Source organism: Nostoc sp., assembly GCF_036916985.1.
Taxonomy (GTDB): Bacteria; Cyanobacteriota; Cyanobacteriia; order Cyanobacteriales; family Nostocaceae; genus Nostoc.
The window spans coordinates 1-44847 of record NZ_JBALFD010000040.1; the positions used below are offsets into that span (position 1 = coordinate 1).

Sequence of the window (44847 nt, forward strand, 5' to 3'; positions counted from 1 at the left end):
GCTGTTAAATCAAGGAGAGTTAATTATTAAATGGGGAAGAAAAGTTAAGAATAAGGGCAATATTACTATTGCAAGTTAAATGTGGAATAGCTTATATGTAGTTTTATTGGTAGTACTAAGTATCGCTTGGGCTGGTGCTTTTAGTTCAGTCGCAGTAAAAAATCAATTACTTCCATTTTTTAGTCAGTTGCACACTGTGCTAATTTTGAGACTTACCTTAATCTTTGGTTTAGGTTTAGGGATGCAGCCCTCTCAATATTGACAAATAGTACGCTATGTGAGTTTTCTAAGAAGGTAAGATTAAAACAGCACTTAAGCGCTTATGCTATCTCCCGTATTTGATGCTTTTGTAGAAGCAAGCCCCGTCAGTGTAATGATGCGAGTCCTGATGGAAAACATATTTAATTCCTCGCGGATGAATCAAATATTTGAGACATATAGCGAACGCCAATACTCTCAAGAGTTAATGTTTTCGAGTCTGGTGGATTTGATGAGTCTAGTGGTGTGTGGGATGTATCCATCGGTTCATGCAGCCTATCAGAAGAAAGCAGTGGAGGTAAGTGTCAGCGCCACAGCGTTATACAACAAACTGCAACGGATTGAACTGCCTGTAAGTCGGGCATTAGTGCATGAGACAGCATCTGACCAAGAGCAGTTGCTTAACATGTTGAATATGGAACGCCCCAGTCCTCTAGGAAAACAATATCGGTTGCGGATTGTAGATGGCAGTTGTTTAGCCGGAACCGAACGCAGACTAGCAGCGCTGCGTCCCCATGCAGCCAAACCATTACCAGGAAAAACAATCGCCATTCTCGACCCAGGGACAAAACTAGTGGTTGATGTGATTCCCTGTGAAGACGGTCATTCCCAAGAACGCTCTTTGTTTAATCAGGTTTTGGCACAAGTGCAACCCCAACAGGTATGGATTGCAGACCGCAACTTTTGTACCGCAGGATTTCTCCATACTATTATTCAACAAGCAGCATTTTTTGTGATTCGTCAACACGGAAACTGTTGTTACACACCGCTCCAGGAATTACAGTCAGTCGGACTATGTGAAACTGGAACCGTGTTTGAACAACAGGTAGAAATTGCCCATGAGGGAGGGACTTTTCAGTGTCGCCGTATTGTCATCAAGTTGACTCGTCCCACCCGTGACCAAGAGTGGGAAATTTCCATTTTCACCAACTTACCACCCACTGACGCCGACGGCATTCTGGTGGCAGAACTCTATCAAGGGCGATGGAGTGTGGAAACTTTATTCCAAACCGTGACCCAAAACTTTCATGGAGAGATTGAAACCTTAGCTTATCCTAAAGCTGCCTTATTCTCCTATTGTATGGCACTGTCAGCCTACAACCTTTTAGCGACACTTAAAGCAGTTCTTGGCAGTGTACATGGGCTAGACAAAATAGTAAATACCGAATTTTCTGGCTTCATAACTGGCTGCTGCAACTACGCCTCGCTGATTGGGACTGCCACCGACTACTAACGGTTTACCTCGGTAGCTAGGGTTGTCCCTCTGCTCGACCGATGCGTAGAAGGCATCCATATCAACGTGAACTATTTTCCTAGTTCTAGCGACAGATTCTTGTCCCAAGGTTAGCTCCACTACAAGCAGTCTCGTTTTTCACGCACTATGCCACGAGCAAATTAAATCCTAAACTACAAATCTTATAGTACACTAGCACTAGTCTCGTGATCTAAGTCCCCACCATCTAGTAGAACCCTTTGGTGGCAATTCTTTATCCCCCATTAACGCAAAAATAATTGATAATTTTTTAACAGTACTGTCTGCTTGACCCATCTCCTCAATATCCACAATATAGAACTCTTGCATAAATATTTTGTGGTATGATTAGAGGTTATTCTAATTTCAGTTTTTGGTAAAAGTTTTAAATTGTTTCGAGCGAGTATTATCAGGCGATGGCAACGAGAACACCGCAGGCAACCCTAACTAAAAAAAGGCAGCAAACGTTGTTTCAGTTATTGATTAATTACTGAAATTATTTGATAAATTTAATTTTTTAATCTATTTATATGGCTAATTCGTGATTATAAATTCCTGCAATTAAATTAGACCTTAAGCCAAAACGTCGGTGACGATTTCGATATCTATCAGACAAAATTTTAAATATCTTTAGACGACGATTTACGTGTTCAACAGTAATTCTTAATCGATTGAGTTCTCGATTATATTTCTTCTGTTCTTTCGCCAACTTTTTTCCATGAATGGCTTTTTAATTGGTGTTTCACTGAATTGATGAATTTTACTAATTCCTTGATAGCCTTTATCCGCTATTACCTTGACCAATTCTCCAAATTTTATCCCACTATTTTTAAATAGTCTAAAATCATGCATTTTCCCTAAACCATGCGCTAAACAGATGATTTGACTAGTTTTTTGGTAGATAACTACCTGCGTTTTTAAAGTATGTTTTCCTTGCTTACCGCTAAAAAATCTTTTTTGTCCAATATGAGGTCTTTCAATTGGACTTTCCGTGACATCCATCACTACCAAATCTTCTTCAGATGACATAATACACAATTATTTTTTACCAGGCAGACTAAATTTTCTTGACCTAATTAAAATATTTTCAATTTGATAAACCCTCCGGCAGACTGCGGATTCCGAAAGCCCCCAGTCGAATCCAATATGATAATAAGTGCGATACTCTCGCCAATATTGGATAACCATTAAAACTTGGTCTTCAATAATTAGTTTAGGAGGACGACCTGGTTTCTTTTTATTTTGCTCATCAGCTTTAACTAAACTAACCATTAACTGAAAAGTTTGACGACTTACTCCGGTGAGTCGTTTAAATTTTTTTGAAGTCAGTTGTTTGGCTCTCCAAAATTTCACTGCTTATTATTGTCCTAATCGTAAATAGTCAAACGTTTGATTATATCACAAAAGACTTTTGCAAGAGTTCTAGTATGTAAGAATTCTTCACATGTCCGGCAAATTACTTGTGATATTTTCAGGTAAATGGAGTACATATATAAAACCCAAAACCTTGTAGAGACGTAAAATTTTACGTCTCTACGTGTATTCGATTAAAGCGCAATCTGCTGTATTGTTAACTTAGCTGATTCCGAAACTTGTTAACACTAATAGTTAATAGAACAATAGCAAAACCAAGTAATGCTAACACATTTAACCACAGCACATCTAAACCAACTCCTTTGAGTAAAATACCTCTAACAATAGTAATGTAATGACGAAGTGGATTAAATAAAGAGAGGAATTGAAATAAAGGAGGCATGGATTCAATAGGAGATATTGCCCCAGAAGTTTGAATCATTGGTAAATTTATAAAAAAAGATGTGAGTAATACTTGTTGTTGAGAACCGCAAATAGTTGCCAACATAATGCCCAAACTAATTCCCACAAATACATACATACTTGATAAAGCAAGAAAGAGCAGGAAACTTCCACGAAAGGGTAGGCTAAATACGACTGTTCCCAAGGTTAAAGCTAGTAGTACATCTCCCATGAGCAGGAATGCCAACGGGATAATTTTAGCTAATAAAATTTCCCAGTTGCTAGAAGGAGTCATTAACAATTGCTCTAAAGTTCCTGTATCTTTCTCGCGCACAACGGTTACTGCTGATACTAATGTACCGATTAATGTCAGGACTAAACCCATAACTCCTGGTACGAAAAACCAGCTACTAGTAAGTCCAGGATTGTAAAGAAAAACGACTTCGGTTGATACTGGCGGACTGACTTGACCCTGTACCAAACTGAAATTATATTGTTGGATAATCTGATTAACATAGTTAGCAGCAATTCCGGCTGTATTTGCATTCACTCCATCGATGAATACTTGAATTTCTGCTGATTTTTTTGCTAGTTGGCGCGGAAAATCTGGTGGAATTATTAGTCCTACATCTAATTTACCTTCTTCTACTTGGCGGCTTAAATCTTTTTCACTTGTTGGAACACTTTCTAAGTTAAAAGTGTGATTGGATGTCATTGCTGAAACTAGTTCCCGACTGGTGGAGATATTGGCATAGTCAATTACACCCAGTCGTAAATTATGGACATCCGGGTTAAGCGCGAATCCGTAAAGCAATAATTGTACTGTTGGTGGCACAATTAATAAAACAATCAATTGCCTGTTTCGCAGAATTTGATTAATTTCTTTACGAACTAATGACCACAATGGACTATCAAATAATTGCAAAATATATTTCATATATGATTAAGGCTGATAACTAACTACCAATGACCAATGACCAATGACTAATGACCAATGACCAATGACCAATGACCAATGACCAATGACTATTGACTAATTTGCATTCGACTTAAAAGCCGACGCGCTACGTTGAAAAATACAAATCCTAAAATTGCAAGCATGAGTAAGTCAAACCAAACGCCTGTCCATCCTGTACCACGCACAAAAGCATCACGGGTGATATCAATGTAATAACGGGCAGGAAATATGTTAGGCGTTAATGAAAGGGGGAAAGGAATATTACTGAGGGGATAAATAAAACCAGACAGCAATAAAGATGTAATAAAACCGACAAGAGAAACAATTTGCACTGCGGAATTTTGATTATTAGTGCGTACACCTATAAGTAAACCAAAGGAAACACTATCTATTAAAAATAGTAGAGTTCCTATTAATAAAGTAATCGGGTTACTAATTACGCCGATCTGAAAAATTATTGACCCTAATCCCATGACTACTAAAGCTTCTGTAATCGCAATTAGTAGGTAAGCTAGTCCTTTTCCAAGTAAAAGTTCGGTTGCACTAATGCTAGAAGCATAAACTTGTAGAATTGTACCTTTTTCTTTTTCACGCACCATTGCGATCGCAGTTAGCAATGAGGGGAAAATCCACAATACTACACCATAAGTTCCTGGCACAATGTACAGCGACTCCAATCTACCAGGGTTAAACCACAAGCGGATTTGCGGTGTAATAATACTTTTATCTGGTAGTAGTCCTTGGTCTTGCATGAAAAAATTAGTTACTCTTTGAATGCTACCTCTAATTACACGAGCGTTATTAACATCTGTGGCATCGATTAATACTTGCACCTTTGCATTTCTACCCGCTTGAATATCTCGGCTAAATTGGGGAGGAATAATTACTGCGGCTTTAGCAATACTCTTGTCAATTGCATCCCGTGCCGGATTACCACCTGACCATTGTTTAGGTACAAATTGATTGGTGGCATACAACCGCTCAATATAGCTGCTACTCAGGTTTGTGCGGTCAAAATCCTGCACAATCAAGGGAATATCTTTACTTTCTAAACGAATCGCAGACCCAAAAATCAATAGAGTTAAAAATGGCAATAAAAATGCTAAACCTAAAGTTAAGCGATCGCGCCGAAATTGCGCTATCTCCTTCACACATTGGGAAAAAATTCTTTTCATTATTTATTCTCAGTTTTCATGTTCCTAATCCCCTACCGCACGTTCAACGATACCAATAAAAGCATCTTCCAAAGAGAAAGGAATGGGACGCAGAGATTCAATAGTCATGTGTGCGGATTTTAAAAGCTGAGTTATTTCGGGAATTTCTGCTTCCGGGTGATCAAGAACAACGTGTAAACTATCGGCAAAAATCGAGACACGCCACGAATCAAGATGTTGTTTAAGTATCTTGGAGGCAGCTTGATTTTGGTTCACAATAATCTCTATAAGTTGTCCTGGTTGAGAAGCTTTGATAGAACTAGGTGAACCTTCGGCGGCAATTTCTCCGGCTACCATAAAACTCATGCGGTTACACTGTTCAGCTTCTTCCAAGTAGTGCGTTGTCACCAAAATAGCTGTACCATTGCGAGCAAAGTCATTAATCAGCTTCCAAAACTGACGACGGGCTAAAGGATCTACCCCCGATGTCGGTTCATCTAGAAATAAAATATCTGGTTCGTGCATTACAGAAGCGCCAAAAGCTACTCGCTGCTTCCAACCACCCGGTAATTGTCCGGTAAGCATCTGTTCTTGTCCCTCTAAGCCACAGGTAGCAATTACCCAATCAATCTTTTCTCGCCTAAGTTTGCGGGGTACACTGTAAATCCCGCTATAAAACTCTAAGTTTTGCAGAATTGTTAGATCGTCGTAAAGAGTGAATTTCTGGCTCATATAACCGATACGTCGCCGTAAGTCACGACTACGCAGATTTCCTGTTTCGCCACCAAGGGAAATGTCACCACCACTAGCTGCTAGTAATCCACACAGCATTTTGATGGTAGTCGTTTTTCCGGCTCCATTCGCACCTAAAAGCCCAAATATTTCGCCATAGCGGACTTCGACATTAACGTTTTTAACTGCTTGGAAGTTACCAAATACACGGTTGAGATTGTGGGCGTAAATAGCGATTTGCTCAGAAGAATTTTGAGGTTTGAATTGTTCCCTATTTCCCCCACGAGAACGAGGAAAGGACAAAAATGCTGGTGCTGAACCTTGTTGTCGCAGACGGGTAACAAAGACGTTTTCTAGGGTGGGTTCACCACGTTCAATACTGGGGTGATGCTGTTGTAGTAGTTGATTTACCTGGGTTTCACCGAGAGTTACATCTTGAACGAGAACATCCAAGCGATCGCCAAATGTCTGCACATCGACTATATTTGTCTGCACATTCTCCAAGAGAAGTTTCTCGGCTATCTCTAGATTTGCTGTTCTAACTTCTAAGCGATGTAAGCCTAAATTGGCGCGTAATGCTGCGGGTGTACCAATTTCGTGAATTTGACCACTATACATCAGTGCAACGCGATCGCAGCGTTCAGCTTCATCTAGATAGGGTGTGGCGACAACAATTGTCATCCCGTCGGCAGAAAGTTCTGCTAATACATCCCAAAATTCCCGTCGAGAAACTGGATCGACCCCTGTGGTAGGTTCATCTAATAACAGCACTTCCGGTTGAGAAACCAAGGCACAACACAGCGCCAGTTTTTGTTTCATCCCGCCGGAAAGTTGACCCGCCAAGCGATCGCCAAACTGTTCCAAACTCATTAATTTTAAGTATTTCTGGCGGCGTTCCCGCAATAAATTATCACTCACTTGGCGCAATCCCGCCGCATAACGCAAGTTTTCATCAATACTGAGATCCAAGTACAAGGAAAACTGTTGTGTGAGATATCCCGTCCTTAAACGTGCATCTCTTGCCGGCTGACCAAATACTTGCACTTCTCCCGCCGTCGCTTCCATCACCCCGCCTAAGATGTGAAAGGTAGTAGTTTTACCTGCACCATCAGGGCCAATTAACCCAAACATCTCACCCTGATTGACAGCAAAATCAATTCCCCGGACAGCGATTAGTTGTCCATAATATTTATGTAAATTACTAACTTTAATAGTAGTGGTTGAGTGACTAGATAATTGTGGTGGTTTAGGAGTTGATAATTTCATTTGCCGACCTCTTTACCCTGCAACGCAATCTCTGCATCTGCTGGCATTCCAATTTTGGCACAGGGCAAATCTGAACCAGAGTAGGGGTTTTCTGGGTTAAAGCAGCCAGAAGGGTTTTCTAACTGAATCCGCACCCCTACTACTTGCCTAACCCGATCTTTTTGGAAGTAGATATTTTCTGGGGTAAAAGAGGCTTGAGGATCAACAGAAATAACTTTGCCTATGAGGGGTTTTTCCGGTGCAGAATCAAGAAAGATTTTGGTTGTTTGTCCTAAGCGCACTTTCCCAATATCGCCTTCGGGAATAAAACCTCGCAAATACACTGTCTTGGGGTCAACAACTGTCAAAATTTTGGTTTGACTGCTAACTACAGTCCCGATCTCTGCACTACGGGCAGTTACTACCCCATCCAAAGGACTAACAACATTTAAATCTTTTTTCGAGTCTTCTATTTGGGTCAGAATTTGCTGTTTTGATGCTAAGGCATCTTTTACTTTGGCATGAGCAGATTTTATCTTTGCTTGGGCAGATTTGAGTTGAGCAAAACTCTGATCTTTTTTTCTGTTTAATGCTTCTATTTGGGCATTGCGAATACCAGGATTGAAACTTGTAGTTTTCGCTTGGGTCAATGCCCCGACAACTGCGCGTAATTGTTCTTGTCCAGCATTTACGGCTGCTTTTCGTGCTTCTAGGGTGGCTACTGCTGTGTCAAAGGTAGTTTGTGCTTGGTCAAATTGTTGTTGATTAATAGCCCCGTCTTTGACCAGTTTGGCATAGCGATCGCGATTCATTTCCGCTAATTTTACTTCTGCTAGTGCCTGCTTTGTCTGTGCCTGCGCTTGTAATAATTGTGCCTTGGCTGCTGCTACGTTAGATAGTGCCTGTTGAACTCGTCCTTGGGTATCTCCTTGGGATTGGTGAAAATTAAGTTTTGCTTCACTGATTTGGCTATCAATTTGTTCAATCCCACTTTCCACTTGAGTAGCATCGGAAATTGCTTGCTGTTCATCAGATTGAGCAGATGCAACCCTAGCTTCAGCACCCCGCAGTTGTTCTTGTAGCAGTTGGTCGTTACTGTCATCCAACTTGATTAATTCTTGCCCCTTTTTTACTGCTGCCCCTTCCCGAACTGCAATTGAAACAATTCTTCCCGAACGCTTCACCCCAATCTCAGTTTCGTAACCCTCAATCCTTCCACTCACCTTCAGTACATTTGCTGCTCCTTGTTGTTGACTATGCCACAGAAAATAACTGATACCACCTGCTATAACCAGCAACACTAGGAACAAAAAAATCAGTTTCTTCCGTTCCTGCTTAAATGGTGGCACTGGAACATTGATAATCCCTTCTGGAGATGATGAGGCAGTCTGAGACATGATACTACCCTATATTTTTATCATTAAATATTTACTGGAACTATCATACTAGACTGTATGGTATGATTCTCCAAGAGACAAGAAATATGTAAAAAAATTTACGTCAAATATGCTTGAAACCTCTGGTTCCCAACCTGAAACTTTATCTCGTTTAAGAGCCATGACTCAAAAACAGGAGCAAATTTTGCAAGGAGCCATGCAGGTATTCTTGAGGGATGGCTATGCTGGAACCAGCATGGATCGGGTAAGTACGGAAGCTGGAGTATCTAAGCAGACAATATACAGTCACTTTCAAGATAAAGAAGGATTATTTAAGGCGTTGATCGAAAGGGTAACAATTGCTAGTTTCCAGGGAATTTTTTGTACAGAAGATTTGCATGGTGAGCCAACGATTTTATTGCGTGAAATTGCTGAAACCTATCTGACGAAAGTTGCCGAGAATCCTGAATACTTAGCACTATTCCGCTTGATTATTACCGAGTCGCAACGCTTTCCAGAATTAGCAAAATTATATACTCAAACAGTGATTCAACGTGGACGGCTATTACTAAGCCAGTATTTAGCTTCTCATCCAGAATTACGCATTAGTGACCCAGAAGCAACAGCACAAATCTTTTTTGGTTCGCTGGTATCCTATGTGATGGTGCAGGAAATGCTCTATGGCAAAGAAATGATGCCATTGTCACGCGATCGCATTTTAGATAGTTTAATGAGTTTCCTACTTGCCCACACAAACAAATAATGTCTTATGTCACAATACCTTCGCCAAAACAAGCTTTCGGTTATACTACCCAATAGCCAAAAGACATTTTGGGCAGTTTAGGAATGTCTCAAAAGATTAATTAGCAGACGTGATATGTCTTAATTAACTTGGCAGATAGTGCTGTTGACTGATATTAACTTGGCGATTAAGAGAGACAGAATCAGCCGCAGATATCCCAGAGAAATATCCGTCTTTTGAACCACACGATGGTAAAGCCATTTGTTTAACTTTTACATTATCTTAGATATGCTTCTAACTCAGATTCCAGCTTTTCGTAGAGTGCTTGCACGATGATTGCGGGTACTGCAACCGACTCAGCAGTTCCAGCAATCCCTCCATTTTTCTGTTGTTCACGATTCTCAAGAATCCTATTTACAAGTCTATTAGCAGCACCTAATTTAAAAGCATTTCTAAAAGCGCGATCGCCTACGGCTTGTTTTGCCAGTCGTTCAATAGTTTGTTCAAGATACTCAAACTGAATCCGAGTAGAGACGATATTCACTTTTCGCCCTAAAATAATCATTTTAGACCCGCTATGGTAGTGTCTAGCGATCGCACAGCAGTAATTCCCCCAACAAACACCACTTAGTAAAATAAATTTCCATGAGGTCATGCGTTTGAACTGGCGAATGACTTCTTCTTCTAGTGGTTGAGGTGTCCAATCTTGAAGTGAGGCGATCGATAAATTGTGCCGGGTCAGCATTTCTTGGGCTTTAACTGCGGCGGCGCTTGCCTCTGCCTCGTTGGGAGATTGACTAAGTGCGAATAGTTTTCTAATTTTGTCAGCGATTTTTTCTAGTTCTAACACCTGTGTCTGCATTCGTATCACTCAAGCAAGTTTTGAAAGGAAACATCTTTTTTAATATACTTGTGTAAAATGAAAAATGTAGCTAATTTTTATTCATACATAGCAAGCTTTGTAGCAATTATTCCTGCTAAAAACGGATATTCGTGATGAAGCCATGATTACTGAAAATGATGATTCAGTCGATGCAGTCAATGATCTGTTGAGAAAAATCTCTATTAAAGAAACCCAGCTAAAAATAGCCTAAGAATCGAATCTCATTCATACTGCTGAAGCGTTACAAAACCAACTATCCCAATTACAACAAGAATTGGGAGATAATTCAGACACACAATTGCAGTCATTGATGAGCTTGTGAAATGCTTACGGCGGCAACTGAGCTTTTTAGAAGTGGGGCTTACGCCTACGCTAAAATATGATATTCCCATTCTGAAATAAGGGCAATTGAATAGCTTGTAACTCTTTGGCGTTATCCAGGTTAGACAACGAAATCCCCAGCAACCTAATACTGCGGTTTTCCAGATCAATCGACTCAAACAGTGTTTTGGCTATCTCAAAAATCGTAGAGAGCTCACTAGACAGCAGTCGTCACACGCCCTATTATAAACGAGACGATCGGTTATCTTGTCTGGAGAATTATTATGAATCCGTCAGGAGAGTCTCGATGAATGGAGCTGAAGCGAAAGGGGCCTTTGGAGAAAGGCTTGCGTCTTATTACCATCAGAGTGATAGCGAAACTGCGACCCTGGCTTGGTCACAGCAAAGTACGTTCGCTATTACACGGCTCCACTCGGACGTTGGGCTGCCTGGCACCTCAAACCCTATTCCTGAAGAGTCCGCAATTCACGTATCCGTTGCGATCAAGCCTGTTCCCTTGCACAGCTATGAACTCTGTATCGACGACCGCGAGATTGCAGTGCCGTACATACCTGCGTACCGGACAAGCATTATCGATCTGCAATCGAAACCTGTGTGCTTCGTTGATTGCGGTTTTGACTATGTTCACTACCACGTACCTCGAGAGGGCCTCGACGAAATCGCACGAGATCACAACATTCAGCCGATTGGAAGCTATAAATTTGCGATTTGTGAGGATGATCTGGTCATCGCACAGATGACCAAGAACGTTCTGCCATTCATTGGGTCGCAAGATTGGCCTAGTTCCCTCGCTCTCGATCAGTTCAGTCTAATCTTCGGTGCACATCTGCTCCAGAAATACGGCGGCTTGTCTCGTCTACCAGAAGTCTCGCCGCGAGGGCTTACCTCATGGCAAAAGCGTCGGGCCATCGAACTTTTGCTGGAACACCTTGATGGGAATATCCATCTCGCCAGAGTTGCTCAGGAATGCCAAATGTCTGTGAGTCATTTCGCACGGTCGTTCAAAGTGAGCTTTGGTGTTTCGGCTCACCGTTGGCTCATCGAACGCCGCATCGATCGTTCCAAGGAACTTCTCATCCAGACTCGCACTCCTTTAATCGATGTCGCACTGCAATCGGGTTTCTCCGATCAAGCTGCATTCACCCGAACCTTCCATCAGGTTGTGGGCGACAGTCCTGGACGTTGGAGGCGAGAACAAGTCGGTCGCTGAAGTTCACTCTCCGGCAAAGCAGCTAATCAATAAAGACGCAAAAGAGCAATTTCTGGGCTTCACAGAGATGTGAAGCCTTGTCTGTGCGCGATCGTGTACGTAATCCTGCTCGTAGCAAATTCGCCAACAAAATCGATAGCTACTCAAACTCCTAACTGAATCCTTTTGGTTCTTGGACTTTGGTCAGCACCCTGTCAAAGCATGTTTTGCCGGACATGATACGTGCGTACTCCATCTAAATCAGAACCTGGTTCGGCTCTTTGCCACTCCAGCCGACTAGTTATGAAGACGCCGTTCTCAACGGGTGCGCCGATAGCTCGAAGTGTGAGTCTTTCGCCATTAAATGTCACCGAGCGAAGCTGCCTTCCGTGGATCAGATTGGGCAAGAGCGCAACGGACGGGATATGGATGACAGTCTCTTTCTCCTCATCCACTTCGTAGACTCCGCAATACGCGATGTAACCGCTTCCGGATTCCTGATACTCCTTTGGGGTTCCTTGGCGCCAATCGTGTGATTGGAACAGGGAACGTCCCGGCTTCATCAGTTGTGCCGAGACAAAGCCTCCAGGTGTGTAGATGAGAAAGCCCTCCGGTTTAGGGCCGAACGGATGGCTATCTTCGCGCCCTTCCTGTTCATCTGCATAGCCCACCAACGTCCAGACTCCAACGAGCTGAGAAGCAATAGGACCTAGTGTTGAATTGGACTGCGCCACTTTGTGCGCTTGCTCGGGTTCGTTCATGACGCAGATCCAAAAGGCTTATAGTCGGTATATCCATGAGCTCCGCCCCCGTAGAACGTTGAACGATCAGGTGGATTGAGCGGCTGATTTTCTTTGATCCGCTCTACCAGGTCAGGATTGGCGATGAATAGGCGACCAAAAGCGATTGCATCCGCGTGCTTCTTCTCGATTGCTTCTCCCGCACTATCGGGCGTGTAAGCGGCGGCTGAGAGGAGCGGTCCGTTGAAAGTGGGACGGAACAGAGCAGCATTGTTCAGCGCGTCTTCGTGGAGTTCGTCGGTCAAACCCATTTCGGAGCCTCTAGCCTCGATCAGGTGCAAGTAAGCAATATGCCGCTTACTGAGCTCCTTGATGACGAAGGTGAACAGCTCGAGAGGATTGCTGTCGTGGATACCACCATATTGACCAAAAGGTGAGAGGCGTACGCCAAGTCGGTCTGCCCCAATAGCCGCTGTAATCTCGTCAACGATGTCGAGCAGGAACCGAGCTCGGTTCTCTTTGGACCCACCGTAGGCATCGGTGCGCTGGTTGGTTCCGTTCTCCAGGAACTGCTCGATCAAGTGGCTATTTGCGCCCTGCAACTCCACTCCATCGAATCCAGCCTCCATCGCGTTCAGCGCGGCCCGCCGGAATGTGCTGATGATGACCGGGATTTCAGAAGTTTCCAAGGCGCGTGGAGTTTCAGCTGGTACCTGTTGGAAGGCTTTCGTCAGAGCAGGAATTGTGGGAGGAATAGCCGAGGGCGCGACGGGAAGTGCTCCATCCGGCATGAGCGAAGAATGGGAGTTCCTGCCGTTGTGGGCAATTTGCATAACGATCCTGCCGCCTCGGGCGTGGACGCCATCTGTAATCATGCGCCACCCGGCAATCTGTTCCGCCGTGTAGATCCCCGGAGCATTGGGATAGCCGTGCGCCTGAGGGCTAATCGCAGTTCCTTCCGAGAGGATCAGCCCTGCTGAGGAACGCTGCGCGTAGTATTCAGCGTTCAACGCGGTTGGCACATGGGCAGCGTCGGCACGCATACGCGTGAGAGGAGCCATAACTACCCGATTCGGGAGCTGAATTGCTCCTAGACGCAGGGAACTAAATAGAATCTCTTTGGACATGGTGAGCCTTTCGCGTTTCGTGAAGCTTTAAGATAAGAGAGCTACAGACTGTAGCTGCTCAGTTGCAGGAGCGGCATCGAGCGTCGGATAGTCGGTGTACCCATGAGCGTCGCCACCGTAAAACGTCTTGCGGTCGTATGCATTGAGCGCTGTATGCGTTTGAATAGGCGACACAAGATCGGGGTTAGAAATAAACAGCCTTCCGAATGCGATCGCGGCTGTATGATCTACTTCGATGGCTGCCGTTGCGATCGCGGGCGTATATCCAGCGGACGAGATCAACCGCCGGCAAAAAGATGGCCGAACTGTTCGACATTCTTCAACATTGGACGTGATTCTCTTCGAGACTCTATGTACCGGATGTTGAGAAAGCACTAGTGGTTCGCCACACAAACTTTGCGTGGTGGCAAGCAGAGGGGCAGAGGTGCGGAGGGGCAGGGGGGAAAGAACTTGTACAAATCTCTCCTCTGCTCCCTTGCTCCCCTGCTCCTCTGCTGACTCCACTCAGCAATTTTGGGTTGGCAGACTACTAGGCGAGAGCGATCTCACTCATATCGATTGCGACTAGGAGAGGCTCCTTCACAAGCTGGTAGTCCCCTTCGTATGCATAGATTCGGCGCGTTGTCGGCACAATGATTCCGTCGATGTCACGGTAATTCGAGGCGTAATTTAGTCCTGTTGCTCCGCCGAGGATGTCTACCGTATAGTCGTGTCGGCGCAGCAGACCGTCCGGTCCGAAGCAGGATATCTGTTCGCGTGTGTGGCTCTTGACGGTATCGGGAAAAGTCACCTTCAAGCGCCGCCACGTTTCGCCTTCGACTTGAATCGAAGAAATCTCCTCAGTAGCGAAGCCTTCATGGGTATAAAGAAATGGAGTATTAAGATACGTCCACAATGCTTCGCCACTGAAGTAGGCTACGTGGATGTCATCCCACGGCGTCTCCCTCTGATGCCCCTCAAAGAATTTCTCCGGGTCATTGCGCGCATCGATCAATGTGCCATCCGTCTTCTCGATAACGATACGGGTCGGCTCGAAGATAGATCGCTTGTCCTGTCCAGGGAAGTCCATGATGAGTTGCTCTTTCTTCGTCTCGACGGTCATGACGACATTCTTGAGAGCGTCACCCTTGCTCTTCACAAACCAGATCGCTCCCGTGATCGATGCGGCAACTTTCACTGACTTCACTTTGTTCCAACGCTCAAGACCCCCGTGCGCCTTTACGGCCAGATTCAGTAATTCATTCATTGCGACTCCTTCGGATTTATTGATCGGAATGGTTGAACACGCCACTTATGCTGCACACTAGACCGTAGTACCGGAATGCTGAGTGTTGTGCCTTCTTGTGCAAGCGATCGCAATCATCTCAGCGGTAGAATACTTGGCCAGAAACGGTAACTGAACTCCTTTGCGCTATTGGGGCATAGTCAGCACTATGCGAAAGCGTGCTTTGCCGGACATCATGCGTGCGTAGGCTTCGGGAGCCTTCTCAAGGGGCATGGTCTCGATCGTGGGACGGATACCCTGAAGAGCACTAAATTTTAATGTGTCTTCTTCCTCGATGGGTGTGCCGACGTTTTCGCCTTGAATAGTCTTCGACCCAAAAATAAGTTGTGTAGCATTAATTTCGATAGGTTCCGCGGAAGCACCGACTACGACGAGCTTGCCACGTGCGGCAAGACCCCCGACAAGAGGACCCATCGATTTTCCACTAGCCGCAGTGGCGAGAATCGCATTCGCTCCACCCATTTTGAGGAGGGCCTCTGCGGGATTCTGCTCTGTGCTGTCAATGTACCCATGCGCCCCCAACTGGCGAGCCAGTTTTTCTTTTTCCTTTCCCCTCTGAATCGCCAAGGTGTGAAATCCCATCCTGGATGCGAATTGCAAAGCCAGATGACCCAAACCCCCGATACCTTGTATGGCGACCAAATCTCCAGCGCGAAGCTTTGAGTTGCGGAGTGCGTTGAAGGTAGTGAGACCCGCGCATAGAAGCGGAGCAACGTCTACAGAGGAAAGGTCCTGCGGAATGGAGGCAAGCGCCCGCGCCTCAGCGATGACGACTTCCCCATAGCCACCATCTGTCGTAATACCAGATATAATTAGGTTGGCACAATTAACTATGTCACCGCGCCGACAGGGTTCACAGTGGCCGCACTCGCCACCGAACCAACCAACACCCACGCGCTGGCCGACCTCCCAATTCACGACGCCCTTTCCAACGGCTTCGATCCGACCAGCGATTTCGTGACCTGGTACGCGCGGATAGATAATTCCTGGCAAGGAGTTTTCGACGGTAACTGAGTCGCTGTGACATACACCGCAAGAATGCACCCGGATGCGGACCTGGCCGGCTCCAGGATCGGTAATCGTTCGCTCGACAAGGTTGAAAACACCCGGAGAGGTCACTTCTACTGCTTTATAGGAATTTTTCATGAGTTGATGTTGATTCACCTGTGCTGAGTTGTGGGGCTTACTATGCCAGAGAAGCCGCCGCGAGTGCGATGATGTCGGCGACCTCTTGCGGGCGGGAAACAAAGGGAGCGTGGCTAGCCGACACAGACTGCACGGTGGCACCCATCCGTTTAGCCATGAACTCCTGGGCTGGCGGTGGGATCATGTGGTCGTCCGTACACACTAAATACCAAGAAGGAATCATCTTCCAAGCCGGCACACCTTCTTTGTCGGTGAAGCTGGCGACGCTCAACGGTCTCTGTACCGCAGCCATGACAGCAGCTTCGGTTGGGCTGGCATCCGCGGCAAACGCCTCATGAAAGCCGTCTCGGTTGATCCAAAGAAAACCGTTGTTGTCAGGCCATATCGCCGTAGAGCCAGGCGACGGCAGACCCTGTTTGCTGAGGGAATCAAGGCTCTCACCTTGGTCAAGACCGAAAGCCGTGATATAGACGAGGGCTTCCACGTCGGGAGTCTCGGTGGCCGCGCCAGTGATCACGGCGCCACCGTAAGAATGCCCAACCAGAACTGTGGGTCCTGTCTGCATTGAGAGAAGACGACGCGTGACCGCAATGTCATCCTCAAGCGAAGTCAGCGGAATCTGCGCCGCTGTCACACTTAAACCCTTCGCCTGGAGCAAAGGGATTACCTTGCTCCAGCACGAGCCGTCAGCCCAAGCACCATGTACCAACATCACATTTATACTTTTGTTCATACTTCCTCCATTTGGAAAACAAGTTATTTGTTCACTCTCTCGTGTTCGATGCGCTACGCCAAGGCGTTTTCGTGATAAAACGGGTAGTCCGTGTAGCCGTGCGCGTCGAACGTGTAAAAGGTGTTGCGATCGTAAGCTGTAAGTGGCAGCCCCTCCTTGAGACGGCGAGGCAGATCGGGATTAGAGATGAAATGGCGGCCGAAAGCCACCGCGTCCGCGGTCCCGCTTTCCAGGATGGCCTCGGCAGTGTCTGGCTCAAATCCGCCGGCAGCGATGATCTTGCCTTGGAAGATCGTCCGCATTTGCTCGGCGGCGATTGCCCCTTGATGCTCCAGAACGACCACATTGCCCTTCACGCGTGGTTCAATGATGTGGAGGTAAGCGAGTCCGATCTGGTTTAGCTGTTCTGCGACGTACTGGAAGAGCGCCTGCGGGTTGCTGTCTGACATGCCATTCCACGTGCCACTCGGACCGACGCGAACTCCAACACGATCGCTCCCCCACACTGAAGTCATGGCTCTGACTACCTCAAGCAGGAATCGCGACCTGTTTTCAATGGAGCCGCCATACTCGTCGTTTCGCTTATTGCTGCCGTCTTGCAGGAACTGATCCATGAGATACCCGTTGGCAGCGTGTAGCTCTACGCCTTCAAAATCGGCATCTATAGCCCGTTCTGCCGCCCTACGGTAGTCCTCGACGATGAGTGATATCTCTGCGATGGCAAGCGCCCGATGCGGTGACGGCTGAACCCAACCACTGGATGCTGAAACCAAATGCGACGGGTTCTGCCAGTAAGCCGGATCGACGGAAGCGGAGACAGGCATCTCGCCACCAGTCAGATCGACATGCGAGGAACGCCCGGTATGCCACAGCTGTGCAAACATATGCCCGCCCTTGGCATGGACGCCGGAGACGACCTTCTTCCAGCCTTCAACCTGTTGGTCGGAATAGAGTCCTGGGGCACCTAGCCATCCACGGCTCGTGACCGAGATGTTGGTGGCTTCGCTGATAATGAATCCACCCTCGGTAGCCCGTTGAGCGTAATACTCCGCCATGAGATCGCCGGGAATGGAATCGGGCTGAATAGAGCGCGAGCGAGTTAATGGAGCCATCACGACGCGATGCTTCAATTGCATTGCTCCAAACTGAACGGGAGTGAAAAGTGTGGGACTGTTCATTGTCATGTTCACCTCGGCATCTCTAACTGTGATAATCCGCGCTGGCAACAAATCCAGGTTAGCCGGATGGGTTAGCGGAATTCTTGTTAAAATCGGTCATTCTTCTGGCTTTTTCATGAGCGAAATTGCAAATACCTCTCGGACGCTTCGATGCTACTAAGAACGCAGGGTAATAGACCAGGGCCATCATGTCAATAAGCAAAGTATATTCTCAATAGAGTTAACACTAATATCATTAACTCTTACTTATTGCGAAAAACTTAGGCGTTGGCGTAGCCTGCCGCAGGCATCGCTTTGGGGTTTAAAAAATAATCAAACGCGAAAGGAATGATTTTTTTGTTGATTTTTAACCTTCGTTGCGATCGAGAGTAATTTAGATGCGTTTGCCCTGTACTATAAGTAGACTTTGGCTCAAATGCTTTTTCAAAAATGAAAACTCCAGTATTCAAAAATTGTACTAATTTCCTGTGCCTCTGGGCGATAAACCAATACAGTTTAGATCAGCCCGTTTTTTCGTAACTGGTCAAAACAATTCACGCATGATCAATCTCATGAAATGGTCAAGGGAATCCCGTTATCTTTGGGTTTTAACTTGAGAATAAATGGAACAGCTTTCAATACTATGATTTCTTATAACCCTTGCCCCGCAAGGGTTTTATTAAAATCAATCCTCAATCACCATAAAAGGGACGCAAGAGCCGGAATTTTTCAATCATCATTGGTCTTAAATACAAAAAGTTTCATTTGGAGTATACTTGATGAAACTATTGATAGTTAAGGTTTTCAGGTTTTTGGGGTTTTCTTAGCGTACAAATTTCCCGTTTCGGCACAGTCTAGCCGTCAATGATGATCAACGTCGAGAGAGTGCGGTTTATTACTTAATAACTCCAGAATGCCCTTGTATATTCCCTATGGGTTCTACGCGACCCCCTAAGTATTTCCCCAAGAATTCTTCGGCTTTGGCGTAGAAGTGCAGCCTATTAGCAGGACGAGCAAAACCGTGCCCTTCGTCTGTGTAGAGGATATATTCTACGGGTTTGTTTGCTTGACGCATAGCGGTAACAATTTGCTCGCTTTCCGCCTGTTTGACTCGGGGGTCGTTTGCACCTTGTCCAATAAGTAACGGTGCTTTGATTCGGTCTACAAAAAATAAAGGTGATCGCGATTTCAAAAAGTCAGCTTCTTTTTCTAAGTTACCCACACGATGATAGAATCGCGCCCGCTCTGACTCCCAGTAAGGAGGTATACTGCTAAATAGTGTCAACAAGTTGCTCGGACCAACGATACTTACACCCGCAGCAAAGACATCTGGTGTGAATGTTACTCCTACAAGAGTTGCATATCCTCCGTAGGAACCACCCATAATCGCGACTTTTTTGGGATTGGCGATACCTTGTTGGACAATCCAGTTTACCCCGTCAATCAAGTCGTTATGCATTTTGCCAGCCCATTCCCGATTGCCGGCGTTGAGGAATTGTTTGCCGTATCCTGTAGAACCTCGAAAGTTAACTTGCAAGACTGCATAGCCCCGGTTTGCTAACCATTGAGCTAGGGGATCGTAACCCCAGGTATCTCGTGACCAAGGTCCCCCGTGTACTAGAATAACAGCGGGTAAGTTTTGAGATGGAATACCTACGGGTGTTGTCAGATATCCGTGAATGGTCAACCCATCACGAGATTTGTAGGAGATTGGCTGTTTTTTGGCTAGGGATAAGTTTTCCAGCTTTGGACGGCTGTTGAAAAGGAGTTGACTTTTTTTGCTGGCGCGATCGTAAACATAGTAGTAAACAGGTCCATCGTCTGTATTGTATCCAACTAGCCAAGTTTTGTCGGCAAGGTCGCGAGCGACTATTCTAAATTCACCACGGTGGACTTTGGCAATCGCTTGGAAATCTGGAGCAATACTTTTATCTAATATTTGCCAGGCTAGTTTGTCTTTGTAGAAGGAGACGGCTTGAATTTTGCGAGTTAACGGATGAACCAAGACCCCACCGATATCATACTGCTGGTCTTGGGCAACGACGCTTTCTTTACCTGTAGCGATGTTTAATGACAACAGGCGTGTAGCATTGGCATGATCACTGCTTTCGATATACAGGGTTTTGCCATCATCAGAAAAATTAACAGCACTACCTTCGTCATCGGGTCCCCATGAACGGACTGTCTTCCAAGGTTGGTTAACAGTTTCCCGAACTGATAAAGTTTTACCACCATTCGCAATAGTAGCAATCACCGCCCGAATTTTCATCTGGGGGTCTGCTACTGTCTGTTCTACAGTACCAGGATTTACCATTTCTAAAGTGGATTTATCGGTACTTAAATTAATCCTGTAGGCATCATGTTTGCGTGGATCTTTGATGTTTAATCCTACCAATATTTCATTAGGAAATTTCCGATCGGCGGCGATCAATTCTGCATTTACACCCTTGAATGGGGTTAAATCTCGTACCTGTTTGGACTTGATGTTTGCAACATAAAGATGAAATTTTTCGTCTCCATCAGCATCTTGCAGGTAAACTAACTCTCCAGAATTATAAGTCCAAAAGTAACTACGAATCCCGCGTTTTTTATCGGTGGTTAATATTTGGTCATCTTTCTTACCTACTGTGCGTACCCATACTTGCAATACGTTATTTTTGTTCGGTGCAATATAGGAAAGGTATTTTCCGTCTGGTGATAGTTGGGGATTGGTACGTTCTGGATTGCCAAAGAGAGTTTCTCGTGGAATTAGTGGCGGTAATTTGGCCAAACATTGGCTGATACTTGTTACAGCAGTACTAGCAATTGCAAGGGGTATGACTGCAAAGAAGGGATATTTTTTATACACAAAGAGGTTTCCCGGATACTACGGAGTGGTGTACGATTCGTTGCTAGCAAAAGTGTAAGTCCATAAGGACACATATAACAAGCACGAGGGTAAGTAACCTAGAAAGCTTCGTCATCTACTACCAGGATTTTTCCTTTCTCACCTGATAAGTTTCTCAACGCTGTTCCTCCACAGCGAGAACTCTTAACCATCTATTATCTGCTTATTAGGGAGATCCAATAAATAAATCAGCCCAGCCGTATCAATAATATTTTTAGCAAAACCGAGAGATTTAGGCGCTTTCGCCTTGAGGGCGAAAGCGACGGCTAGGCTGATTTATTCTTGGCAAGTGCATTAGGAGTCAAAACCGCAAAACAGTATTGACGTACAGTCATGAGGAAAGAAGCGATCGCTTTAAGGCATCTGCCCGAAAAAGAGATTTATATCGAAAAAGATAAATTCTTACAATTTGGGACTCGTATTTTCCATAGTTTTGCAGTAAAGTGTTTATTCCGTGCAAATTATTTATACCTAACTTCTCCCAAATTTACCCATCCAAATTTTTGAGCCAATTCTTTCAAGGGAACAGCCAATGAAAACTTCTAATGATATAGATACTAAGAAGATCATCAAAAAATCTGACAAGCTTACCCTGAGACAGATGAAATTAATCGAGGAGGCTGAAGACCAACTTCTTCATGCTAATACTGACAATTCTACTGCCCCTGTGGTTGAGGTTGAGGAGCAACCAGTAGCGATTTCAGAGCCTAGAGTTCCTGACTATATTCCATTGCTTGACAATCCTCCAGTACAATCTGTGGGTAATTCCGGCTGGCAGGTTTCTGATGTCTGGCGGGATATTCGGGTGGATGATTTTTGTGGGTAGACTCTCTATGATTACAATGCGTTCATATATCTATATCCCCTACGCCCCTTTCAATCGTATTGGTTGAATCTAAGATAATCTACAATTAGCTTTGATGCTTGAAGATACAATAATTACTCTGCTAATTTGCAGTACAGAAGAAGAGAAGCTTTACTTTGAGGTGTCCCTCTCACTTTTTAAAAAAGTTTCCACCTGGAATCCTGAATTGTCAGCAGTGCCTTTATCAATGAGCGACGCTATTCAAATTGCTCGGTCTGAAGCTTATCGAAAGCGACCTCAATTCAACTCTTATGTATGTATAGCTGCCTCGATTAAATCTTTGCAACCTCATCAAAAACCATTTCTATGGTATTGGCATATTGTGTTTGTCCCAGTAATTGATAAGGATATTTGTTATTTAGACCGTAGTGAGATCGTTTTGCTTCTGGACGGTACAGTAATTGAGCCAAAAGTTATTAATATTTCAATTTAGTTCCTACTTTTTTAACAAATTCGGCGAAATTTCCCGTCCCTCTTCTGTAAGCGCTCAGGGACAGTCAAAACAATTCACGCACGATCAATCTCATGAAAGGGTTTTGGGAATCCCGTTATCTTTGGGTTTTAAATTGAGAATAAGGTGATTACGCTTTGTGGGTTAGTCTAGAATGGTAGCAAATATTGGTGTCAGAGAAACTTTAATGCTTTCAGGAACAATTCAACCCTATAGTCAAAGACAGACAGTTTTACGAACCAATGACGGTGATTTTCTCATTCTTGGGCAAGAAATTCACCGCTTGGGTTTGTGGCGAATGCGAGGGTTAGGGCGTGTTTTCAAACTATAACCACAACAAAATGCAGGCGATCGTAATCATAGCTGTATAATTGGCTGCAAGTTTTTCATATCGGGTGGCGATGCGGCGAAATTGTTTGAGTCTGTTGATAGCGCGTTCGACAATGTTGCGTTGACGGTAGATTTCACGGTTAAAAGGGCCGCGTCGCGGTTCATTTGAGAGTCGTGGAATGGTAAGGCGGATACCACGGCGGCGAAGGTAATTACGTATTCTCCGACCCGTGTACCCTTTATCTCCGACTAATCGTAAAGGGCGTAAACGTGGACGACCTCGCCCAGAACGCTTGATGGCTCCTTGTTCCATCAATTGTTCTAGAAAAATTGACTCGTTTCTCTGACCTGGACTGAGGATAAAAGTTATGGGTTTACCTTTGCCCTCACACCGAAGGTGTATTTTCGTACTGAAACCACCCCGAGAACGACCTAGTTTCTCATCTTCTTCGCCCCTTTTTTTCCACCAGCTGCGTGCTGGTGGGCGCGGATCACTGTTCCATCAACGTAATGAACCTCCCAGTCGAGCTTTCCTTGCTCGTCAGCGATCGCTTGTAGCTTTACTAAGATTTGGTTCCAAATTCCGCCTTTTTGCCAGCGATAAAACCTTGTGGCCACACTCTGCCACTTTCCATAACGTTCTGGGAGGTCTCGCCACGGTGCCCCTGTTCTCAGTATCCAGAGAATGCCATTCACAACCCTACGGTGGTCATGATTCGGCTTACCTGTTCGCGGTTTTTCTGATGGTAGTAACGATTTTAACCTCTCCCACTGCTCGTTACTTAAGTCTCCTCGGTTGATCATGACTATATAGCGATCGCCTTTTTTCTAGGATATAACGAGTTTGAAAACACGCCCTAGGGCTATTGTGGGGACAAAAGGCAACTGCCCAAGCCGACCAATCGTTTAACTATTTTTGAAAGCTCCAAACAGTACCCCAACCGGGGCAACTCGAAACTAAAGCGGCAGTATTTCAAGGTCAAGTTAAATGCACAAAACTCTGATTAGTTTCTTTGACTGTTTCCTGGTGTAGCAACTGCCTAATGTTTTAGTAAAGGTCAAGGTTACGGGTATTAGCGTTTGCCAAAGATGCCAGAAGACACTTCAAACTGAGCGCTCCTCATCAGAAGGCTGTTCAGTGAGAGTATTGGCTGCCTCAAGTAACAGTTCCACAGTTGTTGCCAAGAGCGTTCGTACACGAGTTAACTGATTTCGGCGCTCAATCCCCAGCCGTGCTTCAGTGTTTCGCGGATCGTCATCATGGCTTAAATGAACAACTTTCACTTTCTGCTGTTTTTCGGATGGTTCAAATATAGGCTCAGGAGCAGTGAGTTTGTTGTATCCATAAACTCCACTTGGGCGTTTCACATTATAATGATGTACTTCACAGCCACCAGGAGCAATGTAGCATCCTTCTAGATTATTTAAGAAGTGAAGCAATTGTTCAACACAGGCGGCGATCGCTTCCATTTGTGCAGCAACGCCCAGTGATTGTGCGCTTTGGGGACAACCTCTCGACATCAGCATCATCACTGCCGCTTCGCGGCGTGTGGTTCTAAAGGTTTCCTCTGTGCGTTCCCACTCCTGTTGCCGTTGGCAAGATGCAATCTCCCGCACGCGAATTAGTTCGATTTCCTCATCTGGAGTCAACTTAATAGCTGCTCCACAGGTTGGATAATTGAAGCATTCTCCAGGGTCAATACCCGGTTGCAACATCATTGAGGCACAGTCAAAGCCAAGTCCACATATCTTACGTGGCATAATTTTAAATTAGTTCTAGCTTAATAAATTTATTATAATAGCTAGAACAAAAGGCTAGATGAAATGTAGAGGAATAATAAAGTTCAACAATTTCAAGAGCTACAACCCTTAATTTTTGGTTATCCATCACAGATACCAGAAAAATAAAGTTGAACAATAACTGTCCTCAGTTGAGTTCAGTTTAGCAATGTAGAAGAGCGCAGGTCGATTTTTTGAATAAAAAAGTTCAACAATATAGGGTCTGATTAACCGGAGTCTTTTCCTACACTATCATTCAAAGACTTCCACAAAGCTTCTAGCTTACGCAACATAGTCATTGGACTTTTGCTATAATTAAAACTAAGGTTATACGCAGCTTGCTGAAAATTTAGTCTATCAACAACATTTAATTCCAAATACTTTTGTTCCCATAATTGACCAAACGTCACGATTCTTTCAAATCGAAACTTATCAACTTTAGTCAAATTCACGCCAATCTTACTATATTGAAAACCGCAATCACACTCAAAAGTGCCTATAGGATTTTTTATATAAGAATAGGTCGAATTTAGATCATTGCTTAAAAGCATCACTAACTTCGTAACCACAGAATGGAGATAGTGTTCGCAAGCAGGATTTAGACAAAGCCAAGGCCCCTTACCAAAAGGTTTATATTTAGATTTACGAGCAAAAAATGTTGAAGGCGAATTCCTCAAAAATCTAATCATTAGCAGATGCATTACCGGGTCAAAAACCTCCAAATGTAATCGAAAAATTTAAAATAAATTTATGTTGTTATTACTGACATTTATACCAAGAGCCTCAAGAAATTCACTTCCATAAAAAGACAAAAATTTCTGTCGTAAACCTTGCTCATATACCTGACGGTCTAGAGTCGCTAAATTCCTCTTAATCAATAAAACTATATATTGGATATGAAACCAATCTAATTCCTTAGAAGGAAGCGATTTGAAGTCACAGGTCATTAACCACTCAATATCAGATGCAATTAGGCGTAACCACTCCTTAGTGGACTCACTGTAATTTCTCGTTACATTCGATATAGGACAGTTTTCCAAACTAGCAATACCAACTTGATACCACTTATTATTCCAGATAGGTACAATGCTATCGTTTAAGACAACATCATGAATTGTGCAGACAAGAACACCAGGTGTTTGGTGAAGTCGCGCCTGATAAATTTGACCGCTACGCAGTGCATATTCTGGTTGCAAAGGATTTCGCCTCAGATAACCTTGCATAATTAATACGCAAACTACCTGTTGTAAATCAACGGTTTTATTCAATGGGTCAAAATATCTCGATAGTCGCTCAATACAGTGAAATCTGTACTGAGGCTCTAGTTCTCTTTCTGAAGATTTGCACGTCGGAAGTCGTGTCACATACTCAACAAATTTCTCTCTAGAAAAGATAGGAGGAAGAGAGCGAATTATTGGATTTGTATTATATTCAGACAACTTGTGGTCTCTGTATTTAGCAACAGCAGCCCATTCCCCGTTGGGAATTTTAACCCATTCCCACTCATTCTCTATGTTCATTAAAATGCTCCTGGCGCTTCTTTCTCAGAAGCTCCAAATGGTCAGGCTGTAATGATTTATTTTCTTTAGAGTCAGAATTTTTGCTCGGCATAACTGTCTCAGGAATAGGAGTTTCTGTCTTAGCTAACTCGAACCCCTCATAGTCGCGTCGTTTAGCCTTCTCTGAAGCTCTATTTCCCCTAATCCCAGCAACTTTTTGGGTATCGCTTACCCTATTATCAACAGTTACAGAGGCTAAATCATTAGCTCTGTTGACAACGCTTTCAATGTCAGCTATTAAGTCAACACAAGCTTGAAGTTCATTGCCTTGATTTTTCTGATAAAGCCACTCTTCATAAGCGAGTAAATATTCAATATCATGTATATTTTTCTGAGAATAACGCTCTTCTGGGTCTAAAAGAAAGCACTTCTCAAAATCTCTACCATCAGGAGAGCGGACATAGATAAAATTGGGTTTGCGATAGTCGTAAGAAATATCTAATAATTTATCTGATTTGGAGAGCAAATTACTTCTAGCTTTTTCAAACCAGAATTCTTTCAATGCCTTCTCACAACTGTAATACATCCCCTTAAATTTGATGCCGCGAGCGGTGATGGTCGCTTTATTACTTGGCATCAAATTTAGCTTGATGATATCTTCAGGAAAAGTCCTGAGTCTACCAGAACGATTTTCTATCCCCCACTTCCATAATTCTATGGGTATGGGATTTACATTATCAGTAATCATCATTTCTTCCCTCTCATAACTGGCCAGGTAATGATGATTATTGTGATAGCGAATTAAGTGGATAATAATTTCAGTAAACTGCTCTATGTTAACTCTGCTATCAAGACGATAGTCTCGCCCCCCTCTTTGTCTAAAATCTGTGTCTATATAACCGGGTAAAAATGGTTTGACATGACCATGAATTGTACGGAAGTACCTCTCTACTAAACCCTTCCAATCAGCACGGTAAGGTGCAGCATTTTCAATTCGGACATTGAGATTTGGGATTAATGTCTCTACTGCCATCCCTGCAAGTTCGCCTCGGTCGCCCAAAATTGCATCTGGCAGATGGTGGCAAGGCCATTCTGTAGAGGAAATATTAATGCCATATTCCTGACAAAACTGTATTTTATCTGTGGCTGCATTAGCTAGAGCCATCATTGCTCCTGTCCAAGAAGGCCCCTCTAAACCAACATAAACCCCCACAATCATTCGGCTGAAAACATCAATGATTACATAAATTACTGGTCTGCCAATAATCCAGTTAGAGTTGTACTTAGAAACCAAATATACATCTGCAATTGTGGCATCAATTTGGTATCTAGAACCGGGACCAATGGTTTCCATCTTAGATGTTCCTAAAATTGCTCTATGCTCCAAAGCAAATCTTTTCGCTCCCTTTCGTTCTGTAATGCTTTTTTTGATATCTGATAGTTCGACTTCATACCAATATTTCAATTGAGTGAATGTCGGCCTAAGTTCGGGGGGAATTAATAGGGATTTTTTTACCCCATTTTCGTCATAACGAATATCTGATGAATAATATTCCCTAATCATTAATCTCGTTTCTTTTCTCCACATTTTTTTGGCTTTCCGAGACCTCCACAATTTGAATAGTCAGGTAAAAGCGCATTTTGATTTTTCCCTCTCTGCCAGAATCTTCTCAAATATTCATAAACTGTTTTTTCGACTAATTTATTTTCATTTCTCCCCTGGTTATATTGTTCAACAACCTGCTTGATAAGCGAACCCCGTGACGAACGATAGTATATGTCCGGTTCTTTTTCAACCAGGGATGAAATTAGTGACCAAGCATTTTCTCTATAATCTTTTTGTATCTTTGTTAAATCTTCATCACTCAAATGCCTTGCCCAAGGGTCTTGTTTAAGCTTCAATGCTTGTTCTGTATGAATTGCAACTCTTATTTCTGAAACTTTTTTCGCTTCGGGAAACCCTTTCTTGGCATTTATGTCAAAAACAAAGGCAATGTTATAACCAGAATCAATCCACAGAACTCTCTCAATCAAGTTGGGAGGGTCTGAGTCTATCCATTCTATGAGGTCGTGCTTCTTGCCGATCTGCCCACTGAGGGGAAATCGGAGACAGTGATCCAAGGCTTATACTTCTCTCCACTACCTTGACCGCGACCTTCTTTGATGTAGCGTTCAAACTTGGCTTGAGTCCACTCCTGCCTACCTCTCGCCATAAAGCTTACCTTTCTGGATCTGCCCAGACCATGCACATTCAGAAATTGTAGAACTTTTTTATTTATTGTTGGACTTTATTATTTATTGTTGAACTTTTTTATTCCTCTACATGGGGTTCATGTATTTTAATCGTAGATTATGTCGGATAAAAGATAAGGGTATCTTATTTTGTCTTCACACCGAATTCGTGTATACTGAACTTTTAAATTCAGAGCCACCCAGTGCGATCGCATAATCTAGTGAATAACCCTGAACTAAATAACTTACCTCCGATTAAACTCATTCCCCTAAACGCTGAAACGGCATCGCTCCTTGGGCGCACCACTAGTACAAGACCACCAACCGATATTCGGTGGGTAAAAGTTCTGGAATTTTTACGCAGCAATAACCTTGCACCCAACAGCCGCAAGCTTTACGAACGCGAACTGAAGCGGTTTTTGGCGTGGAGTGAGCTGCACTATCATGAGCTACGCCCACGTCATCTTGCGCTATATAAAGAATATCTCCGTGATGAACTGCGGACTGATGCAGATAAACCGCTTTCAAAAAGCAGCATAAATGCCGGAGTTGCGGCACTCAAAAGCTTTTTCAAATGGATGTGTTACACGTATCCTGAAATTATTGCTACTAATCCTACACTGGGGATAAAACTGGAAAAAGTGCCACTACCACCAGCCCAGAGTTTAACCCCTGAAGAAATGGAACAGGTTTGGTCAGCGTTGGAATTCTTGGGAGAAACAAGGCAACGGGATACAGCACTCGTTCACATTCTTAGTCATGGACTCCGGGCTGGGGAAGTTGTGCAGTTAAATGTTGGCTCATTTGATGGCAAGCTGCTATTTTTACCAGACACCAAAACCAATGAACCACGCTTAGTTCCACTGCGAAAAGAGAGTCGGGAAGTCGTGGCAGATTATTTACAATTGCGCGAACAGCAAGGAGAGGTTTTGACCAGCCTTAGTCCATTGATGATTTCACATCATGCTTCATACAAGGGTGAACGCTTGAGTTATCACGGCATTTACTTCGCTGTGGAAAAAATCGGTGAAATAGCTCACATTGAGGATTTACATCCTCACTCCTTTCGCCACACCTATGCCACTGACTTATTACTATTGGGAGTTGACCCCAGCCATGCACGAAAATTAACAGGTCATCAAAGCGAGAAAGCGTTTCGGCGCTATACCCTTCGTAGTGAGCAAGAAGCTGCGATCGCTGCTTACTATCGTGCAATCGGCGAAGAAGTGGAATAAGGTATGCCCAAGCCACTTGATCCAAAGTGTCAGCTATGTTCCAAATTACCAACAACCCAAGCTAAAGTGCTGCATGGAACAGCAGGGGACGGATGTTGGAATCCAAAAGTCTGCCACAATCGCCGTTCGTTTTACCGCCACCGTTCGCAGAATAATTCAGCAGAAATTGATTCAGTAACAGTCGAACCACCAGCAACATATTTTGCAGTACTGTATTTGTATAAAGAACCAGGGGATAAACCATTGCACGCCTTGGGCGCAGAACTGTGGCTGGGACAACAGCCTATTTGTCGCTTAGAACCAATTCACTGCTTTGGACTAACGGCTGGCAAGATCCGCGCCTATACAGATCAGGTGTTGCAGGCGTTTGCAAAACAATACAGTGTTTCACTATATCAATATAAGGATATGTTTGAAATTACCTCAAGTTACTGCCCAGTGCGGCCTTGCCCCTTGCATCCACAATCTTAGAGATGACCACATACCGCCAATTAACAATTTGGGATGTGCTTGATGAGTTGTCCGAATCTCCAACGACATCAACACTAGCACCGATGTGGGAATGTTTAGATGCCGAGTTAGAAAAATTACCCCTGGAGGCACAGTTATTAACCGCAGCGCTTGCCTTCAGTCAAATTGCGGATATTCTTAAGTCTCGTGCCGAAGTGCTGTTGCAAGATACCCGCGATGGCAATAGTCTTTTGGGGCCAATTGTTAGCACTGATCTCTTTGCTGGTCTAGTGCGGACAACAATGCACCTAGATTTAGATGATTTGATTGAACCGCAAACACCACAAACCTTTAAACCACATGGCCCACACCAATTTTCATCTCCTACTGAGTTGGGTGATTCTCTAGCAGCACCTGTTGAAAAAGCGAATGTTTTGGCAATGCTCGATGAGGTGACAACTTTAGAAGATGTCCGCAATTTGGCATCAGATGAGGATGTGGAAAAATGGCAAAGTGCAATCGCTAACCATCTGATAAATGTCAAAGATGAGATTTCTTTAGTTAAACTGCAATGTGTGTTGCAAATGCCGATGGTGGAGGTGTGGTTAGGACTATTGCTGGGTGGGTTTACATTAGAACAGCGTGGTGATTTTTATAACAGTCGGAATATTTGGGTGAAAAGTTCTCCAATTACTAACACCTAGCCGATTTGATTTGAAATTTTGAACTTTCAAGCTGCTTTGACACCCAATAAATTTATCCCTTCTGCTGCTGACCAACCAGATTGTATTCTCTTTCAACAAACGCCAGCAGCTTTGACTGCAAGGATGACAAATACGGTGAAAGCAAAATCCCCAATCCTTGCAACTACAAAATATTTGAAACCCTTGATTTATTGTTACAATAGTATTAGTAGTTAACAACCCCCAGAGGGTTAGTCTGAGCGCTATTGAGCTTATTCGTTGTCAGAAGATTTCTTATATTCTTCGTCATCCTTGTCAAAATTTGTATTGCTAAGGGGGACTTATGGGTGAATCGAAACGCCGAAAAGCAATATTAGGCAATCACTATGGCTTGCCTAATATTTTCAATGAAGTCCAATCAATGTGGACGCAGATTAATTTCTCGCTCAAGCGAGTCAAAGATTCTGATAGTGGATGTTTACTTGTTCAATGTTCTAACAACGACCGAGGATTCCATCAAGACACTATTGCCCAAATTCAAAAAGAAATAGAAAATTGGAAATGTGATTTGGATATTCCTATCTTGATCCAAGTTCTCCCAAGGGGAGTTCAAAATTCAGGAACTAAACTTTTTGATGGGTTCGTTACCCTTTGGTGCAATTGTCCTGAATTTGAATTGTGGCGAGAAATATTTGAAAGTGAACTCGTTAAGTAAACTTTGTTGCATTAAATTATTGTTTCCTCGCTGCACCATCATTTCTGTTGCCTCCACTCGATTTTGTACTCTCTTTCAGCAGCCGCCAGCAGCTTTGCCTGCAACGAAGATAAATAAGGTTTAGCTTGTTTCCCCAACCCCTGCAACAGCCAATCCACAGCCTCGTCACGGCTGGCCACTTGATTTAACTGGCGCAACCGTATACATAACTGCTGCATGAATTGGCAATCTTCATCAAGCAATTCCAGTGATTTCAGGTGTTCGATTTTTACGGTATAGTCGCCGTCCCATGTCTGGAGTGTACAACTGTATTCTCCAACATGGCTGACTACGCCCCAATAACCCGCTTTACCTCTCAAGTCTGGGTTATCCTTTGGCAAAAGAATGCATATTTCCCCAACGTGGTAAGGATTGGGTACTTTCGTCCTTTCGCGTATCCTATCTACAACATCTTTCACTATGCGACCAGATGGAATCTTATTGCCCGCTTGCTCTACTGCCTGTTGCCATACATCCGCTTGCACATCTGGTTCCAACTCTGCTTTCGCCAAAAAGCGCAATTGTCGTTCGTTGGTCGGCATTGGAATTTGCCGACCATTGGTCGGCAAAAACTTTTGAAGATTCTCATAAACTACAATCGCCGAAATCTTCAAGTACGCCGCATCACGGCTATAATTGAAGCGTTCGCGGCAATACTCCTCAAAAGTCCGGTGCGTGGAACGGTACAATCTGCGATCTCGCAACTCCATCAGCGCCTGACCCGCTTCTAAAAACGCACGTTCTACACGCTGTTCCAAGTGTAGGCGTAAGCTTTGTTCTTCCTCGGTCAACTCTCTTACTTCAACAGCCGTCACCGTGATAGTTGCTCCCCCTGGATTTTCGTGCAAAGAAGTATTTTCCTGAGCAGGGTCGGTTGCTAGCTCTGGTTCCTCAGATGTCGCAGGGGTAACTTTCTTGCGTCTAGATAGTGGTTTGTTCATTGCCCCACCTCTAGGCTGACAGCAGTCGAACAAATATTGAGTTGTGTCATCATGGAATATAGAGTTTCTTATCTTTACCCCCAACCTGTCCAAAGGATGGGGTTTTTCATTACTTTTTATATTTTGCAGTCTTAAGGTACTACCAAATATAAAACCTCTTAAAAAATCTTAACCATACAATTGTTAGCTTCGACAACTACTCAATCACTTTTCATCCTTATATATGTAATATGGCTATCAAACACCCTGTTTTAATTGCACTGTCAACACTCTCGATTATCTATGTTAGTACGGCTTCCGTCTCTGCACTCTATTTACCAAGACCAACAGCACTACCACTAACTAAAGACAACCAAAAGTCCCCATCAATCATCCATCTGAGTTTTTCTCTCAAAGATTTTACAAAAGTTTTTATTTTCTGGAATAAAAAGCTCTGGTATTGGTATTAATATGCTAATACATTGATACACTGTTTGAAGTTTCCTGTCAGATTCAGTCTGGCTGGTGTTACTCGGCTTTCTTTTGTTTTATGGAAATATATGACGTTGTAATTGTTGGTGCTGGGCCCATTGGATTGGCAACTGCGGTTGGCTTACGCAAGCGTGGTATTGAAAACGTTCAAGTCATCGATCAAACTCGCACCTTTCGTCAGATTGGTCAAAGGTTGGATCTTCTACCCAATGGATTAAAAGCTCTCAAATATTTAGATTCTAATGCTTACGGAGAGGTCAGGAAAACTAGCGTTAGGTTCTTTAATCGCCAACAATCTAATGATGATCAAACTGTCAAAAAAATTCAGCAACAAAAACCTCCAAAGACATCTACTAGATGGGTTTACAAAAATTTGCAGGGGCAGCTAATTCGGTCAATACCTCTTGGGTTCGACGAGTGGTTTAAAGATTATGGGGAAGGTCGAGTGTCAATTCCTTGGTATGACTTGCAGACAACCTTAAGACATCTACTACCCCAGGAGCAGGTTCAAGCTAATCACCGTTGTATCAATGTTGTGGATGAACCAGAAAATCGGTATGTCCGAATAGATTGCGTATCTGATACAAGCATAGAAGCCAACCCCTATGCTCATTGGGCAAACGAACATAAAAATTATGATACACCGTTCGATAGTTCAAATACTATCCCCCAACAATTAGAAACAAAATCGCTTCGAGCTAAGTTAATTGTTGCAGCAGATGGGATTAACTCTACAATTCGTAGAGTTATTTACAAAGATAGTCAGTATTGTGATTTTGCACAGCCGGAATATTCAGGATTTACAGCAATATCTTGTATGGAAATAGCTGAGATTCCAAGTGAAATATGGGCAGAATTACAAGATAAATTCTTTCAAGACTCATCAATTGTAACACTCAGTAATGATCAAATATTTACTGAACAACCTTGGATAGAAAAACCAAGATTGATGTTATTTCGTAACCGAAGCGCTCAAGTTGGGTATATCATAACTCTGGCTTTGCCTTTGGATTTATTACAGGGTCAGTCTGGAAGTTCTTTGATTGATTTAGCTGTACAAGAGTTAGAGAAGGCAGACTTCCCTCACAGACTCAAGCAATTAGTGCGTATCTCTCCTCCTGCTAATATGCAGCAGCGTCCATATTACATTCATCGCGCTACCATTTCAGATTCTATCCAAATCAAGAGCAAAACTGACATTAATACTGAAGATTACCCTGTCAAATTTCAACCATCCTGGAGTAGTGGGCGAGTTGTATTGGTTGGTGATGCGGCACATGGAATGCCTCCGTTCACAGCTCAAGGAGCTAATCAAGGGCTTGAAGATGCACTAGCTATTGCAACGATTATTGCTAACATCGCTCTCGAAAATAACTGGGATGATTTGCAAGCTCTAGCCAGAGCCTTCGAGAAATATGAGCGGATTCGTCGCCCATTTGTGACATATATCCAAAAGGCAACATTGACAGGTTTCCCCCACTCGTCAAACGAAAACTGGCAAGAATATCACCAACAGGTATATTGCCGCAATTTTGACCAAATATTAGAAGCGTTGTTGTGAAATTCCCTGTAATCAAGGTATAGTTAAGGCACAAATTGCTTTGCTCTTAACTAGTGCAAATGGCAGCCGTTTCAGGAACTTATATTAGCTAACTGGACTTGATAATTTTCTCAATCAAAATAATAGCCAGACTTTTTTTCTGATTAGCAAATGGATTTTATTCACCTACTAGTCGCAAATCTCAAAAAGAGGCGTTCAGTCAAAGAGTGTGCTTTACAATTCTGGAGCATTAAAGGCAGCCTCTTCTTCCTAGCCTCCTCATCAGTCACAGCACAAGTTATCCCAGATAAAACGTTACCTGTTAATTCTATTGTTACACCACAGAATAACACCAGGATCATTGATGGAGGCACTATCAAGGGGAGCAACTTGTTCCATAGCTTTGAACAGTTTTCTGTGACTACAGGTAGCACGGTTTTATTCAACAACGCTCAGAATATTCAGAATATTTTTAGTCGTGTAACAGGCTCATCAATTTCCAACATAGACGGGTTGCTCAAAACTAATGGCACAGCCAACTTTTTTTTAATCAATCCCAGTGGAATTATCTTTGGAAAAAATGCCCGACTAGATATCGGTGGCTCGTTCTTGGTAAGTACTGCTAAAGTGATGAAATTTGCTGATGGCTTTGAGTTCAGAACAAATGATCGCCAAACCAAACCACTATTGACTATTAGTGTGCCTACTGGTTTACAGCTTGGGAGTGATTCAGGTGCTATTCAAGTTCTGGGTATAGGTGAGGGGTTAACTGCTCCTAGCTCAATAAGCTCCCCAACTATTAAAAATAATGATCTAACTGGGTTGCGAGTGCAACTAGGAAAGACCCTAGCTTTAGTAGGGGGGGATGTATCTTTAGCGGGTGGTAGTCTAATTGCTGATCAAGGACGAATTGAGTTAGGTAGTGTTACAGATGGTACAGTCAGTCTTAATCCAGTTGCTCAAGGCTTTGCTCTGAGCTATCCGAATGTACAACGCTTTGGAAACATTAGCTTTTCACAAAAAGCTTTAGCCGATGCTAGTAGTGTCGGTTCTATTCAAATACAAGGTAATAATATCTTGGCTACTGATGGTTCAGCAATTTTGATTCAAAATCAAAGTTCGCATCCTTCAGGTAGTATTAATATCAACGCTACCGGAACACTAGAATTGAGCGGTATATCTCCAAAAGATGGCAGATTCAATACCATCTTGCGGACTGAATCTCTAAATTCTGGAAGTGCTGGAGACATCAACCTTTTCACTAAGAATTTAGTTGTTCAAGGAGGAGCAGGAATAGGCAGTAGAACCTACAGTGATGGTCAAGGGGGTAATGTAACTGTAAATGCCTCTGACTCCATAGGGCTACTTGGTTTTTCATCGTTTAATCCCTTCATTACTAGCAGCATTATCAATAGCACCTTAACGAATGGAAAGGCAGGAGATATCACAGTATCAACAGAGCGCTTAATAGCTACTGATGGGGGTGTGATAATATCTCTCACTTTGGGAACTGGTGCAGGAGGGAATGTAGTTTTGAATGTAGTTAATTCTGTAGAATTGACTAATTCCATCAAATTGATGAATTCCGGGTTAGATTATGTCCCCAGCTATTTTGCTACTACAGATTTTCATGCGGGGAATGCTGGTAGTTTGACAATTAATACATCAAGGTTAATAGTCGGGCAGCAAGCAAGGATTACTTCTTCTACTGTCGGCTCTGGTTCTGCTGGAAGTATTACCATTAATGCTTCTAACTTAGATGTAAGTGGTAGAATCAGTTCCTCTGTTCTTATGGCAGACCAAGACACTCAGCAACTGTTCGCATCTCCTCAATCACCGAGTGGAAATCCTGGAGGAATAAAAATCAATACTGAAAACTTGAGTCTGATGAATGGTGGTATCATTACTGTCACAAATCAAGGAATAAGTAATGCTGGAACTATCTTAATAAACGCTAAATCCATCTCTTTAGACAACAAAAGTGCCATTACAGCAACTACTGCTAACGGCGAAGGCGGTAATATTTTCCTGAACGCACGGTATTTGCAGCTAAGTAATCACAGTACTGTCACGGCTACCGCAGGAAATAAAGGAAATGGCGGAAACATTAACATCAACGCAGACATCTTAACGGCCTGGGGAAAGAGCAGCATTACCGCAGATGCCTTTGAGGGTCGTGGTGGGAATATCACAATTAATGCTCAAGGACTCTTCTTTTCCCCTGATAGCTTGATTACGGCTAGTTCCAAGTACGGAATTAACGGTACGGTTAAGTACAACATCGCTGATACTAAGATTTACCCTACTCAACTAAAAGCAGAAGTGATTCCAATCGCTCCTGAAATCATCCCAGTCTGTCAGGAACGAGTAGGCATAGGAGTAAGTAGTTTTGTTGTTAGTAGTACTCGCAATCTCCAATCTAAGCCTAATGACCTGATGTATAACAATATTGAGCAAAGTAACCCTGTTCCAGCTTTTAATAATTCACATAATCCAAAATCATTCTTCAGTAACCAACCCACACAAATCATAGAAGCCAACGCTTTGATTCGGGATTCTCAAGGCAATTTTGTTTTGACGACATCCCAAGCAAATCCAATCGGGGATAATGCTTCACTGTCTGCAAGTTCTTGTTTTTCCGGTTCGCAGTAATCAAAAGGTAGAAAAATGATCTTACCTCAACCTTGCTTTAAATATCTCTTTTCATGCGTTATTGGGCTGTCTCTAATTGTAATTCAATCATCTTCTCCTGCCCAGACTGTAAAAAAAGAAAAAGAATTTCTCAAAAATCAAGCAGCATCCCTGACTTCATCAGGTCACGAACAATTAGCTCTAGATCAGGCGAATGAAGCTCTCAAAACTTGGCAGGAATCTACGAAAATTTATCGCCAACTAAACGACCAAGAGGGGATTACGGAAAGCCTGATTGATCAAAACCTTGCTTTCCAAGCATTAGGATTACATAAACAAGCTTGCAATACACTTTTAGAAGCTTTAAATTTGAATACAAATCTAGGTATTTGCGACACGACTTTGCAGCAACCTGCTCTTGCTCAAGAGGAGCAACTCACGACATTAATTGGTAAGCAGAAAGCAACATCAATTAACTTGCTTGGATTACAGAATCTCGGAGAAGTCTTGCGGATTTTGGGTCAGTTAAATGAATCTGAAATAGTTCTACAAGAAACGTTAACGCTAGCAAAACTTGTATCTTCATCAAAGATTAGTGGTATTTATCTGTCTCTGGGTAATATTGAACAGACAATTTATCAGCAATTACAAGATAAATATTCTTGGATAGAGGAACCACTTTTTCGAGAGAAGATTGCTAACATTATTCCACAAAAAGCGCAAAAATCACTCTGGTATTATCAAACACTAGAAAACATACCAAATATCTCCAAATCAGCTAAACTGCAAGCTCAGTTGAATCACTTAACTTTACTGATCAGTTGGGAACAATGGCTCAGTCATCAACAAAATCAAGCGAACCTTCATCAGAAAGTTAATCAACAGATCCGAGTATTGGTAAATCAAATAGATGAAAATTCTTCTGCCTTTTTGGAGTTATCACCTGAGCCATCTATTCATGCTCGGTTGAATTTTGCTAATAACCTCAACCAGATCCCAGATGAACAATTGAAATCAGTAGCGATTCGATATAGTAAATTAGCCTTAAAAATGGCTGAAACTATTAATAGTATCCGATGGTTATCCTATAGTTTTGGTACTTTGGGTAAATTATCAACTCAAACAGAACAAAAACAGGCATATTTTCAGAAGGCTTTAGGATTCGCTCAATCAATTCGTGCTTCGGATATTGCTTACGAATGGCAGCAGCAGTTAGGACTAATTTACCAAAAGCAGGGAAAAACTGAGTTAGCGATTCAGAACTATAATGCTGCGATCGCAAACATGACTTCAGTGCGTGATAGTCTTTTGTCAACTAACGGAGATTTGCAGTTCTCTTTTCAGTCAGAAATGGAGCCGACATATCGTAATTATATGCGATTGCTCTTAACATCACCTAATCCTGATTTAAAAAGAGTAATAGAGATAAATGAAGGATTGCAGATAGCACGCTTAGAAAACTTTCTCAGATGTGGCAAGCTTGACCTTGTTGCTTTGAATCAGCTTCAGAACCTCAATCGCGCCCCAACAGTAATTCACATTATTGATTTAGGGGATACTATAGAAGTAATTGCTCAGTCAACAGATGGCTCACTTCACCACCATTCTATTGAATCTAAACTAGTTCGATTCCAGATAGATCATCTTTTAGAAGCTTTACAAAATGAGAATTTTTCTGAGGTTGACAAAAGTAGCATTACTACTTATTCTCAAAGAATTTATGAAAAGCTAATTACACCAATTCAAACATATCTACCCACATCAGGAACACTCGTATTCACTTTAGATAAATCTTTTCAAAGCATACCAATGGCATTATTATATGATGGAAAACATTATCTAATAGAGCGTTACAGTCTTGCCGAAACTTTAGGTTCCAGAATTAGACAACCTAGAGTCTTGCATCAAAACCAGATGATAGCTTTAATAGCTGGACTCTCAAAAGTCAGCCCCAGTTCTACAGATCCAAATGCACCTAAAGACATGGAGAATTTGCTCCCTTCTAAACAAGAAGTAGAAAATGTAGAAAGACAAACCTTATCATCAGTAGCCTTGTTAGACGATAAGTTTACCCTGAAAAGGTTCAAAGAAGAACTAACTCAAAATAATTTTCCTATTGTACATATTACTACCCACGGTCAATTCAGTTCTGACCCACTCAAAACAGTACTAGTAGCCTATGACAAGCTAATTAATATTAGAGACTTTGACAGCTTAATCAGAGGTAAAACCGAAAATAGTCAAGATGCAATTGAGTTACTTGTTCTCAGCGCCTGCGAAACTGCTAAAGGCAACAAGCAGTCAGCAATGGGCATTGCGGGAATGGCTGCCCAAGCAGGAGCGCGTAGCACTGTTGCTACTTTGTGGCGCGTGGATGCCGATTCTACCGCTTTGCTTATGCAAGAATTTTATAAAGGTTTGAACAATGGCTTGCCAAAAGCAGAAGCACTACGTCAGGCGCAATTGAGTTTACTGTCAAATCCTAAATATAAAAAGCCTTATTATTGGGGTGGGTTCCTATTGGTTGGAAGCTGGTTGTAAAATTCCACTAATTTTAGCCCTGATTGGGCTTTTTCTAACTCTTTGGAATTCTTACTGCTTTTGGCTAACTCAGCTGCCGTCAGGTATTCGGGTTTCGCCTCATTTGGTAACTTGGCCTTCAAATAGCGATCGCCCAGTACTCTGTAAAGAGTCGGATTTTGGCTATTAGTTGCTGTTGCCATTTTTAACATCTCAATTGTTTCATTTAAAAGATTTTCTGCCGTATAAATAGCATCTACGTCAAGAATAGTTTCATCTGGAGGTAGCCCTAAGTCTTTGATGCGTTTAATCTTTTGTGCAATTTGTTCTTGCTTTGCTACAGACAATACGTCCACAAACGTTTCATCATAGCTAAAAGCTTGACCATCAATATATGCAAAGACATCTATTGTATATGGAGTACCCGCTTGAAATTCTTTTTCATCACTTGGGTAGGCAAGCCGAGTTTGATTTACAACTTTTTCCCATCCAAACTCGTAACTTTTTACTTTGACTTTGTAAGAAGTAGCACCCTTAACAGCAGTCCAAGTTATTTCTGGACGGGAATTCAATGTTGATGTGCTATAAGGAGAAATGATTGTTGGCTCATCTCTCCCTTCTGTGCCACCTTTTCGTATGTGACACGCATTAGTATTGGTTGGATTGCAAGTGGATAAGGCTTCGTCAGGTTCTGCACATTTATCAAGAGGAATAGTTCCACTAGATAAATTTAAAATGTTTCCAGAACTAAAGCATAAAAATTCTACATAATCACCATTCACAACTTCTATCGTATCTCCCTTACAAATTAAGCTGCCTGCTGACAAGTGCTTGTGACCCTTACTTATTATCCTTCCCATTTGTGGATCACAATGAACCTGATTTCTTCTTACTCTTATGAGCGGTACATTTGCTAGCAATGGTAGATGAATTAGTATTAGAGAAGTTAAACAGCAAATTCCCTCAAAAAACATCAGCTTTTTCATTGTTTTACAAACATAATTTGTTTGAGCATCTTATCATTTATCAAGTATCCGATCTAGCAGTTCTTGTCTCCAGCGAAACACCTCTGGTAGACTAGATTTAGTCAAGATACAAGCATCTATATAAGCTCTGGCGTAATTAAGTTGACCTAATGATTCTTCTATTTGAGATAGCAAACAATATGCATCTGTTCTTTCGCTATCTAACTTTGTCGCTTTTTCTAGATACTTTTCGGCTTCAGTTAACTTATTTTCCATTAACCTTGACCATCCTAAATCTTTATATAACGATGCTTGTAACTCTTTATTATTAGTTTTTTGTAACCAGTTTAAAGCTAAAATAGCTGCCGCTTTATAATCCCCTTTTTTATTTTTCAACCTTGCTAAAGCTGCAACTGCAAATATAGCTTGATCGCTACTTCTAATAGCAATTTCATATTGCTTTTCTGCTAAATCATATTCTCCCTGTCCATCATAAAAATCACCTAATCCGTAATGTGATTCCCATTTATTAGGTTTTAACTTAAAAATTATTTCGTAAGTTTTGTTAACACAATTATAGTCATATAACTGCTGACATGCAATTGCTAAATTATTATATGCAGTATCGTCTTTCGGGTTGTATTTTATAGCTAGCTCGTAATTTTTTCTAGCAATCTTAGGGTTATTTTGATGCTGTAAACCCTTCTCAAAGTAAAAAGTTGAGACTGAATTATTTAAATTATGTCCGTACTTTATTGCTCTTTGAAAGTCTTTTTCAGCATCAGCAATCCTATTTTCTTTATAAGCTTCTTTACCTTGATTTAAAAAATAATCTGCTACTGTGTATTTTAAGCTAGTATTCAAATATACTGCTTTTTGAAAATCGTTCTCAGCTTGGTCAATTTGATTTTCTTTATAAGCTTTTTTACCGGAATCTAAATAATATTTTGCTACTAGAGGTAGGGATGCATATATCAAACCAACAATACTTAATAAACCTAATACAAACACACTCAGTTGAAACGGCTTTGATTTAATTACTCGATTAAACTTTGATTGATTAGGTAAGCGCTCCAAACGCTGTATTATTATTTGAGTACTTTGTGGGCGCTGCCCAACAAAAGGAGCCATCATATCATCAAGTAAATCAGCCAGAAATTTATCTATGTGAAGTGCTTTATCTCTCCAAATTAGTCTTCCTGTCTGCTCGTCCATTTTGATTTCAATTAAAGAAATACCTGTGACTAAGTAAACAAAAGTTCTACCTAAAGCGTAAAAGTCTGACTGTGGTACGGCTTGTCCATGAATTTGCTCTAAGGGAGAGTAACAAGCTGTCCTAACAGCAGTTATTTCGTAACCATTACCGAATCCTGTAGTAGTTCCTCCACTGGTACTGACTTTGGCAAAGTAGGTTCTACTAAGCTGTCTTGCTCCACCAAAATCAACAAGTGCTAAATTCCCGTCGGGTTGATGAACAATGTTTTCTGGTTTGATATCTCTGTGAAAGAAACCAGACCGATGAACTAAATCAAGAATCTCCATCAACTGCAATAACCATTCATAAGCCATTTCTTGGCTAATTCGTCCATAAGATTGTACCCACTGAGTTAAATTCTCTCCTTCAAACTTATGCATAACTAGACAATGTAGTTCTAGAAGATTATCATTCAGCCTAAATGTGAAATAATCTTCCCTATTAGACTTGGGAATTCCAGGATGGTCTAAGATTTGTAATATGAGTGATTCTCTTTTAAGTAGCTCAACTAACTTAGAATCATCAATCCATCTTAATACTTTCATTACTCTTATTTGAGGCTGAGGATGTTCTTCTGTGCCAATATCCTCAATTTCAAAGACATCTGTGTAAGTATATGGATTTTGCTCCAAAGAACGCAACGGGCGTAGCAAACGAATACGCCCGTTTATTATCAATGGATTTCCACATGCTAAACAATTTTCAGCGCTATCAGGATTATAACGTTGGGTACAAAGAGGATTTATGCAGTAGCCCACAAGGTAACTTCCCTTGTTTGTATTGTATCTGGTATTTTATGCACTAATCCCAATGGATCAACTAAAATATACTTCTTAATAGATGCTTGTAAACTATAACTAGCTTCTCGTTTGTTTGATTTACCAGCAATTTCAATTAACGAGCGTTGTTCTAAAACTTCTATTGCTGTTATTAGTTCAAAAACTGACAACTTGAAATCTACTCGCTCTTTTAAATTATCAATGAGTTTAGAGAATTGAATAGGAGTCGAGTTTTCTGACATTTCTTCTGCCAAATAAATCATTATTTGCCTTTGAAGATTACTTAAAAGTCCAACTTGTCCAAATTGCTGATGTAGCATTGTTTCAAGTTGAGGATCAATCATAGTAGTTTGATATCTAAAAAATGTTTTCACACTCCCCTCAAAAAAACGATTAATTCTATCAGCCAACGCTTCTAAACTTGATGGATTCCCAGAGTAATTTTCAATTAATCGCTTACATTCCTGTCCAGTTAAACCTTTTTCTTGTAATATTTGCATTCCAGCGTTTACATCTAAACCTTCTAATTTAAAAGAGCGAATAGGTAGTTTTGTAGTCACAGAAGCAAATTCTTTTAAAGGCAACTGACTTGTTATAATAATGCAGCTTTCATGCTTCCCTTCTGTAAGTTTTAAAAGGAATTTTTCATATTGTAATCTTTTTCCAAAATCATCGGCTAACAATAGCTTTTCAAATCCATCAATTACTAGTAGACAACGATGTAAGTGAAGCTGTTTTGATAGTAAAGATATGCTATCTATAAAAGAGTTTTCACTTGCTTCTATGTCTACTTGAAAAATTTTATTTAAATCAATGACTAACTCATCAATTGACAAAGAATGATTAATTGTTTTCCAGATTATACATTCATATATACTACTTAAAGAATCAAAAGTTATTTCTTCAACCAATCTAGAGGCTAATAAAGTTTTTCCTATTCCTCCAACTCCAGTAAAAACTATACAGCGTTCTTTAAATAGAGTAATTTGTTTCTTAAAATAGTTAATTTCATCCTTTCGTCCATAAAAAGATTTTATTTTAGGTAGTTCCCCATAAATTCTAATATTGCCAACGAAACTATCGTTATCCAATCTGTATGCCTCTTCCTTCCGATAATCGCTCTTTGCTAGCTTAAGCAAAATAGATTTCAAAGATATTTTTGTTACTTTCACTCCATCACCAATAATTACTGAAAGCATACTCCATAGTGGTGGAGCTACTTTCTGCTGCAAATAGTATGCGTTATACCCCGAATCACTTGCCATCTCTTTATAATCTTTACTATCCCAAACTCCCTTAATAAGAACTTTTTCTACTTCTGTTAAATACCTTCCCGTAGATTGAAATACTTGTTCTTCTAATACAGCTAATACTCTTTTTACGTCTAAAACTTGGCTTGAATTCATGCCGACTTTTCCTTACGTAAGTAGGTATACATTAAGTTACATTTTACTCCTTATTACTTAAAATATCTACAAAATTCACAATTATTAACTGAAGCTAGGTTCTCAAATTACCTTTCTAGGCTATATTGATTTAAATGCTACATCTTAATAGGGAGATTTAACGCATCTCTAGTACATTATCCGGTCTAGCTTGAGCATAAAAGTGTGAAAGAACTTGACCAACGTCAACCAAGGAACACCGCCTGCGGGTATTTTTGATCACTGATTAATTCAATGGGTTTGTTTTGAAAAGCTTGTGTTTAGGTATCTTAACCTAAACCAAATATCTTCTGCGAATACATTTGAATGAAAGCTCTTACCTCGACCGAGTAAGACGACCAGAACTTCTGTAAAATCAAGCTAATTAAAAGGAGGCATGGAGGTGAAGATACAACAGTAAAACTGTTTAATGCAGAAAGCGCCACTAAGGAGTCGCGCTTTCTACGTATTGCAAATTTCATATTGATCTAGAGCGGGTTTGATCTCGAAGGAACAAAAGAAGTTGTCGCTAAAGTTTGGCCACTGGTGCGACTACTAAATTGTCCGGGAGTTTTTACCGCGCTACCAGATCCATTATAGGGTCTGCCGCCTGGAAAGTCCATTCCCTGCGGTGTGTTTTTGCTGTCGAAATTCATAAATTTTAGGTAAAGTTAAGTTTGGTTAAGAAATATCCCGAATTTTGTAGTTAAAAGCAGTAGTAGCGCGAATAATAGTTACCAGTTATCAGTTGGGAGTAGAGTCCAAGATTAGATAACTGATAACTGATGCAACCCCCTCTGAACTTGTCAACCGAGTTATCAGGGGAAAATATCATGACAAATAGAGAACGCCCCAAGAGCGCAGTGTTAGAGCGTATGGGGTCGAGTGCAGCTTTCGCACGGCAACTTTTTGCTGTGGCGTCGGGGAATTTTAGGGATATCCAGCCTAGAGTAAGAGTTTGGCAGATTGAAAGAGTTCTCCCCAAGAAATTCCGAGGGGAGAACCGATGAACCATACCCCGAAGAAAACGGGGGAAAGGTTAAAGGGAAAAGGGAAAAGGGATGGGGAAGAGTTAACAAATT

General features: G+C 42.2%; 37 protein-coding genes and 3 pseudogenes. 14 read left to right on the forward strand and 26 right to left on the reverse strand.

Annotated elements, in window-relative coordinates; genetic code table 11:
• Positions 1–322 precede the first annotated feature (322 nt).
• Complete coding sequence (locus V7L07_RS14290) at positions 323–1492, forward strand: IS4 family transposase (RefSeq protein ID WP_335058811.1); 1170 nt, start codon at positions 323–325, stop codon at positions 1490–1492.
• On the opposite strand, the pseudogene V7L07_RS14295 reads toward V7L07_RS14290, so the two are convergent.
• The 6 genes and pseudogenes from V7L07_RS14295 to V7L07_RS14320 form a co-directional block, all read right to left on the reverse strand.
• Positions 1478–1552: pseudogene (locus V7L07_RS14295) on the reverse strand (Y-family DNA polymerase); the annotation flags it as partial. The gene V7L07_RS14290 and the pseudogene V7L07_RS14295 overlap by 15 nt on opposite strands.
• Positions 1553–2036: 484 nt before the next feature.
• Positions 2037–2863: pseudogene (locus V7L07_RS14300) on the reverse strand (IS5 family transposase).
• Positions 2864–3080: 217 nt separating this feature from the next.
• Complete coding sequence (locus tag V7L07_RS14305; RefSeq protein WP_179069859.1) at positions 3081–4202, reverse strand: ABC transporter permease; 1122 nt, start codon at positions 4200–4202, stop codon at positions 3081–3083.
• An 89-nt stretch (positions 4203–4291) separates the two neighbouring features.
• A complete protein-coding gene (locus tag V7L07_RS14310; RefSeq protein ID WP_335058814.1) occupies positions 4292–5398 on the reverse strand; it encodes an ABC transporter permease in 1107 nt (368 codons plus the stop codon).
• 24 nt (positions 5399–5422) lie between these two features.
• Positions 5423–7375: an ATP-binding cassette domain-containing protein gene (locus tag V7L07_RS14315; protein WP_335058816.1), complete on the reverse strand. Its 1953-nt coding sequence runs from the start codon at positions 7373–7375 to the stop codon at positions 5423–5425.
• A complete protein-coding gene (locus V7L07_RS14320; protein ID WP_179069856.1) occupies positions 7372–8751 on the reverse strand; it encodes an HlyD family secretion protein in 1380 nt (459 codons plus the stop codon). The genes V7L07_RS14315 and V7L07_RS14320 overlap by 4 nt, the downstream gene beginning before the upstream one ends.
• Positions 8752–8860: 109 nt before the next feature.
• Between V7L07_RS14320 and V7L07_RS14325 the strand changes: the two genes are divergently transcribed.
• Positions 8861–9493: a TetR/AcrR family transcriptional regulator gene (locus V7L07_RS14325; protein WP_335058818.1), complete on the forward strand. Its 633-nt coding sequence runs from the start codon at positions 8861–8863 to the stop codon at positions 9491–9493.
• A gap of 256 nt (positions 9494–9749) precedes the next feature.
• Here the strand turns inward: V7L07_RS14325 and V7L07_RS14330 are convergent, their stop codons facing one another.
• Together V7L07_RS14330 and V7L07_RS14335 are read right to left on the reverse strand one after the other, a co-directional pair.
• Positions 9750–10334 (reverse strand): DUF2786 domain-containing protein, encoded by a 585-nt coding sequence (locus tag V7L07_RS14330; protein WP_335058820.1) that lies wholly within the window; start codon positions 10332–10334, stop codon positions 9750–9752.
• 393 nt (positions 10335–10727) lie between these two features.
• Positions 10728–10904: a DinB/UmuC family translesion DNA polymerase gene (locus tag V7L07_RS14335; protein WP_334766855.1), complete on the reverse strand. Its 177-nt coding sequence runs from the start codon at positions 10902–10904 to the stop codon at positions 10728–10730.
• Positions 10905–11544: 640 nt separating this feature from the next.
• Between V7L07_RS14335 and V7L07_RS14340 the strand changes: the two genes are divergently transcribed.
• The gene (locus V7L07_RS14340) at positions 11545–11907 is read left to right on the forward strand and encodes an AraC family transcriptional regulator (RefSeq protein WP_335058822.1); all 363 of its coding nucleotides are present in this window, start codon (positions 11545–11547) and stop codon (positions 11905–11907) included.
• A gap of 194 nt (positions 11908–12101) precedes the next feature.
• On the opposite strand, the gene V7L07_RS14345 is transcribed toward V7L07_RS14340, so the two are convergent.
• The 8 genes from V7L07_RS14345 to V7L07_RS14380 all read right to left on the reverse strand — a co-directional run bounded on the left by V7L07_RS14345 (position 12102) and on the right by V7L07_RS14380 (position 20922).
• Complete coding sequence (locus tag V7L07_RS14345) at positions 12102–12647, reverse strand: lipocalin-like domain-containing protein (RefSeq protein ID WP_335058824.1); 546 nt, start codon at positions 12645–12647, stop codon at positions 12102–12104.
• Entirely contained in the window at positions 12644–13753 is a 1110-nt protein-coding gene (locus V7L07_RS14350; protein ID WP_335058826.1) for an alkene reductase, read from the reverse strand. Before V7L07_RS14350 ends, V7L07_RS14345 begins: the two co-directional genes overlap by 4 nt.
• 184 nt (positions 13754–13937) lie before the next feature.
• A complete protein-coding gene (locus V7L07_RS14355; protein ID WP_335058827.1) occupies positions 13938–14069 on the reverse strand; it encodes a hypothetical protein in 132 nt (43 codons plus the stop codon).
• A 213-nt stretch (positions 14070–14282) separates the two neighbouring features.
• The gene (locus V7L07_RS14360; protein ID WP_335058828.1) at positions 14283–14999 is read right to left on the reverse strand and encodes a hypothetical protein; all 717 of its coding nucleotides are present in this window, start codon (positions 14997–14999) and stop codon (positions 14283–14285) included.
• 165 nt (positions 15000–15164) lie between these two features.
• On the reverse strand, positions 15165–16202 hold the full coding sequence (locus V7L07_RS14365; protein WP_335058829.1) for an alcohol dehydrogenase: 1038 nt from the start codon (positions 16200–16202) through the stop codon (positions 15165–15167).
• A gap of 22 nt (positions 16203–16224) precedes the next feature.
• Positions 16225–16917 carry an alpha/beta fold hydrolase gene (locus V7L07_RS14370; protein WP_335058831.1) on the reverse strand — a complete coding sequence of 231 codons (693 nt, stop codon included), beginning with the start codon at positions 16915–16917 and terminating at the stop codon, positions 16225–16227.
• A 53-nt stretch (positions 16918–16970) separates the two neighbouring features.
• A complete protein-coding gene (locus V7L07_RS14375; RefSeq protein WP_335058833.1) occupies positions 16971–18095 on the reverse strand; it encodes an alkene reductase in 1125 nt (374 codons plus the stop codon).
• An 874-nt stretch (positions 18096–18969) separates the two neighbouring features.
• A complete protein-coding gene (locus V7L07_RS14380; protein ID WP_335058835.1) occupies positions 18970–20922 on the reverse strand; it encodes a S9 family peptidase in 1953 nt (650 codons plus the stop codon).
• A 571-nt stretch (positions 20923–21493) separates the two neighbouring features.
• On the opposite strand from V7L07_RS14380, the gene V7L07_RS14385 reads away from it, so the two are divergent.
• The 3 genes from V7L07_RS14385 (at position 21494) to V7L07_RS14395 (ending at position 22608) form a co-directional block, all read left to right on the forward strand.
• Positions 21494–21787, forward strand: a complete 294-nt coding sequence (locus tag V7L07_RS14385; protein WP_335058837.1) for a hypothetical protein — start codon at positions 21494–21496, stop codon at positions 21785–21787.
• Between the two features lie 94 nt (positions 21788–21881).
• Complete coding sequence (locus V7L07_RS14390; protein ID WP_335058839.1) at positions 21882–22259, forward strand: hypothetical protein; 378 nt, start codon at positions 21882–21884, stop codon at positions 22257–22259.
• Between the two features lie 172 nt (positions 22260–22431).
• A complete protein-coding gene (locus tag V7L07_RS14395; RefSeq protein WP_335058841.1) occupies positions 22432–22608 on the forward strand; it encodes a hypothetical protein in 177 nt (58 codons plus the stop codon).
• On the opposite strand, the gene V7L07_RS14400 is transcribed toward V7L07_RS14395, so the two are convergent.
• The 6 genes and pseudogenes from V7L07_RS14400 to V7L07_RS14425 form a co-directional block, all read right to left on the reverse strand.
• Positions 22603–23408, reverse strand: a protein-coding gene (locus tag V7L07_RS14400; protein WP_335058874.1) for an IS5 family transposase whose coding sequence is annotated in 2 segments (ribosomal slippage) — positions 22603–23072 and positions 23072–23408 — 807 coding nt in all. Because the reading frame shifts where the segments join, the coding sequence is not laid out codon by codon here. The two genes, V7L07_RS14395 and V7L07_RS14400, sit on opposite strands and share 6 nt — an antisense overlap.
• Positions 23409–23711: 303 nt before the next feature.
• Positions 23712–24368: a hypothetical protein gene (locus tag V7L07_RS14405; RefSeq protein ID WP_335058843.1), complete on the reverse strand. Its 657-nt coding sequence runs from the start codon at positions 24366–24368 to the stop codon at positions 23712–23714.
• Positions 24369–24613: 245 nt separating this feature from the next.
• Positions 24614–25906, reverse strand: a pseudogene (locus V7L07_RS14410) (TnsD family Tn7-like transposition protein).
• Positions 25890–27473, reverse strand: a complete 1584-nt coding sequence (locus V7L07_RS14415; protein WP_335058845.1) for a Mu transposase C-terminal domain-containing protein — start codon at positions 27471–27473, stop codon at positions 25890–25892. The pseudogene V7L07_RS14410 and the gene V7L07_RS14415 overlap by 17 nt, the downstream one beginning before the upstream one ends.
• Entirely contained in the window at positions 27449–27919 is a 471-nt protein-coding gene (locus V7L07_RS14420; protein WP_335058847.1) for a hypothetical protein, read from the reverse strand. The genes V7L07_RS14415 and V7L07_RS14420 overlap by 25 nt, the downstream gene beginning before the upstream one ends.
• 26 nt (positions 27920–27945) lie before the next feature.
• Positions 27946–28098, reverse strand: coding sequence for a hypothetical protein (locus V7L07_RS14425; protein ID WP_335058849.1), 153 nt, complete (start codon positions 28096–28098; stop codon positions 27946–27948).
• A gap of 240 nt (positions 28099–28338) precedes the next feature.
• On the opposite strand from V7L07_RS14425, the gene V7L07_RS14430 reads away from it, so the two are divergent.
• From V7L07_RS14430 to V7L07_RS14445, 4 genes are all read left to right on the forward strand, one after another.
• Positions 28339–29352, forward strand: coding sequence for a tyrosine-type recombinase/integrase (locus V7L07_RS14430; RefSeq protein WP_335058851.1), 1014 nt, complete (start codon positions 28339–28341; stop codon positions 29350–29352).
• A 3-nt stretch (positions 29353–29355) separates the two neighbouring features.
• Positions 29356–29823, forward strand: coding sequence for a hypothetical protein (locus V7L07_RS14435; RefSeq protein ID WP_335058853.1), 468 nt, complete (start codon positions 29356–29358; stop codon positions 29821–29823).
• A gap of 2 nt (positions 29824–29825) precedes the next feature.
• On the forward strand, positions 29826–30506 hold the full coding sequence (locus V7L07_RS14440) for a hypothetical protein (RefSeq protein WP_335058855.1): 681 nt from the start codon (positions 29826–29828) through the stop codon (positions 30504–30506).
• Positions 30507–30828: 322 nt separating this feature from the next.
• Positions 30829–31200 carry a hypothetical protein gene (locus V7L07_RS14445; RefSeq protein WP_163937350.1) on the forward strand — a complete coding sequence of 124 codons (372 nt, stop codon included), beginning with the start codon at positions 30829–30831 and terminating at the stop codon, positions 31198–31200.
• A 38-nt stretch (positions 31201–31238) separates the two neighbouring features.
• Here V7L07_RS14445 and V7L07_RS14450 read toward each other — a convergent pair whose 3' ends face one another.
• The gene (locus V7L07_RS14450; protein WP_335058859.1) at positions 31239–32180 is read right to left on the reverse strand and encodes a hypothetical protein; all 942 of its coding nucleotides are present in this window, start codon (positions 32178–32180) and stop codon (positions 31239–31241) included.
• 230 nt (positions 32181–32410) lie between these two features.
• Here V7L07_RS14450 and V7L07_RS14455 point away from each other — a divergent pair, with 230 nt between their 5' ends.
• From V7L07_RS14455 to V7L07_RS14470, 4 genes are all read left to right on the forward strand, one after another.
• Positions 32411–32629 carry a hypothetical protein gene (locus V7L07_RS14455; protein ID WP_335058861.1) on the forward strand — a complete coding sequence of 73 codons (219 nt, stop codon included), beginning with the start codon at positions 32411–32413 and terminating at the stop codon, positions 32627–32629.
• Positions 32630–32709: 80 nt separating this feature from the next.
• On the forward strand, positions 32710–34212 hold the full coding sequence (locus tag V7L07_RS14460; protein WP_335058863.1) for an FAD-dependent oxidoreductase: 1503 nt from the start codon (positions 32710–32712) through the stop codon (positions 34210–34212).
• Positions 34213–34362: 150 nt separating this feature from the next.
• Positions 34363–36843 (forward strand): two-partner secretion domain-containing protein, encoded by a 2481-nt coding sequence (locus V7L07_RS14465; RefSeq protein WP_335058865.1) that lies wholly within the window; start codon positions 34363–34365, stop codon positions 36841–36843.
• Positions 36844–36858: 15 nt separating this feature from the next.
• Positions 36859–39363, forward strand: coding sequence for a CHAT domain-containing protein (locus V7L07_RS14470; RefSeq protein ID WP_335058866.1), 2505 nt, complete (start codon positions 36859–36861; stop codon positions 39361–39363).
• Here the strand turns inward: V7L07_RS14470 and V7L07_RS14475 are convergent.
• The 3 genes from V7L07_RS14475 to V7L07_RS14485 are packed head-to-tail and all read right to left on the reverse strand — an operon-like array spanning position 39324 to position 43747.
• A complete protein-coding gene (locus V7L07_RS14475; protein WP_335058868.1) occupies positions 39324–40328 on the reverse strand; it encodes a hypothetical protein in 1005 nt (334 codons plus the stop codon). The two genes, V7L07_RS14470 and V7L07_RS14475, sit on opposite strands and share 40 nt — an antisense overlap.
• 33 nt (positions 40329–40361) lie before the next feature.
• Positions 40362–42320, reverse strand: a complete 1959-nt coding sequence (locus tag V7L07_RS14480; RefSeq protein ID WP_335058870.1) for a protein kinase domain-containing protein — start codon at positions 42318–42320, stop codon at positions 40362–40364.
• On the reverse strand, positions 42305–43747 hold the full coding sequence (locus V7L07_RS14485) for an NB-ARC domain-containing protein (RefSeq protein ID WP_335058872.1): 1443 nt from the start codon (positions 43745–43747) through the stop codon (positions 42305–42307). Before V7L07_RS14485 ends, V7L07_RS14480 begins: the two co-directional genes overlap by 16 nt.
• Positions 43748–44847 lie beyond the last annotated feature (1100 nt).

Coding starts and splice junctions, on each gene's coding strand:
- V7L07_RS14395 (WP_335058841.1), top strand. CDS start 22,432: ATGGTAGCAAATATTGGTGTCAGAGAAACTTTAATGCTTTCAGGAACA.
- V7L07_RS14375 (WP_335058833.1), bottom strand. CDS start 18,095: ATGAACAGTCCCACACTTTTCACTCCCGTTCAGTTTGGAGCAATGCAA.
- V7L07_RS14415 (WP_335058845.1), bottom strand. CDS start 27,473: ATGTGGAGAAAAGAAACGAGATTAATGATTAGGGAATATTATTCATCA.
- V7L07_RS14330 (WP_335058820.1), bottom strand. CDS start 10,334: ATGCAGACACAGGTGTTAGAACTAGAAAAAATCGCTGACAAAATTAGA.
- V7L07_RS14425 (WP_335058849.1), bottom strand. CDS start 28,098: ATGGCGAGAGGTAGGCAGGAGTGGACTCAAGCCAAGTTTGAACGCTAC.
- V7L07_RS14315 (WP_335058816.1), bottom strand. CDS start 7,375: ATGAAATTATCAACTCCTAAACCACCACAATTATCTAGTCACTCAACC.
- V7L07_RS14310 (WP_335058814.1), bottom strand. CDS start 5,398: ATGAAAAGAATTTTTTCCCAATGTGTGAAGGAGATAGCGCAATTTCGG.
- V7L07_RS14360 (WP_335058828.1), bottom strand. CDS start 14,999: ATGAATGAATTACTGAATCTGGCCGTAAAGGCGCACGGGGGTCTTGAG.
- V7L07_RS14345 (WP_335058824.1), bottom strand. CDS start 12,647: ATGAACGAACCCGAGCAAGCGCACAAAGTGGCGCAGTCCAATTCAACA.
- V7L07_RS14370 (WP_335058831.1), bottom strand. CDS start 16,917: ATGAACAAAAGTATAAATGTGATGTTGGTACATGGTGCTTGGGCTGAC.
- V7L07_RS14435 (WP_335058853.1), top strand. CDS start 29,356: ATGCCCAAGCCACTTGATCCAAAGTGTCAGCTATGTTCCAAATTACCA.
- V7L07_RS14290 (WP_335058811.1), top strand. CDS start 323: ATGCTATCTCCCGTATTTGATGCTTTTGTAGAAGCAAGCCCCGTCAGT.
- V7L07_RS14485 (WP_335058872.1), bottom strand. CDS start 43,747: ATGAATTCAAGCCAAGTTTTAGACGTAAAAAGAGTATTAGCTGTATTA.
- V7L07_RS14455 (WP_335058861.1), top strand. CDS start 32,411: ATGGCTATCAAACACCCTGTTTTAATTGCACTGTCAACACTCTCGATT.
- V7L07_RS14320 (WP_179069856.1), bottom strand. CDS start 8,751: ATGTCTCAGACTGCCTCATCATCTCCAGAAGGGATTATCAATGTTCCA.
- V7L07_RS14350 (WP_335058826.1), bottom strand. CDS start 13,753: ATGTCCAAAGAGATTCTATTTAGTTCCCTGCGTCTAGGAGCAATTCAG.
- V7L07_RS14465 (WP_335058865.1), top strand. CDS start 34,363: ATGGATTTTATTCACCTACTAGTCGCAAATCTCAAAAAGAGGCGTTCA.
- V7L07_RS14405 (WP_335058843.1), bottom strand. CDS start 24,368: ATGCCACGTAAGATATGTGGACTTGGCTTTGACTGTGCCTCAATGATG.
- V7L07_RS14460 (WP_335058863.1), top strand. CDS start 32,710: ATGGAAATATATGACGTTGTAATTGTTGGTGCTGGGCCCATTGGATTG.
- V7L07_RS14470 (WP_335058866.1), top strand. CDS start 36,859: ATGATCTTACCTCAACCTTGCTTTAAATATCTCTTTTCATGCGTTATT.
- V7L07_RS14355 (WP_335058827.1), bottom strand. CDS start 14,069: ATGTCGAACAGTTCGGCCATCTTTTTGCCGGCGGTTGATCTCGTCCGC.
- V7L07_RS14475 (WP_335058868.1), bottom strand. CDS start 40,328: ATGAAAAAGCTGATGTTTTTTGAGGGAATTTGCTGTTTAACTTCTCTA.
- V7L07_RS14390 (WP_335058839.1), top strand. CDS start 21,882: ATGCTTGAAGATACAATAATTACTCTGCTAATTTGCAGTACAGAAGAA.
- V7L07_RS14305 (WP_179069859.1), bottom strand. CDS start 4,202: ATGAAATATATTTTGCAATTATTTGATAGTCCATTGTGGTCATTAGTT.
- V7L07_RS14445 (WP_163937350.1), top strand. CDS start 30,829: ATGGGTGAATCGAAACGCCGAAAAGCAATATTAGGCAATCACTATGGC.
- V7L07_RS14450 (WP_335058859.1), bottom strand. CDS start 32,180: ATGAACAAACCACTATCTAGACGCAAGAAAGTTACCCCTGCGACATCT.
- V7L07_RS14440 (WP_335058855.1), top strand. CDS start 29,826: ATGACCACATACCGCCAATTAACAATTTGGGATGTGCTTGATGAGTTG.
- V7L07_RS14385 (WP_335058837.1), top strand. CDS start 21,494: ATGAAAACTTCTAATGATATAGATACTAAGAAGATCATCAAAAAATCT.
- V7L07_RS14325 (WP_335058818.1), top strand. CDS start 8,861: ATGCTTGAAACCTCTGGTTCCCAACCTGAAACTTTATCTCGTTTAAGA.